General features: G+C 33.5%; 58 protein-coding genes, 2 pseudogenes and 1 riboswitch (1 of these 61 running past the window's edge). Of the genes and pseudogenes, 10 read left to right on the top strand and 50 right to left on the bottom strand.

Translation table 11 applies throughout. From position 1 onward, the window contains the following. Positions 1–1,627: the 3' portion of a sensor histidine kinase gene (locus IDG64_RS06600; protein ID WP_000072284.1), read on the top strand. It extends 1,031 nt beyond the left edge of the window; the window shows 1,627 of its 2,658 coding nt (coding positions 1,032–2,658); its start codon lies off the left edge, out of view; the stop codon is at positions 1,625–1,627. Further along, positions 1,627–2,322: a response regulator transcription factor gene (locus IDG64_RS06595; protein ID WP_001190841.1), complete on the top strand. Its 696-nt coding sequence runs from the start codon at positions 1,627–1,629 to the stop codon at positions 2,320–2,322. The genes IDG64_RS06600 and IDG64_RS06595 overlap by 1 nt, the downstream gene beginning before the upstream one ends. Positions 2,323–2,690: 368 nt before the next feature. On the opposite strand, the gene cshA is transcribed toward IDG64_RS06595, so the two are convergent. From cshA to IDG64_RS06580, 3 genes are all read right to left on the bottom strand, one after another. Beyond that, on the bottom strand, positions 2,691–4,211 hold the full coding sequence (cshA, locus tag IDG64_RS06590; RefSeq protein WP_001178942.1) for a degradosome RNA helicase CshA: 1,521 nt from the start codon (positions 4,209–4,211) through the stop codon (positions 2,691–2,693). Positions 4,212–4,727: 516 nt separating this feature from the next. Then, positions 4,728–6,086, bottom strand: coding sequence for a UDP-N-acetylmuramoyl-tripeptide--D-alanyl-D-alanine ligase (locus IDG64_RS06585; protein ID WP_000611480.1), 1,359 nt, complete (start codon positions 6,084–6,086; stop codon positions 4,728–4,730). Between the two features lie 14 nt (positions 6,087–6,100). Further along, complete coding sequence (locus IDG64_RS06580; RefSeq protein ID WP_000159631.1) at positions 6,101–7,171, bottom strand: D-alanine--D-alanine ligase; 1,071 nt, start codon at positions 7,169–7,171, stop codon at positions 6,101–6,103. A gap of 317 nt (positions 7,172–7,488) precedes the next feature. Here IDG64_RS06580 and IDG64_RS06575 point away from each other — a divergent pair, with 317 nt between their 5' ends. Beyond that, positions 7,489–8,691 (top strand): FtsW/RodA/SpoVE family cell cycle protein, encoded by a 1,203-nt coding sequence (locus tag IDG64_RS06575; protein ID WP_001109939.1) that lies wholly within the window; start codon positions 7,489–7,491, stop codon positions 8,689–8,691. Between the two features lie 263 nt (positions 8,692–8,954). Here the strand turns inward: IDG64_RS06575 and IDG64_RS06570 are convergent, their stop codons facing one another. The 3 genes from IDG64_RS06570 to csoR all read right to left on the bottom strand — a co-directional run bounded on the left by IDG64_RS06570 (position 8,955) and on the right by csoR (position 9,734). Then, positions 8,955–9,092: an Lmo0850 family protein gene (locus IDG64_RS06570; protein ID WP_000828354.1), complete on the bottom strand. Its 138-nt coding sequence runs from the start codon at positions 9,090–9,092 to the stop codon at positions 8,955–8,957. 127 nt (positions 9,093–9,219) lie between these two features. Beyond that, the gene (gene csoZ, locus IDG64_RS06565) at positions 9,220–9,429 is read right to left on the bottom strand and encodes a putative copper chaperone CsoZ (RefSeq protein WP_000581792.1); all 210 of its coding nucleotides are present in this window, start codon (positions 9,427–9,429) and stop codon (positions 9,220–9,222) included. 11 nt (positions 9,430–9,440) lie between these two features. Then, positions 9,441–9,734 (bottom strand): copper-sensing transcriptional repressor CsoR, encoded by a 294-nt coding sequence (csoR, locus tag IDG64_RS06560; protein WP_000138932.1) that lies wholly within the window; start codon positions 9,732–9,734, stop codon positions 9,441–9,443. A 165-nt stretch (positions 9,735–9,899) separates the two neighbouring features. On the opposite strand from csoR, the gene cls reads away from it, so the two are divergent. Beyond that, positions 9,900–11,384, top strand: coding sequence for a cardiolipin synthase (cls, locus tag IDG64_RS06555; protein WP_000571549.1), 1,485 nt, complete (start codon positions 9,900–9,902; stop codon positions 11,382–11,384). A 27-nt stretch (positions 11,385–11,411) separates the two neighbouring features. Further along, the gene (locus IDG64_RS06550; protein WP_001187630.1) at positions 11,412–12,059 is read left to right on the top strand and encodes an HD domain-containing protein; all 648 of its coding nucleotides are present in this window, start codon (positions 11,412–11,414) and stop codon (positions 12,057–12,059) included. Between the two features lie 465 nt (positions 12,060–12,524). Here IDG64_RS06550 and yidC read toward each other — a convergent pair whose 3' ends face one another. From yidC to IDG64_RS06515, 7 genes are all read right to left on the bottom strand, one after another. After that, entirely contained in the window at positions 12,525–13,397 is an 873-nt protein-coding gene (gene yidC / locus IDG64_RS06545; RefSeq protein WP_000725802.1) for a membrane protein insertase YidC, read from the bottom strand. Between the two features lie 85 nt (positions 13,398–13,482). After that, a complete protein-coding gene (thiE, locus tag IDG64_RS06540) occupies positions 13,483–14,124 on the bottom strand; it encodes a thiamine phosphate synthase (protein WP_000483164.1) in 642 nt (213 codons plus the stop codon). Between the two features lies 1 nt (position 14,125). After that, complete coding sequence (gene thiM / locus IDG64_RS06535) at positions 14,126–14,917, bottom strand: hydroxyethylthiazole kinase (protein WP_001108482.1); 792 nt, start codon at positions 14,915–14,917, stop codon at positions 14,126–14,128. Continuing rightward, a complete protein-coding gene (gene thiD / locus IDG64_RS06530) occupies positions 14,901–15,731 on the bottom strand; it encodes a bifunctional hydroxymethylpyrimidine kinase/phosphomethylpyrimidine kinase (RefSeq protein ID WP_000594942.1) in 831 nt (276 codons plus the stop codon). Before thiD ends, thiM begins: the two co-directional genes overlap by 17 nt. Next, the gene (gene tenA / locus IDG64_RS06525; RefSeq protein ID WP_000396062.1) at positions 15,724–16,413 is read right to left on the bottom strand and encodes a thiaminase II; all 690 of its coding nucleotides are present in this window, start codon (positions 16,411–16,413) and stop codon (positions 15,724–15,726) included. Before tenA ends, thiD begins: the two co-directional genes overlap by 8 nt. A 79-nt stretch (positions 16,414–16,492) precedes the next feature. Further along, positions 16,493–16,595, bottom strand: a riboswitch (TPP riboswitch). A gap of 341 nt (positions 16,596–16,936) precedes the next feature. Further along, the gene (sceD, locus tag IDG64_RS06520; RefSeq protein ID WP_000752001.1) at positions 16,937–17,632 is read right to left on the bottom strand and encodes a lytic transglycosylase SceD; all 696 of its coding nucleotides are present in this window, start codon (positions 17,630–17,632) and stop codon (positions 16,937–16,939) included. A 388-nt stretch (positions 17,633–18,020) separates the two neighbouring features. Further along, positions 18,021–18,416 carry a single-stranded DNA-binding protein gene (locus tag IDG64_RS06515; protein ID WP_000932694.1) on the bottom strand — a complete coding sequence of 132 codons (396 nt, stop codon included), beginning with the start codon at positions 18,414–18,416 and terminating at the stop codon, positions 18,021–18,023. 193 nt (positions 18,417–18,609) lie between these two features. On the opposite strand from IDG64_RS06515, the gene IDG64_RS06510 reads away from it, so the two are divergent. Then, positions 18,610–19,050, top strand: a complete 441-nt coding sequence (locus tag IDG64_RS06510) for a YwpF-like family protein (protein WP_000846746.1) — start codon at positions 18,610–18,612, stop codon at positions 19,048–19,050. Between the two features lie 57 nt (positions 19,051–19,107). On the opposite strand, the gene fabZ is transcribed toward IDG64_RS06510, so the two are convergent. The 28 genes from fabZ to fdaB form a co-directional block, all read right to left on the bottom strand. Next, the gene (gene fabZ, locus IDG64_RS06505) at positions 19,108–19,548 is read right to left on the bottom strand and encodes a 3-hydroxyacyl-ACP dehydratase FabZ (protein WP_000447678.1); all 441 of its coding nucleotides are present in this window, start codon (positions 19,546–19,548) and stop codon (positions 19,108–19,110) included. A gap of 33 nt (positions 19,549–19,581) precedes the next feature. Then, positions 19,582–20,847, bottom strand: a complete 1,266-nt coding sequence (gene murA / locus IDG64_RS06500) for a UDP-N-acetylglucosamine 1-carboxyvinyltransferase (protein WP_000358006.1) — start codon at positions 20,845–20,847, stop codon at positions 19,582–19,584. A 110-nt stretch (positions 20,848–20,957) separates the two neighbouring features. Further along, entirely contained in the window at positions 20,958–21,191 is a 234-nt protein-coding gene (locus tag IDG64_RS06495) for a DUF1146 family protein (protein WP_000384523.1), read from the bottom strand. Positions 21,192–21,322: 131 nt separating this feature from the next. Continuing rightward, on the bottom strand, positions 21,323–21,415 hold the full coding sequence (locus IDG64_RS06490; protein ID WP_031864518.1) for a hypothetical protein: 93 nt from the start codon (positions 21,413–21,415) through the stop codon (positions 21,323–21,325). A 369-nt stretch (positions 21,416–21,784) separates the two neighbouring features. Next, positions 21,785–22,189, bottom strand: a complete 405-nt coding sequence (locus tag IDG64_RS06485) for a F0F1 ATP synthase subunit epsilon (protein WP_001094394.1) — start codon at positions 22,187–22,189, stop codon at positions 21,785–21,787. A gap of 19 nt (positions 22,190–22,208) precedes the next feature. Further along, entirely contained in the window at positions 22,209–23,621 is a 1,413-nt protein-coding gene (atpD, locus tag IDG64_RS06480) for a F0F1 ATP synthase subunit beta (RefSeq protein WP_000511135.1), read from the bottom strand. Between the two features lie 21 nt (positions 23,622–23,642). Then, positions 23,643–24,509, bottom strand: a complete 867-nt coding sequence (gene atpG / locus IDG64_RS06475) for an ATP synthase F1 subunit gamma (RefSeq protein ID WP_000157603.1) — start codon at positions 24,507–24,509, stop codon at positions 23,643–23,645. A 30-nt stretch (positions 24,510–24,539) separates the two neighbouring features. After that, positions 24,540–26,048 carry a F0F1 ATP synthase subunit alpha gene (atpA, locus tag IDG64_RS06470; protein WP_000974881.1) on the bottom strand — a complete coding sequence of 503 codons (1,509 nt, stop codon included), beginning with the start codon at positions 26,046–26,048 and terminating at the stop codon, positions 24,540–24,542. A gap of 21 nt (positions 26,049–26,069) precedes the next feature. Next, the gene (locus IDG64_RS06465; RefSeq protein WP_000241344.1) at positions 26,070–26,609 is read right to left on the bottom strand and encodes a F0F1 ATP synthase subunit delta; all 540 of its coding nucleotides are present in this window, start codon (positions 26,607–26,609) and stop codon (positions 26,070–26,072) included. Further along, complete coding sequence (locus tag IDG64_RS06460; RefSeq protein WP_000140679.1) at positions 26,609–27,130, bottom strand: F0F1 ATP synthase subunit B; 522 nt, start codon at positions 27,128–27,130, stop codon at positions 26,609–26,611. The genes IDG64_RS06465 and IDG64_RS06460 overlap by 1 nt, the downstream gene beginning before the upstream one ends. A 197-nt stretch (positions 27,131–27,327) precedes the next feature. After that, positions 27,328–27,540, bottom strand: a complete 213-nt coding sequence (gene atpE / locus IDG64_RS06455; protein ID WP_001048816.1) for a F0F1 ATP synthase subunit C — start codon at positions 27,538–27,540, stop codon at positions 27,328–27,330. Positions 27,541–27,582: 42 nt separating this feature from the next. After that, positions 27,583–28,311 carry a F0F1 ATP synthase subunit A gene (atpB, locus tag IDG64_RS06450; RefSeq protein WP_000349655.1) on the bottom strand — a complete coding sequence of 243 codons (729 nt, stop codon included), beginning with the start codon at positions 28,309–28,311 and terminating at the stop codon, positions 27,583–27,585. A 20-nt stretch (positions 28,312–28,331) separates the two neighbouring features. Continuing rightward, positions 28,332–28,784 carry an ATP synthase subunit I gene (locus IDG64_RS06445; protein ID WP_001801792.1) on the bottom strand — a complete coding sequence of 151 codons (453 nt, stop codon included), beginning with the start codon at positions 28,782–28,784 and terminating at the stop codon, positions 28,332–28,334. A 67-nt stretch (positions 28,785–28,851) separates the two neighbouring features. Then, positions 28,852–29,979, bottom strand: a complete 1,128-nt coding sequence (gene wecB / locus IDG64_RS06440; protein WP_000723418.1) for a non-hydrolyzing UDP-N-acetylglucosamine 2-epimerase — start codon at positions 29,977–29,979, stop codon at positions 28,852–28,854. 23 nt (positions 29,980–30,002) lie between these two features. Further along, positions 30,003–30,632 carry a uracil phosphoribosyltransferase gene (upp, locus tag IDG64_RS06435; protein ID WP_000048712.1) on the bottom strand — a complete coding sequence of 210 codons (630 nt, stop codon included), beginning with the start codon at positions 30,630–30,632 and terminating at the stop codon, positions 30,003–30,005. Positions 30,633–30,659: 27 nt separating this feature from the next. Beyond that, positions 30,660–31,898: a serine hydroxymethyltransferase gene (gene glyA, locus IDG64_RS06430; protein WP_000120494.1), complete on the bottom strand. Its 1,239-nt coding sequence runs from the start codon at positions 31,896–31,898 to the stop codon at positions 30,660–30,662. Positions 31,899–31,924: 26 nt separating this feature from the next. Next, positions 31,925–32,449, bottom strand: coding sequence for a TIGR01440 family protein (locus IDG64_RS06425; protein WP_000654185.1), 525 nt, complete (start codon positions 32,447–32,449; stop codon positions 31,925–31,927). A gap of 106 nt (positions 32,450–32,555) precedes the next feature. After that, the gene (locus IDG64_RS06420) at positions 32,556–32,975 is read right to left on the bottom strand and encodes a low molecular weight protein arginine phosphatase (RefSeq protein WP_000697334.1); all 420 of its coding nucleotides are present in this window, start codon (positions 32,973–32,975) and stop codon (positions 32,556–32,558) included. After that, positions 32,972–34,018, bottom strand: coding sequence for an L-threonylcarbamoyladenylate synthase (locus IDG64_RS06415; RefSeq protein ID WP_000379892.1), 1,047 nt, complete (start codon positions 34,016–34,018; stop codon positions 32,972–32,974). Before IDG64_RS06415 ends, IDG64_RS06420 begins: the two co-directional genes overlap by 4 nt. 83 nt (positions 34,019–34,101) lie before the next feature. Beyond that, positions 34,102–34,938, bottom strand: coding sequence for a peptide chain release factor N(5)-glutamine methyltransferase (gene prmC / locus IDG64_RS06410; protein ID WP_000248735.1), 837 nt, complete (start codon positions 34,936–34,938; stop codon positions 34,102–34,104). Beyond that, positions 34,925–36,001: a peptide chain release factor 1 gene (prfA, locus tag IDG64_RS06405; RefSeq protein WP_000460242.1), complete on the bottom strand. Its 1,077-nt coding sequence runs from the start codon at positions 35,999–36,001 to the stop codon at positions 34,925–34,927. Before prfA ends, prmC begins: the two co-directional genes overlap by 14 nt. After that, positions 36,002–36,601 (bottom strand): thymidine kinase, encoded by a 600-nt coding sequence (locus tag IDG64_RS06400; RefSeq protein WP_000273356.1) that lies wholly within the window; start codon positions 36,599–36,601, stop codon positions 36,002–36,004. A 346-nt stretch (positions 36,602–36,947) separates the two neighbouring features. Beyond that, positions 36,948–37,202 (bottom strand): type B 50S ribosomal protein L31, encoded by a 255-nt coding sequence (locus IDG64_RS06395; RefSeq protein ID WP_000808968.1) that lies wholly within the window; start codon positions 37,200–37,202, stop codon positions 36,948–36,950. A gap of 117 nt (positions 37,203–37,319) precedes the next feature. Then, positions 37,320–38,636, bottom strand: coding sequence for a transcription termination factor Rho (gene rho / locus IDG64_RS06390; RefSeq protein ID WP_001115101.1), 1,317 nt, complete (start codon positions 38,634–38,636; stop codon positions 37,320–37,322). Positions 38,637–38,882: 246 nt separating this feature from the next. After that, positions 38,883–40,310, bottom strand: a complete 1,428-nt coding sequence (locus IDG64_RS06385) for an aldehyde dehydrogenase family protein (protein ID WP_001206093.1) — start codon at positions 40,308–40,310, stop codon at positions 38,883–38,885. Positions 40,311–40,547: 237 nt separating this feature from the next. Beyond that, a complete protein-coding gene (locus IDG64_RS06380; protein ID WP_000451438.1) occupies positions 40,548–40,883 on the bottom strand; it encodes a winged helix-turn-helix transcriptional regulator in 336 nt (111 codons plus the stop codon). An 88-nt stretch (positions 40,884–40,971) separates the two neighbouring features. Continuing rightward, a complete protein-coding gene (locus tag IDG64_RS06375; RefSeq protein ID WP_000046602.1) occupies positions 40,972–42,231 on the bottom strand; it encodes a UDP-N-acetylglucosamine 1-carboxyvinyltransferase in 1,260 nt (419 codons plus the stop codon). Between the two features lie 465 nt (positions 42,232–42,696). Next, complete coding sequence (gene fdaB / locus IDG64_RS06370) at positions 42,697–43,557, bottom strand: class IIb fructose-bisphosphate aldolase FdaB (RefSeq protein ID WP_001131841.1); 861 nt, start codon at positions 43,555–43,557, stop codon at positions 42,697–42,699. Positions 43,558–43,774: 217 nt separating this feature from the next. Between fdaB and IDG64_RS06365 the strand changes: the two genes are divergently transcribed. Beyond that, the gene (locus tag IDG64_RS06365; protein WP_000036005.1) at positions 43,775–44,296 is read left to right on the top strand and encodes a DUF2529 domain-containing protein; all 522 of its coding nucleotides are present in this window, start codon (positions 43,775–43,777) and stop codon (positions 44,294–44,296) included. Between the two features lie 412 nt (positions 44,297–44,708). Then, positions 44,709–46,336 (top strand): annotated as a pseudogene (locus tag IDG64_RS06360) (IS1182 family transposase). A gap of 33 nt (positions 46,337–46,369) precedes the next feature. Here IDG64_RS06360 and IDG64_RS06355 read toward each other — a convergent pair. From IDG64_RS06355 to IDG64_RS06345, 3 genes are all read right to left on the bottom strand, one after another. Continuing rightward, on the bottom strand, positions 46,370–47,980 hold the full coding sequence (locus tag IDG64_RS06355; RefSeq protein ID WP_000159960.1) for a CTP synthase: 1,611 nt from the start codon (positions 47,978–47,980) through the stop codon (positions 46,370–46,372). Between the two features lie 335 nt (positions 47,981–48,315). Continuing rightward, positions 48,316–48,846 carry a DNA-directed RNA polymerase subunit delta gene (rpoE, locus tag IDG64_RS06350; protein WP_000701483.1) on the bottom strand — a complete coding sequence of 177 codons (531 nt, stop codon included), beginning with the start codon at positions 48,844–48,846 and terminating at the stop codon, positions 48,316–48,318. 111 nt (positions 48,847–48,957) lie between these two features. Then, the gene (locus tag IDG64_RS06345) at positions 48,958–49,818 is read right to left on the bottom strand and encodes a GNAT family N-acetyltransferase (RefSeq protein WP_001040736.1); all 861 of its coding nucleotides are present in this window, start codon (positions 49,816–49,818) and stop codon (positions 48,958–48,960) included. Between the two features lie 423 nt (positions 49,819–50,241). Here IDG64_RS06345 and coaW point away from each other — a divergent pair, with 423 nt between their 5' ends. Further along, positions 50,242–51,045: a type II pantothenate kinase gene (gene coaW / locus IDG64_RS06340; protein ID WP_000862727.1), complete on the top strand. Its 804-nt coding sequence runs from the start codon at positions 50,242–50,244 to the stop codon at positions 51,043–51,045. A gap of 130 nt (positions 51,046–51,175) precedes the next feature. Here coaW and IDG64_RS06335 read toward each other — a convergent pair whose 3' ends face one another. From IDG64_RS06335 to IDG64_RS06325, 3 genes are all read right to left on the bottom strand, one after another. Continuing rightward, positions 51,176–51,847 (bottom strand): DUF2750 domain-containing protein, encoded by a 672-nt coding sequence (locus IDG64_RS06335; protein WP_000120549.1) that lies wholly within the window; start codon positions 51,845–51,847, stop codon positions 51,176–51,178. A 398-nt stretch (positions 51,848–52,245) separates the two neighbouring features. Then, positions 52,246–53,439, bottom strand: coding sequence for an L-aspartate--L-methionine ligase LdmS (gene ldmS, locus IDG64_RS06330; RefSeq protein WP_000183726.1), 1,194 nt, complete (start codon positions 53,437–53,439; stop codon positions 52,246–52,248). Next, complete coding sequence (locus IDG64_RS06325) at positions 53,439–54,623, bottom strand: M20 family metallopeptidase (protein WP_001291497.1); 1,185 nt, start codon at positions 54,621–54,623, stop codon at positions 53,439–53,441. The genes ldmS and IDG64_RS06325 overlap by 1 nt, the downstream gene beginning before the upstream one ends. 310 nt (positions 54,624–54,933) lie before the next feature. Between IDG64_RS06325 and IDG64_RS06320 the strand changes: the two genes are divergently transcribed. After that, complete coding sequence (locus IDG64_RS06320; RefSeq protein ID WP_000164421.1) at positions 54,934–55,404, top strand: S-ribosylhomocysteine lyase; 471 nt, start codon at positions 54,934–54,936, stop codon at positions 55,402–55,404. A gap of 151 nt (positions 55,405–55,555) precedes the next feature. Here the strand turns inward: IDG64_RS06320 and IDG64_RS06315 are convergent, their stop codons facing one another. From IDG64_RS06315 to IDG64_RS06305, 3 genes and pseudogenes are all read right to left on the bottom strand, one after another. Beyond that, positions 55,556–55,906 (bottom strand): DoxX family protein, encoded by a 351-nt coding sequence (locus IDG64_RS06315; protein ID WP_001024035.1) that lies wholly within the window; start codon positions 55,904–55,906, stop codon positions 55,556–55,558. Positions 55,907–55,919: 13 nt separating this feature from the next. Then, positions 55,920–57,221 (bottom strand): pyrimidine-nucleoside phosphorylase, encoded by a 1,302-nt coding sequence (locus IDG64_RS06310; RefSeq protein ID WP_001242310.1) that lies wholly within the window; start codon positions 57,219–57,221, stop codon positions 55,920–55,922. A gap of 280 nt (positions 57,222–57,501) precedes the next feature. Further along, a pseudogene (locus IDG64_RS06305) lies at positions 57,502–57,671 on the bottom strand (deoxyribose-phosphate aldolase); the annotation flags it as partial.

The raw sequence follows: 57,671 nt of genomic DNA, 5'->3' as shown, positions 1-57,671 counted from the left end.
AATTGACCATTTAATGTCCTTTGAACATAGCTATAAAGTCGAAATCGTTCCAATCAAACAAATACCTGTTGAATTGAAAATGAACAAATCACCCTATCGTCCTAAAGGCAAACGTTTCGCCATAGATATGTTAAAAATGATTTTGATTCAAATAATTTGTGTAATGATGGGACTGTGGATTTATCAACTTGATAAGCATGAGTCTAGTACGATTATTTTAATGATTTTTCTCATCGGCATCATTTTGTTATCCATTTGGACGCGATCCTTCATCATTGGCTTTTTAGCAGCAATTATTAACGTATTTGTTTTTAATTATTTTTTTACGGAACCTAGATATACATTTGAAGTATATCGCTTTGACTATCCTATTACATTTATCGTTAGCATTTTAACAAGTATTTTAACGAGTGCTTTATTAAAACAAATTAAATTCCAATACTCCATTACTAAAAAGCAACTTTATCGTACAGATTTATTATTTCAATTTAATGATTCGATTAAACAAACTTATACAGTTGAAAACTTACTAATAAATGCTGGATACCAAATTAATCAATTATTGCAACAATCAATTACTATATACGTTATCAATCAATCGAAAGTAATTAAAACAATACCATTGCAAAACCATATCGATAATACGACTCAACAGCATGAACAAGCATTAAGCTGGGTAATTAAAAATGAAAGACAAGCTGGTGCAACAACAGATACATTTCCAGGCATTAATAAATGGTTGATACCAATTGGCACATCTCCGATTAAAGGCATTCTAGCCATTGATTACCAAAGTTCTCAAGTGATTAATCCATATGATGCATCAATATTAGAATCAATGTTAAATGAACTTTCTCTCGCCGTTGAAAATGTGACGTTACTTAAACAAACGAGAGAATCCATGTTACAGGCTGAACGTCAACTGACACATTCAAATTTTTTAAGATCAATTTCGCATGACATACGTACACCGTTAACAACAATTATGGGAAATTTAGATATTTTAGTATCACATAGTAAAGATATGTCTATCATAGAAAAGGAACAATTACTTGTGCATAGTTTTCAAGAAAGTCAGTATTTATATCTATTAGTGACAAATATTTTATCATTAACAAAATTACAGTCATCAAATGTTCAGATAAAATTGCAACCTTATCTCGTTAGTGAATTAGTAGAAGAAATCGATATGATTCTAGAACGTCGCCATTTAAAAAAGCGTATAACTGTATCATCCTCAGTAGATTTACAGTTTATACACATTGACAGTAAGTTGATTTTACAAGCTTTATTCAATTTGATTGAAAATGCAGTTAAACACACTTCTACTGACACCAAAATCAATTTATCTATTCGTTATGCTAGCGATGAACAAATCGAATTTGCCGTTATAGACGAAGGACCTGGAATTAGTTTAGAAGAACAACAAAAGATATTCGAGCCTTTTTACACAGGATCAAATAAATATTTTAAAGATAACCAAAAAGAAAGCATGGGACTAGGCTTATATTTAGTACAGACTATCCTACACAAACATCAATCAAACTTACAATATAAACCGAACCAACCACACGGCAGTATATTCTATTTCAATATAGATACAGACTTTAATGAAGGAGACGTATAATGCAATCTAAAATATTGATAATTGAAGATGATCACGCAATCACACATTTACTTGATGTTGCATTAACTTTAGATTATTACAATGTAACTACAGCCGACAATGCCACACAAGCACACTTTAAAATTCAAATTGATAAACCAGATGTCATTTTATTAGATTTAGGTTTACCAGATAAAGATGGATTATGTTTGATTTCAGAAATCAGGCAACATACTGACATTCCTATCATTGTAATAAGTGCAAGACAAGAAGAACAAACAATTATTCAAGCTTTAGATAACGGTGCGAATGACTATATGACTAAACCTTTTAATGTTGATGAGCTTCGGGCACGAATACGAGTCATCGAGAGAATCGCTAAGTCGCATCAAGAAACTAACATTGTATTTACTAACGGTTTGCTAAGCATCGACTTTGGCTCCAAATCTGTTGTTATTAATAATCAGGAGGTACATTTGACTCCAAATGAATTTAGCTTGTTAGAACTATTGTCAAATCATAAAGGAAAAGTACTCACTTATGAGATGATATTAAAACGAATATATGGCTATGTTAATAAGACTGAAATGCCTAGTTTAAGAGTGCATATGACATCATTAAGACAAAAACTTTCACAATGTCATGAGGACGCAAAAGATATTATTAAAACACATCCACGCATTGGTTATCAAATGTTGCAGTGGAAAGAGAAATAATTAAATAAAAAAGATCCTGCCATTAAACGAATGATTGGCAGTGATCTTTTTTATATTCAACTTATTATTTATCGCGCACTAGCGTCAGCAAAAAGCCCTATTATTTTTTTACAAGAACATGATACTGAAATTTCATAAAGTTTATTTATGTTCGATTATTCTTAATTTAAAAATAGTTCTTTAAATTATATACTCACCACATTTGGTGGAGAACCATATTTACACAGAATGATATAACCGCATACAGATCTCAATCCAATTAAATATTTAACCTTTAAAACGTTAGTACTTTGATATCTACAGAGAATCAATTATTGAAAACAAAAAAGAGCTCAAGACATTACATCTTTAAGCTCTTAATCTATAAATTATTTTTGATGGTCAGCAAATGTGCGACCTTTCATAGGTCTGCTTCCACCGCTGCTCTTCTCTTTACGGTCGAATTTTTTTGTACTTTTCTTTTTACTTGAGTATCCTTTTGAACGTTTACTCTTACTGTCAAATTTAGGATTACCACGCTTACTATTTCTGTTACGAGAACCGCTTGGTTTACCGTTACGGCCTTTGCGAGATAATGGTTTTTCAAAAGTTAATTGAACTTCAACTTCATCGTTCGCTTCTACTAACTCTTGTAAAAGTGCAGCAACTAAATCAACATCGTTATATTCATTTAACAACTCTGTAGAAATGCGTTTCAAGCGTGATTCTGACTCTTTAGACATCCAGTTTTCAACTTTTTCTTTGATGTCATCTTCACGTGCTTGAAGTACTTCTTTACGATGAGGTGGACGAAGTGCGCTCATTTTTCTACCATTAGCATCTTCAATTTGTCTAATGTAATCCATTTCAATTGGATTTACAAATGTTACCGCGATACCTTCTTTACCAGCACGACCCGTACGACCAATACGGTGTGTATAGCTTTCAGTATCTTGAGGTATATCAAAGTTATAAACATGACTCACACCAGAAATATCTAGTCCTCTTGCTGCTACATCAGTAGCGACTAAAATATTAATTTGGTCATTTTTAAATTTCTTTAATACTTCTAAACGTTTCGCTTGTGTAATATCACCATGTAAGCCTTCAGCTTTATATCCTTTAGAAATCAAAGCACTTGTTAATTCATCAACACGACGTTTTGTACGTCCGAATACGATTGCTAATTCAGGTTGATGAACATCTAGGAAATTTGTAAATGTATCAAATTTCTCTAATTCTTTAACAATTGTATAGAATTCTTCGATTTGTGGATCAGACATTTCATTATTCATTGTCTTAATGATTTTTGGTGATTTCATAAATTGTTGTACTAAAGCTTGGATTGCTTTAGGCATTGTAGCTGAGAACAACATTGTTTGACGTTGTACTGCTGGAATTTTATCCATAATAAATCTCATATCATCGATGAATCCCATATTCATCATTTCATCAGCTTCATCTAAAATCAAAGTATGAATTCCGTCCGTTTTTAATGTGCGACGATTTAAATGGTCGATAACACGCCCAGGTGTTCCGACTACGATTTGTGGGCCTTTTTTCAAGGCTTTAATTTGGCGTTCGATAGGCATACCACCGAATACAGTAACAACTTGGACACCTTGTCCACGGCTAAATTCTCTTAATTGTTCAGCTACCTGCATTGCCAATTCTCTTGTAGGTGCTAAAATCAACGATTGAACCCCTTGTTTCCCTACTACTTTCTCAATTAAAGGAATACCGAATGCTCCTGTTTTACCTGTACCGGTTTGAGCTTGCCCAAGGATATCAATTCCTTGTAACGCATAAGGGATACTGTCTTTTTGGATAGGTGTCGGCTCTTTAAATCCCATTGATTCAAGTGACTGAACCGTATTATCCGAAATCCCTAGTTCTTTAAAATTTTGCAAAATAATTCTCCTTTTTACCTGTTTATTTCTCAATATACTTTTGCATATAAGTTCATTAATATTTCATCAACTTCTATATAGTACCACCAAAAAAATTTAATCGCAATAAAGCAATTTGCGAATATTTATTAGAATCACATTAATTGATTGTCATATTTTTGTCAAAAAGCTAGCATTAGATAAGATGTAAGCGTTACGCATCATTCGAATAATCATTATAAAAAATTTTTTATAAAATACGTATATCGTTAACATTCCACAACAAATTTTACTGAAACACATGTAAAATTAGACATTATAATACAACATCTTTTTGTAAAATATTATATAAACATTCAAACTACTTCCTATATAATGTGTGTACATAGAATTAACCTTGATTTAGTTTCAAATTTATAGATTTAACATAAAAAGAAAAAGGCAATTTTGTATTTACACACAAAACCACCTCTTCTTTGTAATCTTTTAGTATTAATTCAAATCATTTTTATAAGTAAAAGGTCCCTCGACTAATCTCTATGAAATTAAAGCATTTACCACTTCTTCTAATTTCATACCACGTGATCCTTTAACTAATACACGGTCATGCGCTTTTAAATCGCTTGTTAAAACTTCTATCATATCGTCTTTAGAATTGAAGTGTTGTGCTTTTTCGACATGTTGCTGGCCCGAATCATAAATATACTTCGCTTCATTACCAAACGTATACAACACATCTATATGCTTTTCTTCTAAATAATTACCTACACCGATATGCATTTCTTTGCTATTTTCACCTAATTCTAAAACATCTCCTAAAATTAGAATGCGACGCCCTGTCAAAGTACTCAGTGTATCAATAGCTGCTCTCATACTTGTAGGACTTGCATTATAGGCATCATTTATCACAGTAATATCATTTTCTAATGTATGTTGCTCCATACGCATACCAGTTAAGCTGACATTTTTTAAATTTTGATAGATTGTGTTATATGTCAAACCTAATTCATGACCAACCGCAATGGCAATCGTCGCATTTTTCATATTATGCTTTCCTAATATTGGTAGATCATAATGTTCTTTATTATTAATCGTAAATGAAATACCTGTAGTATCTCTATCATCAACAGAACAAACTAATGCATTATCAGTAGCAACACCGATACTAATACATTTTGCATTTTCAACTTCTTTAACATGCGGTTTCAATAATGGTTCATCGCCATCATATATAAACGTACCATTATCTTTTAGACCTATTGTAATTTCAGATTTAGCTTTAGCAATCCCCTCGCGCGAACCTAAATCTTGCATATGTGACTCACCAATATTAGTTATAACTGCAATATCTGGTTGAGCGAGGTTTGACAGAAATTCAATTTCATGGAAACCTGACATCCCCATCTCCAATATTGATATTTCAGTATCATTATCTAATTCCAAAATAGTTAAAGGTAAACCAATTTCATTATTGTAATTACCTTGCGTTTTCTTAACTTTAAATTCGGTATGCAATACACTTTCAATCATATCTTTAGTCGTTGTTTTACCATTAGACCCTGTGACGGCAATTACTTTAGGGTTTACATGTCTCAAGTAAGCTTGTGCCAATTGTTGTAATGCCGTTAATGTGTCTTCAACCCATATAATAGGCCCGCTTACATTTTCATCTATAGGTGTTCCTCTTTGATAAAAAGCAGCTCCAGCACCATCTTGTAATGCTTTAGAGACAAAGTGATGACCGTCAACATTTTCACCTTTAAATGGTATAAATAACATATTTTTAGAAATTGCTCGTGAATCAATTGTGACTCCATTTATCACTTGATTTAAAAATTGATCTTCAATTTCACAAGGAATCCATGATTGAATTTGCTTTAATGTAACATTAATCATAATAACAACCTCAGTTAGTCAATTTTGTATTTATTTTTCTGTTTATCCTGGTGACGTTCTTTAGCAAGCTCGATAAGTTTTGTAATCAGTTCTGGATAAGATAAGCCCATATTTTCCCATAATTTTGGATACATACTGAAAGCCGTAAATCCAGGCATTGCATTTGTTTCATTAATATATATTTGGTTGTCTTCTGTTACAAAGAAATCAGCACGGACTAAACCAGAACAATCTGTCGCTTTGAATGCCTCTAATGCCATATTTCTAAGCGTTAATTGAACATCTTCGTCTAAGTCAGCTGGAATTTGTAATTGAACCTTACCATCTTTATATTTTGATTTGTAATCGTAAAACGCGACATCTTTTACGACTTCACCTGGCCATGTCGCTTCAGGATAGTCATTTCCTAAAACTGCTACTTCAATTTCACGTGCGTTAACGCCTTGTTCTATAACAAGCTTACGGTCAAATTGGAATGCTTCTTTAATACCTTCTTTAAGTTCCGCTTCATTATTACATTTACTGATACCTACACTTGACCCTAAGTTAGCAGGTTTAACAAAGACTGGGTAATTTAATTTATCATTTACTAATTTTAAAATGTTATGTTCATATTTTTCATATTCAGAACGTAAGAAACTAATATAAGGTAACTGTGGTAACCCTCGATGTTCAAATAATTGTTTCATTACAAGTTTGTCCATAGAACTTGCAGCTGACAATACACCATTTCCTACATATGGTACATCCAAAACTTCAAAAAGTCCTTGAATCGTGCCATCTTCACCATTAGGACCATGTAATAATGGGAATACTGCATCGTATGGTTGTCCTGAACTACTTTCTTTCAATAGCTGTGAAATCTCAAGCGCCTCTCCATTTTCTAAATGAAGCTCATCAGTAGATTTAATTTCAGCTGTAATATTATTTTGCTTTCTCCAATCACCATCATTGGTAATATAAATGATATCAACATGATATTTGTCTTTATCTATTGCATTTAATACATTTTGTGCTGTCAGAATCGATACTTCGTGTTCTGCACTTTTCCCTCCAAAAACGATACAAATATTTTCTTTTGTCATTTCGTTTTCCTCCAATGATATATCAGGGTTTGCTACCTTAATATAAATTAATATTGATTTAGTCCTATTGTTAATTGATTTATTCGCATCTTTGAATCTTAATAGTATCACATTTTAATGCTATTTTGCATTTTAAAAACGAGGACTTATGTGTCTGTATCTATGTTGATTCATTTATAATCAGAACAATATTCCCTTCTATTTTATTCCTAATTCAAATTGAAATCTATAGCTGATATCACTGTGATATTCTAGCTAATTTTTAAAAAGTCATGTAAAATTGATATAAACATTAGTGAGTATAAAAGGAGTTTGCAATGAATTATTCATCTCGTCAACAGCCGGATAAGCATTGGCTTCGCAAAGTAGACTGGGTATTAGTAGCCACTATAGCTGTTTTAGCAATTTTCAGTGTTCTGCTTATTAACTCGGCAATGGGTGGTGGTCAATACAGTGCTAATTTCGGTATCAGACAAATTTTTTATTACATTTTAGGTGCAATTTTTGCAGGTATCATCATGTTTATTTCACCTAAAAAGATTAAACATTATACATATTTATTGTATTTCTTAATCTGTCTATTATTAATAGGCTTGCTCGTTATTCCTGAGTCACCTATTACACCTATTATCAATGGTGCCAAAAGTTGGTACACGTTTGGCCCTATCAGTATTCAGCCATCTGAATTCATGAAAATTATTTTAATTTTAGCATTAGCGCGTGTCGTTTCTAGACATAATCAATTCACATTCAATAAATCATTCCAAAGTGATTTGTTATTATTTTTCAAAATTATTGGTGTCTCGTTAGTACCAAGTATTTTAATATTACTGCAAAATGACCTAGGAACTACATTAGTATTAGCTGCTATTATTGCAGGTGTGATGTTAGTAAGTGGTATAACATGGCGTATCTTAGCCCCTATCTTTATTACAGGTATTGTTGGTGCAATGACAGTCATTTTAGGTATTCTATATGCACCCGCATTAATTGAAAATTTATTAGGTGTCCAACTGTATCAAATGGGACGAATCAATTCATGGCTTGACCCCTATACATATAGTAGTGGTGATGGCTATCATTTAACTGAATCACTTAAAGCTATCGGTTCTGGACAGTTACTAGGTAAAGGATACAATCACGGTGAAGTTTATATACCTGAAAATCATACTGACTTTATCTTTTCAGTGATTGGGGAGGAACTTGGCTTTATCGGTTCTGTCATATTGATCTTAATATTTTTATTTTTAATCTTCCATCTAATAAGATTAGCTGCGAAAATTGAAGATCAATTTAACAAAATCTTTATCGTTGGTTTCGTCACTTTACTTGTGTTCCATATTTTACAAAATATTGGTATGACAATTCAGTTGTTACCAATCACTGGTATTCCATTACCATTTATTAGTTATGGTGGTAGTGCGCTATGGAGTATGATGACTGGAATAGGTATAGTCTTATCAATTTATTATCATGAACCAAAACGATATGTCGATTTATACCATCCAAAAAGTAATTAATTTAAACTATTTTGAGTTTCAAATATCATAACTTTTCAAGATGACGTTATATAGTCTATTTACGTCGTCGATTTAAAATGTCATATATAGATATTACTCGATAATAACAATCCCTCTTTGAAGTACACATTGTAAAATGTACACTCTAAAGAGGGATTTTGTTATATAGTACTTGCTTTCATTTTAGTAAATCCAGTCAAAAAAGCTATCATCGAATAGTCCGACGATAGCTTTAACGGTGTGTGATTCACAATCACAGTCAATTATTTTAATTCGTGACTTACTTTATTAGATGCTGGCAAAGTATTAATAATGTCTAAACGAGATTTAGTTTTTTTAATATTCACACCTAATGATGACAATAGTTTGACTACATTTTGAATCTTTTCAGGACGTTTCATTATTATCACCTCGTTTGGATCGCTTTCAATATTATCTTACCCTATTCGACATACCTTTACTACATCATTTACAAAATTTTTAATTTATTTTCAAAATTAAAATCTATAGCGCACTCTACATTATACCCTAAAATACAATTTTGTATCCTTCATCATAGATTTCTTTTTCAATACTATTCAAATTTGCTGGTGTCTCATACGATACAGTTACTTGACCATCTATTATATTAATATTCACTTGATGAACACCTATCATATTTGAAATGCGTTCTGTCAATTGACTTACTTGTTCTTCTGTTTCAATTCCCGCTGTGTAAATCGTATTTTGATGTATCATCTTAAACTCCTTTAGTCTTTAATCAATTTTTGAAAAGTCACTAATAACTCTTCCATTGCCTCTTCCTGAGCACCTTGATTAACTTTATTCATAATACAACTTTTCATATGTTGTTCTAATAACTTTATCGCAACACTGTTTAACGCCGAACGTGTCGCTCTTATTTGCGTAAGGACATCATCACAATAGACATCTTCTTCAATCATGCGATTAATCGCTCTCACTTGTCCTTCAATTCGATTTAAACGTGATTTAAGATTCGTTTTTATTTGTTCAGAATGATGTGCATTATCTTGTTCAGTCATAGCATTCACTCCTTCATTTACATTCCTTACTATACTATATCCCATAAAACACAACGTCAACACAAAGTGTGTTTTTCAAACTAAATTGTCATGATATTTAAATTGCTTCATGATACAATTAATAAGATATACTACTCGTTTAAGATTTTCGATGGGAGGTTTCAAATGATAGAGTTATTATCCATTGCACTCAAGCATTCTAATATTATTTTAAATTCAATATTTATTGGTGCATTTATTTTAAACTTATTATTCGCCTTTACCATTATTTTCATGGAAAGACGTTCTGCCAATTCTATCTGGGCTTGGTTACTAGTCTTAGTTTTCTTGCCTTTATTCGGCTTCATTTTATACTTACTATTAGGACGACAAATTCAACGTGACCAAATTTTCAAAATTGATAAGGAAGATAAAAAAGGATTAGAGTTAATCGTTGATGAGCAATTAGCTGCTTTAAAAAATGAAAACTTTTCAAATTCCAATTATCAAATTGTAAAATTTAAAGAAATGATTCAAATGTTGTTATATAATAACGCAGCATTTTTAACAACAGACAACGATTTAAAAATATACACAGACGGCCAAGAAAAATTTGATGACCTAATACAAGACATCCGTAATGCTACTGATTATATTCATTTTCAGTACTATATTATTCAAAATGATGAATTAGGTCGTACCATTTTAAATGAACTTGGTAAAAAAGCGGAACAAGGTGTAGAAGTTAAAATTCTTTATGATGACATGGGTTCTCGTGGACTGCGTAAAAAAGGCTTACGCCCGTTTCGCAATAAAGGCGGACATGCTGAAGCATTTTTCCCATCAAAATTACCTTTAATTAACTTGCGTATGAACAATCGAAACCATCGAAAAATTGTTGTAATAGATGGGCAAATTGGATATGTTGGTGGTTTTAATGTTGGTGATGAGTACTTAGGTAAATCAAAAAAATTCGGCTATTGGCGAGATACGCATTTACGAATTGTCGGGGATGCAGTGAATGCATTGCAATTACGATTTATTCTAGATTGGAATTCACAAGCCACACGTGACCACATCTCCTATGATGATCGTTATTTCCCAGATGTAAATTCTGGTGGAACAATTGGCGTTCAAATAGCTTCTAGTGGTCCTGACGAAGAATGGGAACAGATTAAATACGGTTATTTGAAAATGATTTCATCTGCTAAAAAATCGATTTATATTCAATCTCCCTATTTCATACCTGATCAAGCCTTTTTAGATTCTATTAAAATTGCGGCATTAGGTGGTGTTGATGTCAATATCATGATTCCTAATAAACCTGACCATCCGTTTGTTTTTTGGGCTACTTTAAAAAATGCAGCATCCTTATTAGATGCCGGTGTTAAAGTATTTCACTACGACAATGGCTTTTTACACTCAAAAACACTTGTTATAGATGATGAAATTGCAAGTGTGGGAACAGCTAATATGGACCATCGCAGTTTCACATTGAATTTCGAAGTCAACGCTTTTATTTATGACCAACAAATTGCCAAAAAATTAAAACAAGCTTTTATAGATGATTTAGCAGTATCTTCTGAATTAACAAAAGCACGTTATGCTAAGCGAAGTCTTTGGATTAAATTTAAAGAAGGTATTTCACAATTATTGTCACCTATCTTATAAAATAGAAATATGAGGAGTGTAACTTTAATGCAACAATCAGACGTCATTAGTGCTGCCAAAAAATATATGGAATCTATTCATCAAAATGATTATACAGGCCATGATATTGCGCATGTATATCGTGTCACTGCTTTAGCTAAATCAATCGCTGAAAATGAAGGTGTTAATGATACTTTAGTCATTGAACTCGCATGTTTGCTTCATGATACCGTTGACGAAAAAGTTGTAGATGCTAACAAACAATATGTTGAATTGAAGTCATTTTTATCTTCTTTATCACTATCAACCGAAGATCAAGAGCACATTTTATTTATTATTAATAATATGAGCTATCGCAATGGCAAAAATGATCATGTCACTTTATCTTTAGAAGGTCAAATTGTCAGGGATGCAGATCGTCTTGATGCTATAGGCGCTATAGGTGTTGCACGAACATTTCAATTTGCAGGACACTTTGGTGAACCTATGTGGACAGAACATATGTCACTAGATAAGATTAATGATGATTTAGTTGAACAGTTGCCACCATCTGCAATTAAACATTTCTTTGAAAAATTACTTAAGTTAGAATCTTTAATGCATACAGATACGGCGAAGATGATTGCTAAAGAACGTCACGACTTTATGATGATGTACTTGAAACAGTTTTTTACGGAATGGAATTATCACGACTAGACATTGAAGTTGTAGTATGATGATGCGATGTAATGGCGTGTTGTTGTGGAAGCTTGGTGTCATGCCGTTACGATTCTATGATATGTTGTTGGGACGTTGCAATGTGTATTATGCCGTTGTGACGTTATTATTTCACACTGTTACATGTATTAGTGAATTGCTGTGGAAATTTGCGACATATACTGCTACACTGATGAATCATTGTGTCAAGATGGCATTGCGATGAAGAATGACAACTCTGTTATTAACCACTTTTTACATACTGAAATCTCGTTAATATTATTTCAAATAAAAACAGCAGTAGGATGACTTTCACATTTGAAATCATCTTACTGCTGTTTCTATTTATCACATATTGTATAATGTGACACTAAGTTTCGCTTTTGAAGCGAAAAATAATGTGCGCCCTATAAAGTTAAAATTATCTTCAACTTTTAGGGTGCACATTATTTGGACTTGATAAGGTTATTTCTTTTTCTTTTTAGACACTACTTGTGTGTTTTTGCCTTTTTTATTGCTGCCGCCGTTGTGCTCTCTTTCATACGCTTCAATGAAAGGTTGTACTTCTTTTTTAGCGACTTTTTCATAATAAATGTTCGCAAAGTGTGTTTGAACTACAAGGAACGCCGCACTGACTGACCAGTACAAACCAAGTGCTGATGCTGAGCTTAATGAAATCCAGATAATCATAATTGGTGAAATGACCATCATCATGTAACCCATTTGACGTTGTTCGTCTGGCATCGTTTTACTTGATACATATGCTTGGATAAAGTATAAAACACCGGCAATAATTGTAATCCAAATATCAGGACGTCCTAAATCGAACCATAAGAAGTGTGGATATTTAAACAAACCATCTACAAGTTGGTCTTTAAGTACAAAGTATAATCCCATGATGATTGGCAATTGGATTAGCATTGGTAAACAACCCAACATACTCTTAATCGGGTTCATGTCATACTTTTTATATACTTGCATTAATTCTTGGTTTGCAGCCATTTTTTCTTCTTGTGTACGCGCACGTTTCACTTTTTCTTGAATTTTTTCAACTTCTGGCTTTGCAACTTTCATTTTTTGACGCATCATATGACTATTTTTATAGTTTGACAACATGAATGGTAATAAAATAATACGAATTACCAATACAAGGATAATAATAGCTAAACCATAATTGTCGTTTAATAAGTTATTTCCCAACCAATCCAATACATTTTTCATTGGATCTACGAATGTATTGTAGAAAAACCCACTACGTTTTTCAGGTTTAGAATAGTCACAACCAGCCAAAAAGACCATAATACCTAAAAATAATGGTAGTAACGCTTTTTTCTTCATTTTTCCACCTCTATCATTATATTCACATAGGATTTATTCTATCACATTAATGAGTACGTATGAAACAATAAGTGGAAAAATTTAACTAATTATTAAAAAAATCTTTGAATCGATTAACAGTCTTTTCAATATTTTCACTTTTAGAAATGGCTGAAATGACTGAAATTCCATTGGCACCTGCTTCTACAATCGGCGCCACATTATTAGTATTGATACCGCCAATAGCTACAATCGGTAGTTGCGGATTCATTTCTTTAAACGTTGCAATCATTTTTGGACCTACTGGTATATGCGCGTCATGCTTCGACGGCGTAGGATAGATTGGTCCAACACCTATATAATCAACATGAGTTAAATCAGATTTTGCATACTCATCTAAATCACTAATACTAAGTCCAATAATTTTATCAGTGAAATATTGTGCTATCTCTTTGACTTTCGCATCATCTTGACCGACATGTATACCATCCGCGTTAATTTCTTTTGCCAAGGATACATCATCATTAACGATAAAAGGCACATCATATTGATGACAGAGATGCTGTAATTCTTTAGCTAATACAAGTTTATCGTTTCCTTTTAAAGCTGATTCACCCTTTTCTCGAAATTGGAAAAGTGTAATCCCTGCCTTTAATGCTGTTTCTAATACTTCATGAATAGTTCGATGACTCGGAACATCGGAGGTCCCACAAATAAAATACACATTTAGATACGATTGGTTAAACATATTATTCCACCTCTTGAATACGAATCCGTTGTTGATAGGTTGTTTCATTTAAATGATATAACGTATCAAGCAACAATGGTGAAAACGTACCAGGACCACCACAATTTTCATTTTCAGCAGCTACCTCAGCAGCAATATTAAATACGCTTACCGCTTCAATTAACGCTTCTATGTCTGGTTCTGTTTCTCTAAATAAAAATCCAGCAATAACGCCTCCTAATAAACAACCAGCTCCAGTTACTCGTGCTAATAATGGAGATCCATTAGCTAATACGATGGCTTTATTATCTTGAACAATAACGTCCTCTTTACCTGTGATTACTATTGCAGTTTTATATGTTGCGTAAGCCTTTTTCGCTATTGTAACCGCATCAAGATTAGCATCACTATCTGTACCTTTCATAGTTGCTGTATCATCAATCAACGCTAATATTTCAGATGCATTGCCTTTAATTACTGATACTTTCGCTGATTTCAATAATAATTTACAAAATTGCTTTCGATATGTAGAAGCACCAACAGCTACAGGGTCAAATACAATAGGTAAGCCTGCCTCATTTGCCGTTTGAGCAATCGCAATAATATCTTGTTCATTTTCTGCTGTTAAAGTACCGATATTGATTAATAGCGCTTGTGCAACTTTGTAAAATTCTTCAGCTTCTTCGGGAGCTTCACTCATTGCAGGGCTAGCACCAATACTTAATAAACCATTCGCTGTAAAATTTTTAACTACATCGTTTGTATAACAAATTGTTAATGGGTTTTCAATACGTATTTTATTTAGATAATTCATCGTCTAATCCCTCTTTCTTTAAATATGCAAAATGATTCACTGGACCTCTACCACGGCCGATTTCAGGCGTATATTGTATACTCATTGAAATAAACTTTTTAGCCTTGTGTACAGCCTCAAATAATGGTCTACCTTTTGCAAGTTCTGCCGTTATAACTGCTGAAAATGTACACCCTGTTCCATGCGTATGTTTTGTTTTAAATCGTTCATTTTCAAATGTTTGAACACCTTCGTTAGTAAATAAATAATCTTTTGCTATATCAGTATCATTTGAATGGCCGCCTTTAATGATGACACCTTTACTACCAATCTCATTAATAAAGATGCGGCCAGCCTGCATAATTTTTTCTTCACTATCAATGGTTAGTCCCGTTATTTCTTCAGCTTCTGGTAAATTCGGTGTTACTACATCAGCTAATGGCAATAACGTATGCTGCAAGTTTTGTTTTGTGTCATTATCCATTAATGAATCACCGCTTTTCGCCAACATAACAGGATCAATTACATACGGAATAGATTCATGTTGCATTAAATAATGACGAATCGTTTCCATAGTATCTGCTGTAGCAATCATCCCCGTTTTAATAGCATGCGGTAAGGTATCGTTGAAGACACTATCAAGTTGTTCATCTATCCATTGATGATTTAAATTATGAATATGTTGTACGCCCAATGTATTTTGAGCAACAATACTTGTAACGACGCCCATACCATATACACCACATGAATGAAATGATTTTAAATCAGCCATTACGCCGGCACCACCTGTTGGATCAGTACCTGCAATGGTTAATGCTATTTTAGGTTTAATCATTTACTTTTCCTCCAAATTCCCATTGTTCTAGTGTCATAGCCATATTGAAAAATCGACGCTCATGTATGCAACTTTCTAAAAATACTTGCTTTACTTGTTCCAATTCCTTGTCAGACATTGATTCGGCTAATTTATTCATTAATGCCTCAAATACGTTAATTATGTCATCCATTTCAGTACTATAAAAATCAAACCATTTTGCCGTATCTTTTTCTCTATTAAGCTTATGATCACTTTGAGAGCGCTTAGCTATTTCTGCATAAATATATGGACAAGGTGCCATTGCAGCAATTGTATAAATAGCATTTTCACGACTATGCGCTTGGAAATACATGTGCTTAATGTAATGGTCGCCACTTGGTGGCCAAACTTTAGTTTTAATAATTTCTTCATAAGGTTCACCAACAATTTGTGCTAAAATATCATGCGCTAACACTTCACCTTCTACCATAAAATCAATTTGCTCTATCAAAAATTTCACATCATCCATGTTGTTCATTTTTGGAATTAGCAATGCATATAAGTTTGTAAATTCTTTTAAATAAGCTGCATCAGCTTGTAAATAGTGACGTAATGCATCAGCTTGTATATTGCCTAATAACATTTTTTGAATAAAGTCATCCTCATAAATATCATTAATGATTGGCTTTGCAGCTTGGTACAATTTTTGTGAAAATTCCATTGTAAAAAATCCTCCCTAAATAAAAAAACTACTTCCAACATGAAAGTAGTTTGATGGCAATGTTGCTATACTAGCCCCATCACTTCAATAACTACTTTCCTACGTTGGTACTAACCAAATCAGGTCATAAGGGTCTGAACAATTCATCTCAGCCATATCATTAGGCTCCCCTAGTAGTTCCTTAGTATTCAATTGCAAATTAATCTTAGCAAACGGTTTCAACATTTTCAATTATTGTTGCTCAGTTGGGAGTGGGACAGAAATGATATTTTCGCAAAATTTATTTCGTCGTCCCACCCCGGCAAGGTTGACTAGAATTGAAAAAAGCTTGTTACAAGCGCATTTTCGTTCAGTCAACTACTGCCAATATAACTTCGTAGAGCATAGAACATTGATTTATGTCCCAGCCTGTATAATGACATATATTTGCGAAATAAAAAAACCGGAACATATCGAGAATTCCCCGATATATTCCAATCTAAAAGTTACTTATATAACTATTAATTAGCTATGCATAAATGGCTTATGCAGTAACCCAATGTCCAGCGCCACCAGTGTTATATAATTTTACTGCTGCGGCATCTTGAACACTTTCAGGAGCATTTGCTGGTGATACACCTTTATATTTAGCAGGTGCTACTGAATCCCAAGTTGATTGTAAGAATTGATACTTACCAGCTGCACCTGATGTTGGATTTACAGCATGAATATTGCCACCTGATTCACGTTGAGCAATTTGTTTTAGATGAGCATTCACATTTACTGATGAACCTTCTGATGCTTTTGATTCAGTTGGTGTTGCAGTAACTTGTGAATTGTTTGATGTTGATGCTTGTGGTTGTTGAGTTTGAGCATTTTGTGGTGCTTCAACTTCTTGTGATTGTACTTGATTAGCTTGAACAGCTGATGGTGCAACATTATTAGTTGCAGGTGCTTGTGCACTCATGTCTGCTCCATTAGCACCTGTTGCATGGTAATTCCAAGCAAAGTGTGTACCATCTGATTCAAAGTGATAAGTAAACCCTTCATAGTCAAATGTATAATTATAAGCCCCAGCTTCAATTGGTTTTTGATTTAATGTTTGATCATTTGATTGCGCCATTTGCGCTAAAGATGCTTTATTTAAGTCCGCTTCACTTGCATGGGCTTCGTGACCTGCATTTCCTGCTACGATTCCTAAACCTACTGCTAATGATGATGCGAGTAATGTTTTCTTCATAATCTTAAAATCCTCCTACAAGTAATTTGTTTCTCTAAAAGTTTTACAGAGACTACTGTAACATCTATAAAATCCGTGCAGGTTACAACAAAATAAAAAAATAGCCTTGTTTTTTACACAGTGATTACAACGAAATCCCCCATAATTTCAGATATGATTCTATCGAGAATTGTCATGACAGTAAAAATGTTTTTTATTTGCAATTTTTTATGTAATCGTTTTGCAATCTATGTCTATTTTCTATTAGAAAAACTACACAAAAAGACGACCTACACAACAGTACTAGTCATGTAAGTCGTTTTTAAGTGAGTATATTTCAAGTTAATTAGATCTATAAAAAATTTAGGATGGATTAAATGTATATTAAGGATGTTTAGGATAATTGGATTTAAATTTCTAATAAGTCATGATTATCTATATTTTGAGAGTCAATATCTAAAATACTATCTGAGAGAATTTCATTATTTTGGGATTTAGGGGACATAAATTTTATTGTTTCAACATATAATTCAGTGACAAAGTGTGTTTGTCCGTCTTTATCATACTTTCTTGATCTCATTTGACCAGTTATACCAACCAATGTACCTTGATTAGTATATTTTTCTATATTAGAAGCTAACTTGCCAAATGCTTTACAGAATAAGTAATCACAGACGATTTCTCCATTTTCATCTTTATAATTTCGGTGCGTTGCAACACAAAACGTTGCAATTTTTCTATCCTCCTTTTCAAATATTTGTGCGTCTTTCGTCAGTCTCCCGACAATTACGATTTTATTTAGCATGTAGTGTGTGATTCACCTCCTATGCCTATATCTTAATTACTAGCTTAAAAATGGTCAAAATGGCAAATTTTATATAATTAATAGCTATAGCATCTCGTTATTTGTTATATTTAAAGAAATTAGTCATGAAATGACCTTAAATCTTCTAAATAATTCAAAAATCATAAATATTAAACTAATGGGATGTGGGAATATGAAAACTTTTAAAGCAGTAAGGTTTCAAATTGTGAATGAACACGGCAGAATTATAGAATATGAATTAGAAGATGGCGTAATAATTAATAAAGAGGAAAGTGGCACGGGTTGGTTGCTTGAAATTGTCATTTCTAATGAGCATTATGAAACATTTAAGGAATATCAAGACAATGAACAGTTATTGGATATTCGTGTCGTCATCACGCGTCCAGCCAATGATCCAGCTTTATTTGAATCTACTGTGAAAAGTATTAAAAATTTTAAAACAACAATGTCTATCGTATTTGAATGTCATATTTACACTTTACGTCAACAGTATGCTGAAAGTTTATTAGAACAACTTATTGATGATGGATTATCTGGTGAAGAATTAAAAAAATCATTTAATCGAATGATGCAGTCTAAACCAAAGTTAAAGGATGAAAAATTAGAAGAGTAAAATAAAAAACATTCAAAGATTTTGCCAACACATTAAATCTTTGAATGTTTTTTTGTTTTATTTTACATCTTGAATTGCAAATGTAAGTTCACAACTACAAGCAAGTTGACCATCGACAGTAGCTTTAGCATTACCTTTACCGATTGGTCCTTTAATTTTAGTGATTTCTACTTCCAACGTTAAAGTATCACCAGGTACTACTTGACGTTTAAAACGACATTTATCAATACCAGCAAATAAAGCGATTTTACCTTTATTTTCTTCACTATTTAAAATAGCTACCGCACCTGTTTGAGCTAACGCTTCAGTAATTAATACGCCTGGCATTACCGCATACTCAGGAAAATGCCCTTGAAAGAATGGTTCGTTTCCTGATACTTGTTTAATAGCCACACAACGTTGACCTTCTTCATATTCAACTACTTTATCAATTAATAAAAATGGCTGTCTGTGAGGTATAATTTGTTTAATTTGGTTATAATCAAAAATTGTTTCCATGGTTGAAATCCTCCATTATATTAATTTACTGAATTAATCGTTAATACGTTCAATGTCTGCACCTAATTGCTTCAATTTACCGTGTAAGTCAACATAGCCTCTATCTAGGTGCGTTAATTCAGTAACGCTTGTTTTACCATCAGCAACTAATCCAGCTAAAATTAAGGCGGCTGCTGCTCTTAAATCAGTCGCTTTAACTTGTGCACCTTGCAATTGACTTTTACCTTCAAGTTTAGCACTACGACCTTCTACATTGATATTAGCATTCATACGTTTGAACTCTGCAACATGCATAAAACGGTTTTCAAAAACTGTTTCGGTTACGACTTTATGACCATTTGCCGTTAATAACAATGCCATCATTTGTGATTGCATATCAGTCGGGAATCCAGGATGTGGTAGAGTTTTGATGTCTACAGGTTGTAATTCCCCTTCAGCACGTACACGAATACCATCTTCTTGATAGTCCAATTCAACGCCCATTTCTTCTAGTTTATAGACTAAACTCGCCATATGTTCTTTGATTGCACCACGTACAAAAATATCACCACGCGTTATAGCACCAGCGATTAGTAATGTGCCTGCTTCAATTCTATCTGGAATGATAGCATGTTCTACACCATGTAATGATTCTACACCATTGATTGTAATTGTGTCTGTACCAGCACCAGTAATTCTACCACCCATTTCATTAATGTAGTTTGCTAAATCGACAATTTCAGGTTCTTTAGCTGCATTTTCAATTAAAGTCTTACCCTTAGCTAATGATGCTGCCATAATAATATTTTGTGTTGCTCCTACACTTGGAAAATCTAAATGAATTGATGTACCTTTTAATCCATCTTTAGCATTAGCATAAATATTACCATTTTCAAGATGAATTTCTGCGCCTAAAGCTTCAAAACCTTTAATGTGTTGCTCAATCGGTCTACTTCCAATTGCACAACCACCAGGCAATGCAACAATAGCATGTCCTAGTCTTGCTAAAAGAGGTCCCATAACTAAAATACTTGCACGCATTTTACTAACATATTCATATGGTGCCTCTTCATTTAGAGTCTTTGTTGCATCAACGACAACAGCATTTTCGTCCTTTTTGTATGTAACGTCAGCATTTAAAGTTGTTAATACATTATTTATTGTTTCTACATCACTTAAAGCTGGAACATTAACTAATTTGCTCGGTTTATCAGAAGCTAATAAAGATGCTGTCAATATTGGTAATACTGCATTTTTAGCACCTTCTACTTTAACTTCACCCGTTAATTTATTTCCACCTTTGATTACTATTTTATCCATCGTAAATCCTCCACTTAGAACTCCTATTACTTTACATTTCCCTATTTTAAAATTATTTTAAGTCATTATTTAATTATATCTAGTTTTGATTACAAATCATAGAGTTAGACTTATTTTATTAAATATTTTACCTGCGTCGAGTATTGTAACAAATCTACAATAAAATTGCTTACTGCAGTGCCTAATAAAATAGCAACAAATATCATACACACTTGTAATTGAGTGGCGTATCCTTTTTTAAAAAATTGATCTAATCTAATTGATTGTAAAGCCCAATAGGCAATACAAATACATACAACATGTAACACTAAATGGATAACTGCATATTGTCCGATATAATCCATTTTATCACCTCATAAGATTACTGTATTACATTGTACATGAAAAATTTAAATAATGATACAAAGTTTAATACCCGTTTTTAGTAAAGTTTAAGCTAACTTACTATATAATTCTTTTTACATAAATATCATAACTATAAAGTATCTTGGTATGAAAAAATGTAGCTACTTTCAAAAAATGAAATGTCGACTGTAGATAGTGGTGAATGAAATTTTGATTTTAGCAATCTATTAGTGATTGTAAAAAAGTAAAACTATTCTTGGGAGTCGGACATAAATCAATGTCTAGACTCTATAGTGTTGTATTTGGCAGTAGTTGACGGGGCCCCAACATAGAGAAATTGGAACCCCAATTTCTACAGACAATGCAAGTTGGGGTGAACAACGAAATAAATTTTGTAAAAATATCATTTCTGTCCCACTCCCTCCTATTTTTAATACACATTAGCTGTGTTTAATGATAAAGAACCACTACATCATAAATCTTTAATAGTTCTTTATCAATTCCTTCCCCCCTCTCATGTTTTGTATCTTTAAATCAATATAATTCAAAAAAGGGTCGAAGATATGAAATCACATCTTCGACCCTTTATTTACTATTTTAATTCAGCCACACGCAAACGGTTATTTGCTCTCTCTAAAGCTCTTTCGGCTCTATGAATATCAGTATTGTCGTCATCATTTTCCAAGTGAGACTCTGCTCTTGCTTTGGCTAATTTAGCTCTTTCAACATCAATTTCTCTTGCAGTTTCTGCAGTCTGAACAATGATTGAAACTTTATCTTTTCTAACTTCAACAAAGCCATCGCTTACAGCAATATATTCAGTTCCATCGTGAAATTTCACTTTTACAAAGCCTGTTTTTAAAGCAGCTACAGTTGGAATATGTCCACTCATGACACCTATCTCACCAGCTGTTGTTTGCATAACAACGAGTTCAACATTATCACGATTGTAAACAGAACCATTAGGAGTGACAATATCTAGGTTTAATGTATTCATTATCCATTCCTCCTAATTGTTATACTTCAACACCCATATCTTTAGCTTTTGCAATAACATCATCCATGCTACCAACTAAACGGAAAGCATCTTCTGGAATATGGTCATATTTACCATCTAAGATATCTTTAAAGTTTGCAACTGTTGTCTTAACAGGTACATAAGAACCTTTTTGACCAGTAAATTGTTCCGCTACGTGGAAGTTTTGAGATAAGAAGAATTGAATTCTACGTGCGCGTTCAACTGTTTGTTTATCTTCATCAGATAATTCGTCCATACCTAAGATAGCAATGATATCTTGTAATTCACGGTATTTTTGAAGTGTTGATTGTACATCACGAGCTACTTCATAATGTTCTTGACCTACAATTGATGGTTCCAATGCTCTTGATGTAGACGCTAATGGATCCACGGCTGGATAAATACCCATTTCAGTTAATTTACGTTCTAAGTTTGTAGTTGCATCTAAATGGGCAAACGCTGTCGCAGGCGCTGGGTCAGTATAGTCATCGGCAGGTACGAATACCGCTTGAATAGAAGTAACTGATCCTTTTGTTGTAGACGTAATACGTTCTTGTAATTGTCCCATTTCAGTAGCAAGTGTTGGTTGGTAACCTACTGCAGAAGGCATACGACCTAATAATGCAGATACCTCAGAACCAGCTTGTGTAAATCTGAAAATGTTATCGATGAATAATAATACGTCTTGACCTTGTTCGTCACGGAAATATTCAGCCATTGTTAAACCAGATAATGCAACACGCATACGTGCACCAGGTGGCTCATTCATTTGCCCGAATACCATGGCTGTTTTCTTAATTACACCACTGTCACTCATTTCGAAGTATAAATCGTTACCTTCACGAGTACGTTCACCTACACCGGCGAATACAGAAATACCACCGTGCTCTTGAGCGATGTTGTTAATTAATTCTTGGATTAATACTGTTTTACCTACACCGGCACCACCGAACAATCCGATTTTACCACCTTTAATATAAGGTGCTAGTAAATCTACTACTTTAATACCTGTTTCTAAAATTTGAACTTCTGTTGAAAGTTCATCGAATGCTGGTGCTTGACGATGGATAGGATCGCGGCGAACAGAATCACTAATTTCTTCTTTAAGGTCAATTGTTTCACCTAGTACATTAAATACACGACCTAATGTTTCGTCACCAACAGGTACACTAATTTCTTTGCCTGTATCTTTTACATCCATGCCTCTTTGGACACCATCAGTTGAATCCATCGCAATTGTACGAACAACGTCGTCACCTAATTGCAGCGCAACTTCTAATGTTAGTTGTATTGTACCTTCTTCTTTAGGCACATCAATAACCAAGGCGTTATTAATTTTAGGAACTTCGTTATGTTCAAATCGAACATCAATTACAGGACCCATAACTTGAGTTACACGGCCAATTCCCATGCTATTTTCCTCCTTTAAATATTATTCAAGCGCTGCGGAACCACCAACAATTTCAGTAATTTGTTGCGTAATTTCTGCTTGTCTCGCTCTGTTATATTCTAATGATAAGTCATCAATAAGTTCAGTTGCATTATCAGTGGCATTTTTCATCGCAGTCATACGTGTTGCATGCTCACTTGCTTTTGCGTCTAATATTGTTCCGTAAATCAAACTCTCAACATATTGAGGCAAGATTACACTTAAGATAGATTCTTTATCTGGCTCAAATTCATAAGAAGACAAATGACCATGCCCCTTACTAGAATCCTCTTGAGATAATGGTAATACTTGTCTAGATGTAGGCTTGTTTTCAAGAACGCTGACATAATGACTATAGTATATATTTAATTCATCAATTTCTTCTTCACTGTATAAGTCTATAGCATGGTTAGCTAGTGCTTGAACAGATTTGAAAGAAGGTTGATCAGGTACGTCTACTTGAGAATACTCAATGTCATAACCTCTATTTTTTAGGAAATCAACACCTTGTTGCCCTAAAACTACAATACTGTATTCGCTACTATCTTGATGTTTCGCTTCAATATCAGTAATCAATTTTTTAAGCACGTTTGCACTATATGCACCTGCTAAACCTTTATCACTCGTGATAACTAAATATCCACTTCTAGTAATTTTACGAGGTCTTAGCATTGGATGGTTTGTATTGCTACTTGCCCCTGCAACTGCAGTAATTGCATCTTGCATTTTATCCATATATGGTGTGAATTGTTTTGTATTTTTTTCAGCTCTACGAAGTTTTGAACTTGATACCATGTTCATCGCTTTCGTAATCTGCTTCATTTTTTTGGTTGATTTTATTCGAGTATCTATTTCTTTAAGAGAAGCCACTATCTCACCACCTTATACTAAACTTGTTTATTATTCAGATTTGCTAAAGCTTTTTTTGAATTCGTTAATTGCTGTGTCAAACTTCTCAGCATCTGGTAAGCCACCAGTTTCTCTGATTTCATTTAACAGTTCAGTAGCATTTGATTCTGCCCAGTGGTTTAACTCGTCTTCAAAACGTGTGATATCTACAACTGGAATATCATCTAAATATCCTTTTGTTAATGCATAAATAATCAACACTTGGTGTTCAACTGGTAATGGTTTGTTTTGATCTTGTTTTAAGACTTCAACAGTACGTTTACCACGTTCTAATTTACTTGCAGTAAATTCATCAAGGTCTGAACCGAATTGTGCAAATGATTCAAGTTCTCTGTATGACGCTAAGTCAAGACGTAACGTACCAGCAACTTTCTTCATTGCTTTAATTTGTGCAGATCCACCAACACGAGATACAGATTGTCCGGCATTAATCGCTGGTCTTACACCTGAGAAGAATAAATCAGATTGTAAGAAGATTTGTCCATCTGTAATTGAAATAACGTTTGTTGGTACATAAGCTGAAATATCACCAGCTTGTGTTTCGATAATTGGTAATGCAGTAATTGAACCGCCACCTAAGTCATCGTTTAATTTTGCTGCTCTTTCTAATAATCTACTATGTAAGTAGAATACGTCACCTGGGTATGCTTCACGACCTGGAGGTCTACGTAATAATAATGATAACTCACGATAAGCTGCTGCTTGTTTAGTTAAATCATCATAAACGATTAAAACATGTTTACCGTTAAACATGAATTCTTCACCCATTGTTACACCTGAATATGGTGCAATATATAATAATGGAGAAGGTTCAGAAGCTGATGCTGCTACAACAATAGTGTAGTCTAAAGCGCCTGCTTGTCTTAACTTTTCAACATTTGCTCTTACTGTTGAATCTTTTTGACCAATAGCAACATAGATACAAATCGTACCTTGATCTTTTTGGTTCAAAATTGTGTCAATTGCAATTGTTGTTTTACCTGTTTGACGGTCACCAATGATTAACTCACGTTGACCTCTACCAATTGGTACTAAAGCATCAATTGCTTTGATACCTGTTTGTAATGGCTCATCTACTGATTTACGATCCATTACACCAGTAGCTTTTTTCTCTACTGGACGTGTTTTAGTTGTGTTAATCGGTCCTTGTCCATCAATAGGTTGTCCTAATGGATTAACAACTCTTCCGATTAGTTCTTCACCTACTGGCACTTCCATGATACGACCAGTACGTTTAACTTCGTCACCTTCAGTAATACCTGTATATGGTCCTAAAATAACCACACCCACGTTTGACTCTTCAAGGTTTTGGGCTAAACCAAGTACGCCGTTATGGAATTCTACTAGCTCACCAGCCATAACGTCATTTAATCCGTGAATTAATGCAATACCATCACCAATTTGTAATACAGTACCTACATCAGTTACGGACATTTCTGACTCATAATTTTCAATTTGTGAGCGAAGTAATGCACTGATTTCTTCAGCTTTTATGGCCATCTATGTCACTCCTCTTTATAATTAATTAACTCTTCTAAATTTTCTTTGTAATTGGACAAGATCATTTCTAACACTACCATCTAATACAGTTGTGCCGACTTTAACTCTAAATCCACCAATTAAATCTGGATTAATTTTTGTATCTACAATAACTTTAGATAACTTCGTTTGTTGAGTTACTAGTTTGACAATCTTATCTAACTCTTCTTGACTCAATTCATATGTTGACTCAATTGTTGCAAAATCTTGATTGTAGTGTCCGTTATATAAGCTTTGGAACGCCTTGAATACGTCAGCTATTAATGAGATATGTCTATTATCTGCTAACACGTACATCATATTTTTAATGTATGGATTAATGTCAGTAAATACACCATTAATCAACTCACGACGTTGTTCTGCTGTTTGAGTTGGATTACTGTCAACCATTTTCAATTGCTCAATTTTATCTTTTACTGCTTCATTTATAACTGTTAATTCTTCATTAATAGTCTCTAAATTATTTGTATCTAATGACACGTCAAATAATGCTTTAGCATACTTGTTAGCTACTTTTACCATTATTTATCGCCTGCCTCTTTTAGATACTTGTCAACCAATGCTTTTTGGTCTTGTTCAGAAATTTCTTTTCTAAGAACTTTAGAAGCAATTAACACTGATAGTTCAGATACTTGATTATTAATATCTGCAATGGCACGTTCTTTTTGGCTATTGATTTCACTTTGTGCTGTTTCAATCATACCGTTTGCACGTACGTTTGCTTCATGAATAATTTGTTCTTGCTGTTGACGTGCTTGAACCTTAGCATCTTCTAAAATCTTTTGAACTTCTTCTTGTGTTTCTTTAAGTTTTTGTTTATTTTCTTCTTCAAGTTTCTGTGCATTTAACTTAGCTTGTTCTGCGTCATCGATATCTCTGTTAATATCTCTTTCACGTTTATCCATTACATCTTTCAATGGACCCCATGCGAACTTTTTAAGTAACGCAAGTAACACGATGAAAGTTAGGACCTGTACAATCACAGTACCCCACTCAACGCCTCCAGCTGCACCAAGAACGAATAAGTTAGCTGTTTCAGTCACGGGTTCATGACACTCCTTTCATTAAAATAATCGCTAGTGTTATATAGAAAAAAACGACGAGGTTAGGACCTACTGAATTTATGCGATAGGCATGGTGCATTCATATCTCAACTATTTAATAAAGTTCAAAGATATTACTATATATGCATCATGAATTATGTCCTATGCGCTTTGTCCCGACCTCTTTTATCTGTTAATTATCCAGCAAATGTCATGAATGCAATTACTACACCGATGATAGGTAATGCCTCAACTAAACCTACACCAATGAACATGATACCCATTAATTGACCACGTGCTTCTGGTTGACGTGCTACACCTTCAACTGTTCTTGAAACGATTAAACCGTTACCGATACCTGCTCCTAATGCTGATAAACCAATTGCGATTGCTGCTGCGATTAAATTCATAATTTAATTTCCTCCTGTGATTGTATATAATTATTGAAATTTTTAGTGTTCATCTGCCACTTTATGTGACATATAAACCATCGAAAGCATAATAAAGATATATGCTTGGATTGTTCCTACAAATATTGAAAATGCTTGCCAAACAATTAATCCTGGGATACTAATAATCCAACCCCATGCTGGTTCGTTAAAGAATAAGCCAGCAAGTAATGTTAATAGTATCTCACCTGCAAATATGTTACCGTACAAACGCAGACCAAGCGTTAATGTTGAAGTGAACTCTTCGAAAACATTAATAATTGCCAATGGCCAAAACGGCTGTACATAACCTTTAAGATATTGTTTCGTACCACGCATTTTTATTCCATAAAAGTGAGTTAACAGTATTATCGTTGTAGACAACGTTAAAGTCACTGTTGCATCAGCTGTTGGTGATTTCCACCACAATGTGTGATCTTTCGTTACTATAGAAAACGGAAGACCTAACATATTAGCTATAAAAATGTACAGAATCAGCGTTACTGCTAAGAAGTGGAATTGACCACCTTTTTTCCAAGCCATGTTACCTTCAATGATTCCCCTCACGAAATCAAAAATCCATTCAACGAAATTTTGTTTGCCAGTTGGTCTTTTTTTCAAATTACGCGTACAAATGATAGCAAGTAGAAAAACAAGAAACGCCGTAACAAGTATCATCAATATACTTGATAAATTGAAAACGATATCAAAACCGAATAAATTCCAACTCACGAGCGGGGATTTGTGATCCATAATCTCACCTCTTTCTTAATTTATTTGCTCACCTTTAGTAAAGGACGTATGATAACTACAACATATGAAATCATTAAACCAATAATTATACCGATGATACTTACATGCGCTTTATTAAGGTACCAAATCATACAGGCAATAATTGCAACTAAGTATCGCCACATATTTCCAGTTGAAATATGCATAGTGTCTGGTCTTTTAGCTTTAGCTAAATAGCATTCAAAAATACATGTGTTGATTGCAGAACCAGTAACACCAATGATTAATCCTAAGATAAATGCATGGTGTGTATAAAGGTATAATCCTCCCAATATTATTATTAGATAAAAATAATATTGAATGAACTGTTTAAAAATGTTGTAGAAACGACTCATTTTATATGCCTCCGTGTGACTGATATCAATCATGAAAACCGTTCCACTCATACAAACTAAATGATAATATAGGCGATTTGTGGTGTCAATTCTATTCAAATTGTTGTAAAAAAATAAGCATAGTTAGACACAATTTAGACACAATTAGACAAAAAGTCTATTTTCCTCAGAAATCGCTTGGTTTTTCAGTGATTAAATTCAAATAATACTTAATATGATTAACTATTCTTTCTGAAGCAAATCCATCACCGTAAGGATTAGATGCTTCAGACATTTGATGATATAATCTCTCATCATCGATTAATTCTTTTGCAGCTTGATACACATTTTGCTTATTTGTTCCAATGACTTTTAATGTGCCAGCTTCAACACCTTCAGGACGTTCTGTAACGCTTCGCAAAACTAAAACTGGCTTATTAAATGATGGCGCTTCTTCCTGAATTCCACCTGAATCTGTCAAAATAAAATAAGATTTTTTAGCAAAATTATGGAAATCTACTACGTCCAAAGGTTCAATCAATTCAATTCTGTCATGACTACCTAAAATCTTTTGAGCCACCTCTCGAACTTTCGGGTTTTTATGCATTGGATATACCAGTGCTAAATCAGTATACTCATCTATTAAGCGTCTAACCGCTTTAAATATATTTTCCATGGGTTTCCCGATATTTTCTCGTCGGTGTGCTGTCATAAGAATGAATTTTTTGTCATGGTATTTATCCATGATGTTAGATTTATAATTGTCATCAACTGTATATTTCATAGCATCAATCGCTGTATTACCAGTGACAACAACACTTTCTGAATATTTCCCTTCACTTAACAAATGCGATGCAGCATTTTTAGTAGGTGCAAAATGTAAGTCAGCTAATACACCAACTAATTGTCTATTCACCTCTTCTGGAAAAGGTGAATATTTATCATAACTTCTAAGCCCTGCTTCAACGTGTCCAATCGGCACTTGGTTATAAAATGCCGCTAAACCACCTGCAAATGTCGTCATCGTATCACCATGTACAAGTACCATGTCTGGTTTTTCTAATTGAATCACTTGCTCTAATTGAGTGATTGATTTAGAAGTTATCTCAGAAAGTGTCTGTCCTGATTTCATAATATTCAAATCGTATTTTGGTTTGATTTCAAAGGTACTTAATACTGAATCAAGCATTTCTCTATGCTGTGCTGTAACAACAACAATTGGCTCGAGCATTTTTTCTTGTTCCAAAGCTTTAACTAAAGGAGCCATCTTTATGGCTTCGGGTCTTGTTCCAAATATGGTCATAATCTTTTTCATCAAACTACTTATCTCCGATTCTTCTATTTAGTACCAAACAATCTATCTCCAGCGTCGCCTAACCCTGGTGTGATATATGCTTTATCATTTAGCTTTTCATCAAGTGCAGCAATATAAATATCTACATCTGGATGTGCTTCATGCATCTTTTCTACGCCTTCTGGTGCTGCAATTAAACACATGAAGCGAATATTTTTAGCGCCACGTTTCTTCAATGAAGTAATAGCTTCAATTGCTGATGCGCCTGTTGCTAACATAGGATCAACAACAATGATTTGTCTTTCAGTAATATCTTGAGGTAACTTAGCAAAATACTCTACAGCCTTTAATGTTTCGGGATCTCGATACAAACCGATATGTCCAACTCTGGCTGCAGGCACTAAACTTAAAATACCATCAGTCATACCTAAACCAGCTCTTAAAATTGGAACGATAGCTAATTTTTTACCAGCTAATCGTTTAGCCGTCATTTTAGTTACAGGCGTTTCAATATCAACATCCTGAAGCTCTAAGTCTCTAGTTACTTCATATGCCATCAACATACCAACTTCGTCTACAAGTTCTCTAAATTCTTTAGTACCTGTATTTACATCTCTAATATAGCTTAGTTTGTGTTGAATTAATGGATGATCGAAAACGTGTACTTTACTCATAAAAATTACTCCTATCTTTGTGTATGTTTATTGATATAGAGGATATTCAGCTGTTAATTTCGCAACGCGTTCTTTAGCTTGTTGTAATTTTTCTTCATCTTTACTATTTTTCAATGCTAAACTGATGATTTTTGCAACTTCCTCAAAAGCTTTTTCATCAAATCCACGCGTTGTTGCAGCAGGTGTACCTAAACGTATACCACTCGTTACAAAAGGTTTTTCTTGATCGAACGGAATGGTATTTTTGTTACATGTGATACCAACTGAATCTAAAGTCTCTTCAGCTTCTTTACCAGTAAGTCCTATAGACCCTTTTACATCAACAGCTACTAAGTGATTATCTGTACCGCCAGAAACAATTCTAAATCCTTCATTAATTAATGCTTCTGCCAGAACTTTTGCGTTTTTAACCACTTGTTGTTGATACGTTTTGAAATTATTTTCTAACGCTTCTCCAAAAGCAACTGCTTTTGCTGCAATAACATGCTCAAGAGGTCCACCTTGAATACCAGGGAAAATTGTTTTATCTATGTCTTTTTTATATTCTTCCTTACATAAAATCATACCACCACGTGGTCCGCGTAATGTTTTGTGTGTTGTAGTTGTTACAAAATCAGCATATTCTACTGGATTTGGATGTAAACCTGCCGCTACTAATCCTGCAATATGTGCCATGTCTACCATTAACTTAGCGTTTACTTCATCTGCGATTTCTTTAAACTTTTTGAAGTCAATTGTTCTTGAATATGCTGATGCTCCTGCCACAATAAGCTTAGGCTTATGCTCTAACGCTAATTTACGAACTTCATCATAATTGATTCGTTCTGTGTCTTTATCTACTCCATATTCAACGAAATTGTAGAATTTACCACTAAAATTAACAGGCGCTCCATGTGTCAAGTGACCACCATGACTCAAATTCATACCTAAAACTGTGTCGCCCATTTCTAATGCAACTAAGTAAACAGCCATGTTCGCTTGTGAACCTGAATGTGGTTGAACATTGACATGTTCAGCTCCAAACAATGCTTTAGCACGATCAATTGCGATGCTTTCAGTAACATCTACAAACTCACAGCCACCATAATATCGGCGTCCTGGATAGCCTTCAGCATACTTATTAGTCAACACTGAACCTTGTGCTTCCATAACCGCTTCCGATACAAAATTTTCCGATGCGATTAACTCTATGTTGCTATTTTGTCTCTGAAATTCTCTCTCGATTGCTTCTGCGATAACTTTATCTTGCTTGGTGATATAAGACATAAAATCTCCCCTTCTTTCAAAAAAACTTATTGGTATTTAGCACGTTCGCCACCAATCTTTTTCGGCCTAGATGTGGCAATAGTTACAATTGCCTGTCCTACTTGCTTTACTGAAGTCCTTACAGGTACACATACATGTTTAATATGCATGCCTATTAACGTTTGACCAATATCAATTCCACAAGGAACAGTAATATGTTCGACCACGATCGGATCCTTCATATGCTGAAAAGCGTATGTTGCCAAACTCCCTCCAGCATGGACATCTGGAACGACGGAAACTTCTTCCATTGTTAATGGATTATACTGAGATTTTTCTATTGTTATCGCTCTGTTGATATGTTCACATCCTTGAAAAGCAAAAGTAACGCCTGTCTCTTTACTCACAACATCTAATGCATTAAAAATAGTTTCTGCAACTTCCATCGAACCGACAGTCCCTATTTTTTCGCCAATGACTTCCGATGTTGAACATCCAATTAAACATATATCTCCTTTATTAAAAAAGGACATATCTTTTAATTCGTCTAATAACATTGTCAAATCTTTCATAAAAGCCCACCCTTCCTAAAAATAAAAAAGGAATATAGCAAAGTGCTACACTCCTCTATTATAACTTATTTAACTGTTAACATATACTAATTATACAGAATTCCTACTAGCAAATAATATCTTTTAATTTTAAAATTAAACTTACAAGTTCTTCATAGGTATGTACATACATTTCTTTTGTTCCACCGTATGGATCTATAACTTCTCCTGCTTCTTTTACATATTCATGCAATGTGAAAACATGATTTTGCAAACCAAAGTGTGCCTCTATTAATTCTTTGTGCGAATACGACATCGTCAAAATAATATCTGCTTTCAAATCTGCTTCAGTAAATTGTTGCGATAAGGTCGTTTCAGCTAAATGATGTTCTTCAACTAAGTCTTCAACATAATTCGAAACACCTTGATTGTTCACAGCGAATATACCTCTTGATTCAAATTGATGATTTGGCATAACCTCTTTTGCAATACTTTCCGCTAATGGGCTACGACATGTGTTACCTGTACAAACGAATAAAATCTTCATAGTTCACATCCTTTAATAATGTGATTACCTGCAGCTTTTAACATGCGATTCATAATTGCTTCTGTATTATCATTCAGCTCAAAGCCGTATATATACGCCGCTGAAATATTTTCATTTTCATCAAGTGAATGTAACACATCATAAAGATTATGACTTGCTTGTTTAACATCATTGTCATCCTGACATAATTGAATGAATTGCGCTTCACTTGGTATAAACGCCACCTTATTACTCGGCACAATAAAAGCTATAGAAGACCAATCTTTACCGTCATTTCCAATTTTGCTCTCAATATCTGTAATAATTGTAAGTGGTGTATTGGGTGAGTAATGCTTATACTTCATACCTGGTGCAATTGGCTGTTCAGTATCATTATAATCAGCATGGGCGATACTATTCGGAAGTATTTCTGTAATCATTGCTGCTGTTATAGAACCAGGTCTTGCAATTTTATAAGGAAAAGATGTGCAATCTAAAACCGTACTTTCTAATCCTTCTTCACTTTGTTCAGCTTGAACAATACCATCGATACGGCCATTCAAATCTTGATATACATGATTGAAAGTTGTTGGTGAAGGTCTACCACTTAAATTAGCACTTGGAGCAGCTAGAGGTTCATTTATGATTTGTAATAATTGTCTACCTACAGAATGGCTTGGCATTCTAACAGCAACTGATGATAAACCTCCAGAAACTTTTCGACATAGATAGCCTGGCTTTAACGGCAATATAAACGAAATAGGGCCCGGCCAGAATGCCTGCATTAACTTTTCTACGCGTGGATCCAAAGTATATGTAAAATCTTTTAATTGACCTTTACTGTGTATATGAACAATAAGCGGATTGTCAGATGGACGGCCTTTAGCTTCATATATTTTAGCTACAGCTTCTTCATCTGTCGCATTTGCTGCAAGTCCATAAACTGTTTCAGTTGGTAAACCTATTAAACCACCGTTTAAAACAATGTCTTTTATTTCATTAATTTTAGGATATTGCTGTAAATCTTCATTATATTCTCTAACATCCCAAATTTTAGTATCCAACTTAATCACGCCTTTCTTATTTATCATAATATAAAGCAAAAAGCTATGCACTTAACTAATCATAGCAAAGGCATAACTTCTAATTACCATTTAAATGAGACGATTCGATCGTGGCCATTTATATCTTTAATAATGTCGATTTTTTTGTCAGGAAATTTATTTAAAATTATTGATTTAAGTGCCTCACCTTGATTGTAACCAATTTCAAAAACAACTGGGCTGCCTTTTTCCATAACGTGAGGTAAATCTTCAATGATTGATTCATAAATAGCATATCCATGGTTATCTGCAAACAATGCCTGATGTGGTTCGAATCTCGTAACCGTTGGAGACATCGTAACCATATCTTTTTCATCTATATATGGTGGATTAGATATCAAGCCGTTCAACTTGATACCTTCATTAATTAAGGGCTTTAATGCATCCCCTGTTAAAAATTGTATTTGTGATTGATGCTTCTCAGCATTATTACGAGCCATATTCATTGCTTCAAGTGAAATATCAGTAGCAATAACATTTAAATCCGGCTTTTCACATTTCAAAGTAATTGCAAGTACACCACTACCCGTTCCGATATCTACGATTGTTGCATCATCTTCTAACTGTTGTAAGAAATGCAACATTACTTCTTCAGTTTCAGGTCTTGGTATCAAACAATTTGAGTTTACATCAAACGTTCTACCATAAAATGAGGCAAAGCCAACTATATACTGTATAGGCTCTCCTAATAACATACGTTGTAATGCTAAGTCGAACTTCATAATCATCGCTTTCGGCATATCATCATGCATGTGGACTACAAAGTCCGTACGCGTCCATTGAAATACATCTAACATTAACCATTCAGCTCGTGTTTGTTCAAACCCTTTTTGTTGTGTTAAATGAATTGCTTCATCTAACTTTTCTTTATAATTCACCATTATTAAGTTCTTTCAATTTATCTGTCTGCTCTGATAAAGTCAGTGCATCTATAATTTCTTCTAAATGGCCTTCCATAATTTGCCCTAATTTTTGAAGCGTTAGACCTATACGATGGTCTGTTACACGGCTTTGTGGATAATTATAAGTTCGAATACGTTCTGAACGATCACCAGTACCGACTGCTGATTTACGTTGTGACGCATACTTTTGTTGTTCTTCTTGAACTTTCATATCGTATAAACGTGCTTTTAACACTTTCATTGCTTTTTCACGGTTTTGAATTTGAGACTTCTCAGAAGATGTTGCAATGACACCAGTTGGTAAATGGGTAATACGTACTGCAGAGTCAGTTGTGTTTACGTGCTGACCACCTGCACCACTTGAACGATACGTGTCGATTTTTAAATCTTCATTTCTAATTTCAATTTCTACATCTTCAACTTCTGGTAAAACTGCCACTGTAGCTGTTGAAGTATGAATACGTCCACCTGATTCTGTTTCAGGCACACGTTGAACGCGGTGCGCACCATTTTCAAATTTCAATTTACTATACGCGCCATTACCAGAAACTGAGAAACTAATTTCTTTGTAACCACCATGGTCACTTTCAGACGCTTCTACTATTTCAGTTTTGAATCCTTGTGATTCAGCATACTTTGAATACATACGCATTAAATCACCAGCAAAAATCGCAGCCTCATCACCACCTGCTGCTGCTCTTATTTCTACAATAACGTCTTTGTCATCATTAGGATCTTTAGGAATCAATAATATTTTAAGCTCTTCTTCAAGATTTGGAAGTTCAGCTTTAATACCATTACTCTCCTCTTTTAACATTTCTACTTCTTCTTTATCATCAGTCTCACTTAACATTTCTTCAATATCAGCTAATTCTTCTTTTTTAGCTTTATAGTTACGATAAACATCTACAGTTTTTTGTAAATCAGCTTGCTCTTTAGAATATTTACGTAATTTATCTGAATCATTTACAACATCTGGGTCACTTAACAGTTCATTTAACTGTTCGTATCTTTCTTCTACAATATCTAATTGATCAAACACTTATAATTCCTCCTTATTATTATCACTAGGTGCTACGATATGGTGCGCGCGACAACGTGGCTCATAACTTTCATTGGCACCTACTAAGATAATCGGATCATCGATTTTAGCTGGTTTACCATTTATTAATCGTTGCGTTCTACTAGATGAAGAACCACAAACAGCACAAACTGCTTGAAGTTTCGTTACTTGTTCACTGACAGCCATCAATTTAGGCATTGGTTCGAACGGTTCGCCCCTAAAATCCATATCTAATCCAGCAACAATAACACGGTGTCCATCTGCTGATAGTTTTTCTACTATACTTACAATTTCATCGTCAAAAAATTGCACTTCGTCTATTCCTATAACATCAACATTAGTTAAGTCGTGCGTCATAATTTCACTTGCTTTAGAAATATTAATCGCTTCAATGGCATTACCATTATGAGAGACCACTTTTTCTTTATGATATCGATCATCAATCGCCGGTTTAAATACAACGACTTTTTGTTTAGCGTATATACCCCTTCTCAGACGTCTTATTAGTTCTTCGGATTTACCGCTAAACATACTACCTGTAATACATTCTATCCAACCGGAATGGTAAGTTTCATACATTGAGAGTTCCACCTTTTTCAAAACATAATCGCTTTATTATATCATATTTCAAATATTCATAAATGTCTTTTTCATAATTATATCGATATTGTACATGAACAATTATTTTATAAATTTGTCTTGCATATTTATATACAGCTATTCTAATTTGTTGCTTCTTATTCGTGCGGTGTTTCTACTCAATACAAACTTTAATAAAGGGGGGAATTTATCATTATGTATTAACAACATGGTATTGAGTCACTTCTTTGAACACAGTCGTAAGTATATACCCTTACTACGCTTATAAATAAAAAAGCTGTCTACAATTCCATTATAGGATGCAGACAGCTTAACGATTACTATATTAGTTGTTTGATTTAAGACCAAACTTTTTGTTGAAACGTTCCACACGTCCATCCGCAGCAGCGAATTTTTGACGTCCAGTGTAGAATGGATGTGAATCAGATGAAATATCTAAACGAATAACTGGGTATTCTTTTCCATCTTCCCACTCCATCATTTCTGAAGATGTTTTTGTAGAACCGCTTAAGAATTTGAAGTTTGTAGTAGTATCTAAAAAGATTACTTGGTGATACTCAGGATGAATTCCTTGTTTCATTATTTTCAGCTCCTTTGCCCTGAACCATCTGGAACAGAGTTATTTGTGAGTTTTTACCCAATACTGTGTAATTATAAAGGTAATTAATTCAAAACGCAAGCCCCTATATAATGTTTATTAAATTATAGGTCGACCCGTTTTAGTACTTTCTTCTGCAGACTTTTGTAGCTGCTTGAAGAAATCTTCATTATTCTTAGACCTTTTAAGTTTGCGAATAAATCTTTCAGTAAAGTCAGTTGAGTCAGTGAATAGATTTCTTAATTGCCATAATGTGTCTAATTCAGATTTACTTATCAACAATTCTTCTTTACGCGTTGAACTTCTGCCAATATCAATTGCAGGGAAGATACGACGTTCAGACAATTTACGATCTAAATGTAACTCCATGTTACCTGTTCCTTTAAATTCTTCGTAAATCATATCGTCCATACGTGAACCCGTATCAACTAATGCAGTTGCAAGTATTGTTAAACTTCCACCCGCTTCAATATTTCTCGCTGCACCGAAGAATGCTTTTGGTTTGTGTAAAGATGCAGGATCTAAACCACCTGATAATGTACGACCACTTGGTGGAATAACTAAGTTATAAGCGCGTGCTAATCTCGTTATAGAATCCATTAAAATAATGACATCTTCCCCAATTTCTACTAAACGCTTTGCACGTTCAAGTAATAATTCAGCTACTTTAACATGGTGTTCTGGTGGTTCGTCAAACGTTGAATGAACGACTTCAGCAGCTTCTACTGAGCGTTCTAAATCTGTTACCTCTTCAGGACGCTCGCCAACTAACAAAATAAATAGCTTTGCATCTGGTTTGTTCGTACTGATTGCATTCGCTATTTCTTTTAATAACGATGTTTTACCTGCTTTAGGTGGCGCCACTATTAAACCACGTTGACCTAAACCAATCGGTGTTACTAAATCCATGATGCGCGTTGAATAATTTTGTGTTTCTGTCTCTAATTTAATACGCTCATCTGGATAAAGTGGTGTCAAAGCTTGGAAATGCGGACGTTTCTTCACTTCTTCTGCGTTATGGTCATTGACAAAGTCAACTTGTAATAAGCCATAATATTTTTCGTTATCTTTAGGTTTTCTAACTTTCCCAGTTACTTTATCCCCACGTTTAATTTCAAAACGACGAATTTGGCTAGCAGATATATAAATATCTTTTTCCCCTTTAGAATAGTTCACTGTTCTTAAAAAACCATAACCATCTGGTTGTATATCATCTAAGATACCTTCCATATAATAGTTACCATCTTTTTCCATTTGTGCTTCCATAATAGCTAGAACAAGTTCTTTTTTATTTAATTTACTATAGTTCGTCAACTTAAGAGTTTTAGCTTTTTGAGTGAGTTCCTTGGTAGTATAGTTCTTGTACAATTCGTGGAATGATTCATACTGAGGAGATGTACGTTCTCTTTCAGGCATATAGTTTACACCCATTTCATTATTTTTTAGTTAGTAAGTAATAGATAGGCATGACAATGCATAAATAACTGTGCTAGCACAATCCCATTATGCTAATCCCCAACCTTTTAAATACATGAATAACTATAGCAAATTTTTATTTTAATTACAAAATCTATTTATAAAAATTGCAAAATTAAAACAGTACACAAAACTTAATTAGTCATGTGCACTGTTTTATTGCGATTTTTAATTCAAAAATCAAATTTATTTAAAATATCCAGCTATAGATTTCACTTCTAAGAACTCTTCAATACCATAATCGCCCCATTCACGACCTAAACCAGATTGTTTATAGCCACCAAATGGTAAATCTGGCTTTCTACCTGCTTCGTTTATTTCTACTGTACCTGCTTCAATAGAACGAGCTACTTTATGCAATGTTTCTTTGTCCTTACCAATAACATATCCTGCCAAACCATATTTTGTATCATTTGCAATTTGAATCGCTTCATCTAAATCGTTATAAGTGATAACTGACATTACTGGCCCAAAAATTTCTTCTTGTGCTATCGTCATTTGATTATCTACATTAATAAAAATTGTCGGACGTGCAAAGTATCCTTTTTCAAGTCCTTCTGGTTTACCAGGACCACCATAAAATAATTCAGCACCTTCTTCAATACCTTTATTAATATAATTTTGTACTTGATCAAATTGTTTTTTACTAATGATAGGGCCTACTTGTGTACCATCTTCTCTTGGATTACCGACACGCACTTGGCTAAATTGTTCTTTTAATTCAGCTAAGAATGCATCTTTAATTTTGTTTGGCACTAAAACACGTGTACCAGCTGTACATACTTGACCAGTATTATTAACAACTTTGCCTGTTGTTGCTTTAGCCGCTTCTTTAATATCTACGTCATCTAGGACGATATATGGTGATTTGCCACCAAGCTCTAATGATACCTTTTTAAAATCTTTAGCGGCTTTTTCCATAATTTTAGAACCAGTAGGGCCTGATCCTGTAAATGACATCATGCGTACTTTAGGATGTTCAGATAAAGGATTCCCAACACCAGCACCATCACCATTAACAAGGTTAAATACACCTTTAGGAACACCGACTTTATCAAAAATCTCAGCTAAAATAACAGCTGCAAATGGTGTTTCTTCAGATGGTTTAAGTACAACTGGACTACCAGCCGCAAATGCTGCTGCTAATTTTAATGATGTTTGGTTTGTAGGGAAGTTCCACGGTGTAATTAATCCAGATACACCGATTGCTTCTTTAACAACTAAATCATCTCCGCGGCGTTCTTCAAATTCGTAGTTATCTAATGCGTCTCTCGCTGCAACAAAATGGTTTAGTCCCATTTGATAATGGACACGCTCAGATAATGATAAAGGAGCACCTAATTCATCCGTAATAGCTTGTACAATATCGTCTTTTCTGTTTTCATATTCTTTTACAATTTTATCTAATAACGCTTGTCTTTCTTTCACAGATGTATGACGGAACTCTAAATAAACATCGTCTGCCGCCTCGACGGCTTTATCAACATCAGCTTTATTACCTTTAGCAACTTTCCCGATTACTTCTTCGGTTGCTGGATTTATAACTTCTATCGTTTCATTACTATTACTTTCTACCCATTCGCCATTAATGTATTGCTTTGTGTAGTCTCTCATTATTCTTTCACTCCTCAAGAATGATTTATATATTATTTATCCGAAATGCATACGATATAAACATTACATTCCATTATGATACGCTCCCTTTTAATATGTTCAAAATAAAATGCTTTAAAATTTTGCTGCATCTATTTTTTTATATTTTTAAATAAAAATAACTATTCCCACATCATCGCAAATAATGCGAAGACTTAGAAATAGTTATAATCAATGCTATGTTTAAACGTCATGTAATTATTTAGCAGTACGTTGATCTGTTAAATCGACATATGATTGCGCCCATGCTTCAATTGGATGTAAAGCCTCTGCTAACGCTTTACCTTTTTCAGTTAGCACATAAATAATTTGTACTGGACTCGTAGAAATGATTTGCTTCTCAACTAACTCCCATTGTGCAAGCTCTGACAACTTAAGACTTAAAGCACGTGGTGTTATTGTTTTCAAATCTCTTTTCATATCGGAAAAGTGTGCTGAACAGTCATTACATCTTGAGAGATAATTAATGATTAATCCATTCCAACTTCTACCAAGTATTTTAAAAGTTTCTTCGAGATACGGACATACTTCCATCATCTTCACCTCTCATCAATAAATTTAGAATGTAAACGAACACCCTTTTTTAATCAGTATAATTATTATACCACAAAACAAGATAAATCTATACAGTTTCCGTCCAAATATCTGCACCTAAAGCTTTTAAGTGTTCTACAATATCTGTATAACCTCTATAAATATGCTTTACATTGTAAATTGTAGTTACACCCTCAGCAATTAAACCAGCAATAATTAAACAAGCTCCTGCTCTTAAATCGCTAGCATAAACTTCAGCACCATGTAATGTTGATGGTTTTATCGTTGCTGTGCCTTCGTCAACTTCAATATTTGCACCCATGCGCTTTAATTCTTCAACATGTTTAAAACGCTCTGGATAAATCGTATCAGTTACAAATGAAGGACCATTTGCCATAAATAATAATGGTGTAATAGGCTGTTGCAAATCAGTAGCAAAACCTGGATATACTAGTGTTTTAATATCAACAAATTGATATGGTGCATTATTATTGATGCGAATTCTTTCGTCTCTTACATCGACATTCACACCTAATTCACTAAATTTAGCAGTTAATGTTTCTACATGTTTCGGAACAATATTATTTAATATAACATTTTCTCCACATGCTGCAGCGATACACATATATGTGCCTGCTTCAATTCTATCAGGTATAACTTGATACTCAGAACCATGTAATTCTTTGACGCCATTGATTTTAATTGTTGATGTACCCGCTCCCTTAATATTAGCTCCCATACTTGTTAAGAAGTTAGCAACATCAACTACTTCCGGTTCTTTAGCAGCATTTTCAATTACAGTTTGTCCTGTTGCATAAACTGCAGCTAGCATAATGTTAATTGTTGCACCTACGCTAACCATATCTAGAAAAATATGCGCACCTTTTAACTCTTTAGCTTCAATTTTCATTGATGTCGTACTTGATTCATCAATTTCAGCACCTAAAGCTTTAAATCCTTTAATATGTTGATCAATTGGACGTGGCCCAAGTGGACATCCTCCCGGTAAACCAATCACACATTTTTTAAATCTACCTAACATGGCACCCATCATATAGTATGAAGCACGTAATGATTCAACTTTATTATTTGGTAATGCAGCATTTTGTATTTCAGTTGTATCAACTTCTAATTCCGTACCATTTAGTGATGCCTTAATATTTAAATCTTCTAATAAACTCACTAAAGTTTTAACATCAGAGATTTGCGGTAACCCTTCTAATTTCACATGTCCTTGAGCTAATAATGTTGCAGGAATGATAGCTACAGCACTGTTTTTCGCGCCACTGATATTAACTTCCCCATTTAGTGTGCGTCCACCTCTTATTTTTATTACCTCTTGAGCCATATCATTTATCTCCTTTGTCCATTACTTTTTAATTTTTTGCATTATTAGCATTATAAATTAATTTTACTTTATTTGTAAAATAGTTTATTTTAATCGTTAAAATCTTGTCTTTCTATTTTCGATTGATTAATAACAAATCATTCACCTTTACTAATATATGCTGTTCTTCCCCACTTGACCATGGTCTAAAGTCTGATTATTCAACTAAATATTGACGTTGTTTTGATAATTATTTAGTTTTAATTCTACGATTTGTACGTAAACTTTTTTCATAAATTGCTCATTTTCCTTATAATTATATCACAATCAATTTTGGTATATTTTACCATTTTTACGCTTTCATTTTAAAATCAAACTGTTTTATTTATTACTTATACGACATAAAAAAGAAGCAAACACCATTTTGTCTGCTTCTTTTAAAATTAATATCCCTACGTTATTAATAACTTAAAGACTAAATATTAATTATTTAGCGCGGTTTGAAGTACCGAACTCTTTAATTTTACCTTTAACTGTTTCTTTGATAGCTTCACGTGCAGGTCCTAAGTATTTACGAGGATCGTAAACTTCTTTGTCGTTATTTAAAACGTCACGAACTGCTTTTGCTGAAGCGATTTGGTTTTCAGTGTTTACGTTAATTTTAGCTGTACCAAATGGAATTGCTTTTTGGATATCTTTAGTCGGGATACCAGTACCACCGTGTAATACTAATGGTAAACCTGTAGATAAACCGATTTCTTCCATTTCTTTAAATCCTAATTTTGGTTCACCTTTGTATGGACCATGAACTGAACCTAATGCTGGCGCTAATGCATCAATACCAGTTTTTTCAACTAGTTCTTGACATTCTTTAGGATCAGCATAAATGATGCCGTCTGCTACAACATCATCTTCTTGTCCACCAACAGTACCTAATTCAGCTTCTACAGAAACACCTTTTTCATGAGCGTATTCAACAACTTTTTTAGTTGTTGCTACGTTTTCTTCGAATGGGCTGTGTGAAGCATCGATCATTACTGATGTGAAACCAGCATCGATAGCTTCTTTACATTTTTCAAAGCTTGAACCATGGTCTAAATGGATTGCTACAGGAATAGTGATGTTTAAGTCATGCATTAACCCTTCAACCATTTTAACAATTGTGTAGAAACCGCTCATGTAACGAGCAGCACCTTCAGAAACACCTAAAATTACAGGTGCATTTTCTTCTTGTGACGCTTCTAAAATTGCTTGAGTGAATTCTAGGTTATTAATATTGTATTGACCTACCGCATAACCATTTTCTTTTGCATCAATTAACATTTCTTTCATTGAAACTAAAGGCATGAAAGTTCCTCCTTGAGTGCTTACGCACGTATTTTTCAAAGTAATTATATCAAAAAAATAGCGTCAATGCATTGAAATACTGCAGATTAAATGTGTATTTTTTGAAAAATGCGATAGTTATACTAAATGCAAACGTATACATTTTTATACAATTTAAGCCGTTGCATAATATGTAGTCATTAATTACAATATTTTATAAGTAGATTGGAGGATAAAGATGTCAAAAATCTTAAACACACAACTAATAGGTATCTTTAATAGGCTAGAAAAACAATCTTTAGAAATTCAAATGGCCGCCCAATGTTTAATTCAAGCAATTGGTGGCGAAGGTTATGTTTATGTAAAAGGTTATGATGATTTACAGTTTTTCGAAAGTTTCATTCTACATAGTGATGAGCGTTTAAAATCTAGCCGAAAACTTGACGCTATTAAAGACTTTAAAGAAATTGACTCAACTGATCGTGTATTATTATTCGCACCATTTTATAATGATCAAGTTGCATTAGATATTCAAAAACTTATCGACTTAGATATCGATGTGGTCTTAATAAGCAACAAACCTAAAACAGATGATTTCCCTGATCATCTCGTACATTTTATCGATTTATCTACACCAAGACCTATAGTATACACCGAAGATTACGATAAGATTGTCCAACCACATGCGATGGCATTGAATTATGTATACTATGACATTTATACACAAATGATTGAAATGACAAGAGACTTAGAATTATAAAAGTCACTATTGTTATTTCATACCTTGTCACTAACATAATATTAAAATTATACGAAAACAGGCTGGGACATAAATCCCTAAAAAACAGCAGTAAGATAATTTTCAATTAGAAAATATCTTACTGCTGTTCTCTATTTATACAATACTTCGTATTGAATGGCTTCGCTTTCCTAGGGTGCCGTCTCAGCCTCGGTCTTCGACTGGCACTGCTCCCTCAGGAGTCTCGCCATTAATACTACGTATTAACATGTAATTTTACTTTTAAATACTTTAAAAAATAAGAGACTTTGCCCAACTTGCACATAAATGTAAAATTCAATAAAATGAATTTTCTGTGTTGGGTCCCTTCGTATAATTTAATAAATACCAATAAACTAAATTAACGAGGTGCCTTAAGTATAAAAATTATAACATGATACAACTTACACTACCAATAGAAACTTCTGTTAGAATCTCTCAAAATGATATTTCACGATATGTTAATGAAATTGTTGAAACGATACCTGATAGCGAATTCGATGAATTCAGACATCATCGTGGCGCAACATCCTATCATCCAAAAATGATGTTAAAAATCATCTTATATGCATATACTCAATATGTATTTTCTGGTCGTAGAATAGAGAAATTACTTCATGACAGTATTCGAATGATGTGGTTAGCTCAAAATCAAACACCTTCTTATAAAACTATTAATCGTTTTAGAGTAAATCCTAATACTGATGCATTAATTGAATCTTTATTTATCCAGTTTCATAGTCAATGTTTAAAGTAAAATCTTATTGATGATAATTCAATTTTTATTGATGGTACAAAAGTAGAAGCTAATGCCAATAGGTATACATTTGTGTGGAAGAAAAGTATTCAAAATCACGAATCGAAATTGAACGAAAATTCAAAAGCATTATATCGTGACTTAGTTGAAGAAAAAATAATACCAGAGATAAAAGAAGATGGAGATAGCGATTTAACAATAGAAGAAATAGATTTAATTGGTAGTCATTTAGATAAAGAAATCGAAGATTTAAATCATTCTATTGAGAACGAAGATTGTGCTCAAATTAGAAAACAGACCCGTAAAAAAAGAACTGAGATTAAGAAGTTCAAAAAGAAATTTGATGATTATTCCGAAAGAAAAAATAAATATGAAGAACAAAAATCGATTCTTAAAGATAGAAATAGTTTTTCTAAAACTGATCATGATGCAACTTTTATGAGAATGAAGGAAGACCATATGAAAAATGGCCAACTTAAGCCAGGATACAATTTACAAATAGCGACAAATTCTCAATTTGTTTTATCCTATGACCTATTTCAAAACCAAACAGATACTAGAACATTAATCCCATTTTTAACAATGATTCAAAATACCTTCGGTTATTTACCAGAGTATATTGTAGCTGATGCAGGTTATGGTAGTGAGCAAAACTATATGGCTATTATAGATGATTTTAATAAAACGCCACTTATTACGTATGGCATGTTTATTAAAGATAAAACTAGAAAGTTTAAAAGTGACATTTTTAACACTCAAAATTGGAAATATGACGAACTTAATGATGAATTTATATGTCCTAATAACAAAAGAATAGGTTTTAAAAGATATGCATACCGTAATGATAGATATGGTTTTAAACGTGACTTCAAGCTATATGAATGCGATGACTGTTCATCATGTTCTTTGAGACATCAATGCATGAAGCCAAATTCGAAATCCAATAAGAAAATCATGAAGAATTATAATTGGGAATACTTTAAAGCCCAAATTAATCAAAAGCTTTCTGAACCAGAAACGAAAAAATCTATAGTCAAAGAAAAATTGATGTAGCGCCTGTTTTTGGATTTATGAAGGCTATTTTGGGTTTCACTCGAATGTCAGTTCGAGGAATAAATAAAGTTAAACGAGAGCTAGGTTTTGTATTAATGGCACTTAATATAAGGAAAATAGCAGCTCAACGAGCTGTACATTATAAAATACATATCAAAAAAGCTGATTTCTATCAAATAATTAATAGAAATCAGCTTTTTTACATTGCCTAAGAACTTAATGTCCCAAGCCCTTTATTAGCAAATTTATTTATTTTGTTGATATTTTAATGAAGCTTCAATAAATGATTTAAAAATCGGGTGCGGACGATTTGGTCTAGATAAGAATTCTGGGTGGAATTGACAAGCAATAAAGAAATCATTTGTCGGAATCTCTACCATTTCTACTAAACGTCCATCTGGACTTGTACCAGAAATTACCATACCATTTGCTTCTAATTGTTCTCTATAGTCATTATTAAATTCATAACGATGACGATGTCTTTCTTCAATTTCCGCTTTACCATAAACATCTTGTGCCAATGTGCCTTCTTTAATTGAACATGGATATAAGCCTAAGCGTAATGTACCACCTAAATCTTCGATATCTTTTTGTTCTGGTAATAAATCTATAATTGGGTATGGTGTTGCTGGGTCTAATTCAGCTGAATGTGCGCCTTCAAGGCCTAATACGTTTCTTGAAAATTCAACTGTTGCAAGTTGCATTCCTAAACAAATACCAAAGAATGGTACATTGTTTTCTCTAGCATACTTAATTGCACTAATTTTACCTTCACTTGCACGGAAACCAAATCCACCTGGTACTAAAATACCGTCGACATCTGCAAGGTATTCGGCTGCATTTTCATCTGTTACTTCACTTGAATCAATCCATCTAATGTCAATATCTTTGGCAAAAGGATATCCAGCATGTTTCAATGATTCAACAACTGATAAATATGCATCTTGTAAGCTAACATATTTACCTACTAAACCAATTGTAATTTTACCATCTAAATTATTAACGATATCTAACAACTGTTTCCATTCATCAAGCTGTGTTTCATATTTCGCGTTTAATTGTAAACGTTTAATAACGATATCATCCATATTTTGTTGGCTTAATTGTAATGGAATTTCGTATAAAGAGTCTGCATCACGACATTCAATAACACTTTCTTTATTAATGTCACAGAATAATGCAATTTTATCTTTTAAATCTTGTGTCATTTCATATTCAGTTCTTACAACGATTAAGTCTGGTTGAATACCTAAGCCTCGTAATTCTTTAACACTATGTTGTGTTGGCTTCGTTTTCATTTCTCCAGCAGCTTTAATATAAGGCAGTAATGTACAGTGAACATACATAACATTTTCTCTACCTAAATCGCTACGAATTTGACGAATCGCTTCAATAAACGGTAATGACTCAATATCACCTGTTGTACCGCCAATTTCAGTGATAACAACGTCTGCATTCGTACTTTCCCCTGCAAGTAGTAAACGTTCTTTAATTTCATTTGTAATATGCGGAATAACTTGAACTGTTCCACCTAAGTAATCACCACGACGTTCTTTTTTCAATACGTGTGAATACACTTTACCGGCTGTCACATTTGAAAACTTGTTTAAATTAATATCAATAAATCTTTCGTAATGTCCTAAGTCTAGGTCTGTTTCTGCACCATCATCCGTTACGAATACTTCACCATGTTGATAAGGACTCATTGTACCTGGGTCAACATTTAAGTATGGATCGAATTTTTGAATTGTTACATTTAGACCTCTATCTTTTAATAATCTACCTAGAGAAGATGCTGTAATACCCTTCCCTAATGATGAAACTACGCCACCTGTTACAAAAATAAATTTTGTCATGTCTTGACCTCCTAATTATTAAAGGGAATGCTTCCTCATCAATTGTAAAAATCACGTAAAACATAACATTAAAGCAAGCTCATTCAAGTTGTTTATTTGTCGAATTCGACAAAATTAAATTCTGTTTACTTACCGTTTCCATACTGCTATGTCACTATGTATATCATTTACAACTTTGATTTTTGCGTTATCATTTCTTGATTTACTCAATTAAATAAAAAAACGCTCCCTCTCACAAATTCTGTAAGGGGAGCGTATAAATTTTATACACGTGTCCTATTTAAAGGAGCCCGAATAAAATTTTATCATCTTTCAACTAAAAGTCAAACAAAAAATTAATCGTTGAAGTCTTCTTCGTCTTCAAACACTTCTTCGTCTTCGTCTAGTTCATCTTCATCTTCTTCAATGACTATATCCGAATGATTGATTTCTTCTTCAACCTGCTCATCTTCTGGATCATTTAGTTCTTCTTGATCATCTGTTTGAGCTGGAATATCATCGTCGTCATCCATTTCATCTTCGCCCAATAATTTTAAGTTTTGATCTTCTTCATCATCTGCATCCAGAATATCGAATTTTTGAATAGTTGGTGCGATTTTCTCTTCAATATCATCTACCGAATACCAATCACGTAATCCCCATAAATTTTCTCCAACATTTAAAAAACGACCATCTGTGTTTAAATCCGTGTAAAATTGTACAACACGATTTTCAATTTCTTCGTACTCATAATCACCTAACGCTCTAAATTCATCGATGATATCATATAAGTTCATTGTTTCGCCTTTATCATTCAATAATGTATAAGCCATATCAATAAATGATTTTTCATCAACCATTTGTTTTGTATAATCTTGAATTTTCATTGCCCAATACTTCCTTTCGAAGGATATAATCTAAATTTATACGTCTGAATTCATTTATATATAGTAACAAAACTAAATTATAAATGACAATATCATATTTCGCAATCACTGTTAGTAATTTAAATATTTTTCGAAAACGACATAATCATCAGTTTGTTCGATTTCAACGAAATTACTATTTAAACATAATGGTTTAAAATCATTATTCTCTCCAAACAGAATCATCGTAATCACATTAAGGTTGTCATAGTTTTTTCTTAAGTAAGTTGGCAATTGTCGCAGAGCACTTGAACCAATACCATTAAAGCGATATGATTTATCCACTTCAATAGCAGCAATGTTCATGCGTTCACCAATCTGCTCCAATGCGATAAAGCCAACCTTTTGGCCATCAATCATTAAATTAATGATATGTACATTGGTCACTTCTGAACGACTTTCTTCTTCAAGCTTTAATGACGAAACATGTTTTGAATCTAAGTCCAAGTAATATAGTCGTTCTTTGCCAATTGGTCCTTCTTCTTTAGTCGCTGTATGCATGAATCCAGCACGTTCGTATAGGTTCCAAGCATTGTCATTTTCCGCATCTACTACTAGATATAGATGATTAAAATCAGGAAATACACCTTGAACATATTGCGGCAATGACATCATTATTTTCGTGCCATATCCAAAACCTTGATATTTTTCATTAATCGATAATGAACGAATATAAACGACATTTTCAGGTGTATCATAACCTTCATGCTGATAGTAACGATGTAATACAAAAAAGCCCACCACTTCATTTTTATCGTTTATTGCTACGTTAGCAATCCTATCAGCATCATTAATTGCATCATCAATAACTTCTTTAGGTAAAGATGAATATATTTGTTGTCTTTCATTCAAGTCAAAATCATTAATTGCTGAACGATATTGTTCATCAAATGCTTTTAAAGTGATACCTTCAAAACAAAGTTCTTTAGCCATATATTTAACCCCTATCTTTTTATATATGAAGCATGAATCCCCATATTATTTTACCTATTATTTCACTACGATACCATTATTTGCTCTAAGTTAAATAAATTACTTATTTATATTTTTTAAATTTCAAAATTAATGTACTATTCCTCATTACTTATCATTTTAATCAGAGAGTTACAAATACACTGCGTACGAACTACTTTTAATATTGCGTCACTAACTAACAATCCTATACAACTTCAAAATTCCTAGAAAATAATATATATAACTTAACGTCTACGTTTGTAATACATTAATTGCGATACGCTTACAATGTTGAAATACAATGGCATCAAATTTGTTAATAATTACTATTATTACTTGTTTTTTAGTCATTTTACTATACTATTATTTAAGGATAGACATTAATAATGAGGTGGGAATCTTATGAAAGTTGGCATTGACGCTGGCGGTACACTAATTAAAATCGTTCAAGAGCAAGATAACCAACGTACTTTTAAAACTGAATTAACTAAAAATATTGATCAAGTTGTGGAATGGTTAAACCAACAGCAAATTGAAAAATTATGCTTAACTGGAGGTAATGCAGGTGTCATTGCTGAAAACATCAACATTCCTGCACAAATTTTTGTAGAGTTTGATGCTGCATCTCAAGGACTAGGTATTTTGTTAAAAGAGCAAGGCCATGACTTAGCAGATTATATTTTTGCAAATGTTGGTACCGGTACGTCACTACATTATTTCGACGGCCAATCACAACGTCGTGTAGGCGGTATCGGTACAGGTGGAGGCATGATTCAAGGACTCGGTTATTTACTAAGTCAAATCACTGATTATAAACAGTTAACTGACATGGCACAACACGGTGATCGTAACACTATCGATTTAAAGGTTAGACATATTTATAAAGATACCGAACCACCCATTCCCGGTGATTTAACAGCAGCTAATTTTGGTCATGTACTACATCATTTAGATGCTGATTTTACACCTAGCAATAAATTAGCAGCCGTTATTGGTGTCGTTGGCGAAGTTGTTACGACAATGGCCATTACTGTTGCACGTGAATTTAAAACTGAAAATATCGTTTATATCGGTTCTTCATTTCATAATAACGCTTTATTACGCAAAGTTGTGGAAGATTATACTGTGTTACGCGGTTGCAAACCGTACTATGTTGAAAACGGCGCATTTTCAGGTGCTATTGGTGCATTATATTTAGAAAAATAGAAAAAGACCATTTATATGCGCGTTGTTTTAAATAAACGCTATATAAATGGCCTTTTATTTTATGGTCTACGTGTTTTGGAATACGTATTGTTCCATTTATTATCACTTAATTACTTACAACTCAATTCAATTAAAATGTAAGTTCATTAGACAATTTTTGCGCTGAAACAATTGTACCAACCACGCCAGTTTTTAAATCTATCGCAACGGCTTTATGATCATCTCTAAGTTCATCTAGCCATTCTCCGAAAACAGAACCTTCAATCGTAATTAAATCACACTCTTCAAAATCTTCATCTCGAACTTTTAACGCTCTGTTTTTAATACTCCATACAGGCATAATATGCGGCTTTTTTTCGTCGCTATCATTTTCACTAATGAGAATAAACTGCTTACTACCTTTTTTAGTTAAGCCGTATACTTCATCATATTTCGCTACATCTTGGACAAATTCTTTGATTCTAATTTTATCTAATTCCGTCATCACTTCTTGTGTAACAGCTACAACGTTTAGTAGATGCCCTTCTTCTTCCATTGTTTGATTCATAATAATATGGTCTTGTTCATCAAACAATTCATCTAATTCATAAGTAGCAAAACGATCAACGTCCATTTTTACAACTTTATCAAATGGAATATCACGACTTGTTAAAAATGATACGGCCACACTTTCTTCTGTCCAAACGCCTACATACGCTTCACTTTTATAATTTAGGCGTACTAGTTTTTTATTTTTAGAGGCGAAATAAATACATTCATTTATTAATATATCTCTAAAGAATGGATATGCTTTATAAGACATGCTTGACCCTCACTTTTTAAAATATGTCATACATAAAATAGTAAATGACTCCAACAAGTTAGTCAATTAGACATATTATGAATTCAATTTAATGTCATGTTTTTCATTTTAAAAATTCAATAGCATTAAATTTTACGTATACACAAATTCGGTCTATAACACGAAACATATCTAGTTACTAAAAATTTCAAAACGATAACCTTTAGTATACCTTTATCAACAAAATGGCAACTCTTATAACATAGTGAAATAAAAGTCGCCATTTAATATTAGTATTACAAAGTATTGCCATATCATAAATTTAATTACTGTTGACTAGAATCGAAAAAAGCTTGTTACAAACGCATATTCAGTCAACTACTGGCAACACAACATTGTAGCGCCTTATGTTCCGAACTCTAATAGTGTTCAAGTTCAGCTAAAAATGCGCGTTCATTCTCCAGTACTGTTTCTTTTGAATCACCATGCCAAATACAGCCAAACCTTGATTTAACTTTATCTTCACCGTACCAATCACCATCATAATAAGATAACGGGTATAAACTACCTTCTTTGACATATTTCAAAATCGTATTGAAGAAATGTGTGTTATCACCTTTTGAATGATAACTATAAAACTTTTGATATCCTGAATTCAACTCGTTAGCAAGTAATAACATGCTCGTTGAACCATTTTGTCTAAAGTTTAAATCAATCGCATAAACGTTATCATCCTCATCGACGAGTAGGTCAAAACCAGCTACACCAAAGAATCCTTGATTCACACCGTTTTCCATAATTTGTCTACCTGCTTCTATAACGTGCTCTGGTACATTAGTAGTATTTTCATTTCCGTTATAAAATCCGTACTTATCCGTTAATTGCGTTGCCGCACCAAGATATTGAATGCCTAGCGATTCCGAGTATGCAAACTGAACGCAATAATTCGCTTTTTCTTCAATCTTCTGTTCGATAATAAGCGAATTCGTTTCAGCAGTTGCCTCTTTAATACGCGTTATCGCTTTTTGTAAATCTGCATCATGATAACAAATCATAACGCCATAGCCACCTGCTGTCGGAAGATCATCTCCCGGCTTAATTACTAACGGGAATTCCCAATTCTTAATCTCGTTTTCGAATTGCTCAATTTTTACAACTTTTCTTTTTGGTAAAAACTTCCCATTTGTCCATTCAGGTATTCTTGCTTTATTATTTAAAGCAACAAATAACGTTTTATCTAATGCATAATATTGCTGATTCAAGATTGTTTCATCATGAATATATTGAAAATAAATCTTTTTATTTTCCTTATGTGCCAATTGTTTGATCAAGTTTTCGTAAGATTGCTGATTGTTAAATGTATAAATTGAGTTCGGTACTTCCTTACCAATAACTTGAAATAGCTGATGCAATTTGTCTGTCGCACTAGCTTCGTGAACAATAACAGGTAATTGATTTGCTATTAATAACTCCCTACCAGTTAAAAAATTAGATTGATGTTCGTCCGGTTTCAACCATGGATTCGATATATACGAAGGTCTTGACGTATAGACAACATCTTTGTCATATAAATCACTTAACGTTAAGTTCGGCTCATTACCATTATTTGTCATTACTTCCCATTCCCTTTCAAATGCGCATGCTCTTCAATAATGTCTTGATAAACGTCTTGATTTGTAATTAACTCTAACCCCATCAACGCCATTATTTTAGCACCTTTAATTAATGCTTCATCACCATGTACACTCGCAGCCGCTTCTCTAAATCTATGCGTATGTCCTACTAAATTACGTGATCCTATTTTAATATGAGGATGTATTGTTGGCACAACATGACTTACGTTCCCTGTATCCGTAGAGCCATAACCAAAATCATCATCAATAACTGCTTCACCAACTTCTTCAGCATATTTAGCAAATAAATCATCTAATTTCGGCGTTTTAATGAATTCATTCACACCGTTTTGAATTGGACCAAATTCATAATCACAACCAGTCTGTATCGCAGCTCCACGTGCGATTTGATTTACTTTTTCTGTTAATATATCCAATTCTTTACGCGTCATTGCTCTAGTATAAAAACGAGCATGTGTATAGTCTGGAATAATATTAGCTGCTTTCCCGCCATCTAAAATCACACCATGCACACGTTGATCTTTTTTAATATGTTGTCGTAGTTGTGCTACACCATTAAAATAACTAATCATAGCGTCTAATGCATTTAACGCTTCATCTGCATTTTCAGAGGCATGAGCACTTTTTCCGTAAAATTTAACATCTAAAACATCCACTGCCAAAGTATCAATCGTTTTATAAGTTTCATTTCCCGGATGAATCATTAAGGCAATGTCTATTTGATCAATCACACCAGCCTTGACATAAGAAGCTTTAGCGCTACCATTTTCCCCACCTTCTTCAGCTGGACATCCGAGAACGACTACTTTACCACCAATTTGGTCAATCACTTGCTTCAAACCAATTGCACCAAGCACACTTGCAGTTCCAATGATATTATGACCACAAGCATGACCCAATCCTGGCAAAGCATCGTATTCTGCTAAAAAACCTATAGCTGGCCCGTCAAGACCCGAATCATATGTCGCTATAAACCCAGTTGCATGTCCAGCAATCTCGGTTTCAATTTCAAAATCATGTTCTTTCAAACGATCTATTAAAGTTCGAGACGCAAATATTTCTTCATTACCAAGTTCAGGACGTTCATGAATTCTATGACTGATTTCGATATAACTATATTTATTTGTTTCTATATAATCGAGAATTTGTTGTTTTTCACTCATTTTTTACTATCTCCCTTTTACCCTACACTCATTTTAATCATCCACAATATTTTGTTCTTTCAAAATGAATTATTACTTATTCTATCGGTTTTATCTCATGATGTCATCTAGTTTTTCTTTATTTACAAAATTTTCTAATAACTAAAAGCCTTTCATAAATTTATAAAACAGTTTCAAATTGTAAAACATAAGCCCTATTGTTACAATTTAAGTATTGTTAGAAACACAACTTACAACAAACTTAAGTTTTATAATGCAACAAATCATAAGCGTTTTATAGTTTTGAGTAGTTAATAGGAGGAAATTCAAAATGACAAAAATGAATGTTGAAAGTTTCAATTTAGATCATACTAAGGTGGTTGCCCCATTTATTAGATTAGCGGGAACGATGGAAGGATTAAACGGAGATGTCATTCACAAATACGACATTCGTTTCAAACAACCAAACAAAGAACATATGGATATGCCCGGACTACATTCATTAGAACATTTAATGGCTGAAAATATTAGAAATCATAGTGACAAAGTTGTTGATTTAAGTCCTATGGGTTGCCAAACTGGTTTCTATGTATCATTTATTAATCATGATAATTATGATGATGTATTAAATATTGTTGAAGCAACTTTAAATGATGTGCTAAATGCTACTGAAGTGCCTGCTTGTAATGAAGTACAATGTGGCTGGGCAGCAAGTCATTCATTAGAAGGTGCTAAAACTATCGCTCAAGCATTTCTAGACAAACGAAACGAATGGCATGATGTTTTCGGTACAGGAAAATAAATCTTAGTCAATCAAGTTAATCAGAAAAGCAGTCGAACAATGATGTTACAATCGCCATTGTCCAACTGCTTTTTATTATGCTTCAAAGTCAAAAAATCGAACAAATGAAAAAGTAAAATCTTTAACATTTGTCCGATTTATTTGAGAACCACTATAATTTCTTAATTAGTCCCATTAACACGAACTGCATAGGTAACCTTAAATATAGTTGCCATGTTGGCAATTGTTTATCTCCTAAAGGTAACTTTTTAACTGCCATATAGATATTAGCTGGGAATACAGCTAGCAAGAATAGATTGATTGTATTTTTCAAGCATTGAGATGGTCTTTTAATTAAAAGTGCAAGTCCAAATAATATCTCAAAGATTCCTGTAACAAGAACCGCTGTTTTTCGAAGTGGCAAACATTTCGGTATGATATTTCTAAATTGTCGTTCTCGTGTAAAATGCAATACACCTATTACACTAAAACCTATTCCTAATAAATATCTTAGTATGTTCAATCAGCTTCAACTCCTATTCTATAATGATTTTATGAATTAATGTAGGCGATACAACATGATCAGCAATTGTTATGCTTGAATCTAATTTTTTAACAACATCGTCTACATCTTGGCGATTACTGTGAATCGTTAATAATGATTCTCCTTCTTCTACTTTATCACCAATTTTTTTATTTAAAACAATACCAACCGCTAAATCAATATCATCCTCTTTTGTTAAACGTCCCGCTCCTAACATCATCGAAGCGACACCTATATCGTTAGAGACTAATTCAGTCACATAACCTGATTTTTTAGCTTTATATTCAATTTGATATTGAGCTTGTGGCAAACGCTCTGGATGGTCAATAACAGTTTCGTCGCCACCTTGGTTTTTAATAAATGTTTTGAATTTTTCTAATGCTGCACCTGAATTAATTGCCTCAATTAGCAACGCTCTCGCTTCTTCAAGCGTTTCAGCTTTGTTTGCAAGTACAACCATTTGAGAACCTAATGTTAATACAAGTTCTGTTAAATCTTTCGGACCTTGTCCTTTCAACGTATCAATTGCTTCTTGTAACTCAAGCGCATTGCCAATCGCACGTCCAAGTGGCTGATTCATATCAGAAATAATCGCCATCGTATTACGTCCCACATTATTACCAATACGTACCATTGCGTGCGCTAATGCTTCAGCATCTTCTAATGTTTTCATAAATGCACCGCTACCAGTTTTTACATCTAATACAATTGCATCTGCACCAGCAGCAATCTTTTTACTCATAATTGAAGAGGCAATTAATGGTATTGAATTGACAGTACCAGTAACATCCCTTAAGGCATATAATTTTTTGTCTGCAGGAGTTAAATTTCCTGATTGTCCTACAACTGCCACTTTATTTTCATTAACCAATTTCACAAATGTTGCTTCATCTATTTCAACATGAAAACCATCAATTGCTTCTAATTTATCAATCGTACCACCTGTATGACCTAATCCACGCCCACTCATTTTTGCAACAGGAACATCTACAGCTGCTACTAATGGTGCTAAAACCAATGTAGTTGTATCTCCTACACCACCTGTTGAGTGCTTATCTACTTTGACACCTTTAATATCACTCAAATCTATCATATCACCAGAATTAACCATAGCCATCGTTAATGCTGCACGCTCATCATCATTCATATCTTGGAAATAAATCGCCATTGCTAAACTTGATGCTTGGTAATCAGGAATATCCCCTTTAACATAGCCGTCAATAAAGAAATTAATTTCTTCCGTTGTTAGTGTATGACCGTCACGCTTTTTCTCAATAATGTCTATCATTCTCATTTTTATCATCCTTTTCTTAAAAAGCTTAGGACAAAGCATCTGCGCTTTCTCTAGTCCATTTTTAAAAGCACAAGCGAAAATTATTATAGCAAGCTATCGATTTCATTTTTAATATCACAATTTCAATGCGATGTTATTATTCTTAAATAGATTGGTTATAACGTTAAAGTCCCTATTAAATTAACTTAGAATCATCATGGCATTTATGATGTCTTAAAGCTGATATCGACATACTTATATATGGTTACGATGTCCCATGCTTACATATTTTTTTATAAAATTAGTAATCTGAATCTGCTTCTAAACCTTGCATAATTTGAACGCCTGCGCTCGCACCAATACGTGTCGCACCTGCTTCAACCATTTTATTGAAATCTTCTAAATTACGTACGCCACCTGATGCTTTTACTTCTACATCAGCACCTACTGTATCTTTCATTAATTTAACGT

Source organism: Staphylococcus sp. EG-SA-15, assembly GCF_017151895.1.
Classification (GTDB): domain Bacteria; phylum Bacillota; class Bacilli; order Staphylococcales; family Staphylococcaceae; genus Staphylococcus; species Staphylococcus aureus.
This window is presented reverse-complemented; position numbering and strand designations above follow the sequence as displayed.

Bases quoted from the DNA above. Each gene is read 5' to 3' on its own strand.
- IDG64_RS06595 (WP_001190841.1), top strand. From the start codon at position 1,627: ATGCAATCTAAAATATTGATAATTGAAGATGATCACGCAATCACACAT.
- IDG64_RS06585 (WP_000611480.1), bottom strand. From the start codon at position 6,086: ATGATTAATGTTACATTAAAGCAAATTCAATCATGGATTCCTTGTGAA.
- IDG64_RS06580 (WP_000159631.1), bottom strand. From the start codon at position 7,171: ATGACAAAAGAAAATATTTGTATCGTTTTTGGAGGGAAAAGTGCAGAA.
- IDG64_RS06575 (WP_001109939.1), top strand. From the start codon at position 7,489: ATGAATTATTCATCTCGTCAACAGCCGGATAAGCATTGGCTTCGCAAA.
- IDG64_RS06570 (WP_000828354.1), bottom strand. From the start codon at position 9,092: ATGAAACGTCCTGAAAAGATTCAAAATGTAGTCAAACTATTGTCATCA.
- csoZ (WP_000581792.1), bottom strand. From the start codon at position 9,429: ATGATACATCAAAATACGATTTACACAGCGGGAATTGAAACAGAAGAA.
- csoR (WP_000138932.1), bottom strand. From the start codon at position 9,734: ATGACTGAACAAGATAATGCACATCATTCTGAACAAATAAAAACGAAT.
- cls (WP_000571549.1), top strand. From the start codon at position 9,900: ATGATAGAGTTATTATCCATTGCACTCAAGCATTCTAATATTATTTTA.
- IDG64_RS06550 (WP_001187630.1), top strand. From the start codon at position 11,412: ATGCAACAATCAGACGTCATTAGTGCTGCCAAAAAATATATGGAATCT.
- yidC (WP_000725802.1), bottom strand. From the start codon at position 13,397: ATGAAGAAAAAAGCGTTACTACCATTATTTTTAGGTATTATGGTCTTT.
- thiE (WP_000483164.1), bottom strand. From the start codon at position 14,124: ATGTTTAACCAATCGTATCTAAATGTGTATTTTATTTGTGGGACCTCC.
- thiM (WP_001108482.1), bottom strand. From the start codon at position 14,917: ATGAATTATCTAAATAAAATACGTATTGAAAACCCATTAACAATTTGT.
- thiD (WP_000594942.1), bottom strand. From the start codon at position 15,731: ATGATTAAACCTAAAATAGCATTAACCATTGCAGGTACTGATCCAACA.
- tenA (WP_000396062.1), bottom strand. From the start codon at position 16,413: ATGGAATTTTCACAAAAATTGTACCAAGCTGCAAAGCCAATCATTAAT.
- sceD (WP_000752001.1), bottom strand. From the start codon at position 17,632: ATGAAGAAAACATTACTCGCATCATCATTAGCAGTAGGTTTAGGAATC.
- IDG64_RS06515 (WP_000932694.1), bottom strand. From the start codon at position 18,416: ATGCTAAATAAAATCGTAATTGTCGGGAGACTGACGAAAGACGCACAA.
- IDG64_RS06510 (WP_000846746.1), top strand. From the start codon at position 18,610: ATGAAAACTTTTAAAGCAGTAAGGTTTCAAATTGTGAATGAACACGGC.
- fabZ (WP_000447678.1), bottom strand. From the start codon at position 19,548: ATGGAAACAATTTTTGATTATAACCAAATTAAACAAATTATACCTCAC.
- murA (WP_000358006.1), bottom strand. From the start codon at position 20,847: ATGGATAAAATAGTAATCAAAGGTGGAAATAAATTAACGGGTGAAGTT.
- IDG64_RS06495 (WP_000384523.1), bottom strand. From the start codon at position 21,191: ATGGATTATATCGGACAATATGCAGTTATCCATTTAGTGTTACATGTT.
- IDG64_RS06485 (WP_001094394.1), bottom strand. From the start codon at position 22,189: ATGAATACATTAAACCTAGATATTGTCACTCCTAATGGTTCTGTTTAC.
- atpD (WP_000511135.1), bottom strand. From the start codon at position 23,621: ATGGGAATTGGCCGTGTAACTCAAGTTATGGGTCCTGTAATTGATGTT.
- atpA (WP_000974881.1), bottom strand. From the start codon at position 26,048: ATGGCCATAAAAGCTGAAGAAATCAGTGCATTACTTCGCTCACAAATT.
- IDG64_RS06465 (WP_000241344.1), bottom strand. From the start codon at position 26,609: ATGGTAAAAGTAGCTAACAAGTATGCTAAAGCATTATTTGACGTGTCA.
- atpE (WP_001048816.1), bottom strand. From the start codon at position 27,540: ATGAATTTAATCGCAGCAGCAATCGCAATTGGTTTATCAGCATTAGGA.
- atpB (WP_000349655.1), bottom strand. From the start codon at position 28,311: ATGGATCACAAATCCCCGCTCGTGAGTTGGAATTTATTCGGTTTTGAT.
- wecB (WP_000723418.1), bottom strand. From the start codon at position 29,979: ATGAAAAAGATTATGACCATATTTGGAACAAGACCCGAAGCCATAAAG.
- upp (WP_000048712.1), bottom strand. From the start codon at position 30,632: ATGAGTAAAGTACACGTTTTCGATCATCCATTAATTCAACACAAACTA.
- glyA (WP_000120494.1), bottom strand. From the start codon at position 31,898: ATGTCTTATATCACCAAGCAAGATAAAGTTATCGCAGAAGCAATCGAG.
- IDG64_RS06425 (WP_000654185.1), bottom strand. From the start codon at position 32,449: ATGAAAGATTTGACAATGTTATTAGACGAATTAAAAGATATGTCCTTT.
- IDG64_RS06420 (WP_000697334.1), bottom strand. From the start codon at position 32,975: ATGAAGATTTTATTCGTTTGTACAGGTAACACATGTCGTAGCCCATTA.
- prmC (WP_000248735.1), bottom strand. From the start codon at position 34,938: ATGGTGAATTATAAAGAAAAGTTAGATGAAGCAATTCATTTAACACAA.
- IDG64_RS06400 (WP_000273356.1), bottom strand. From the start codon at position 36,601: ATGTATGAAACTTACCATTCCGGTTGGATAGAATGTATTACAGGTAGT.
- IDG64_RS06395 (WP_000808968.1), bottom strand. From the start codon at position 37,202: ATGAAACAAGGAATTCATCCTGAGTATCACCAAGTAATCTTTTTAGAT.
- rho (WP_001115101.1), bottom strand. From the start codon at position 38,636: ATGCCTGAAAGAGAACGTACATCTCCTCAGTATGAATCATTCCACGAA.
- IDG64_RS06385 (WP_001206093.1), bottom strand. From the start codon at position 40,310: ATGAGAGACTACACAAAGCAATACATTAATGGCGAATGGGTAGAAAGT.
- IDG64_RS06380 (WP_000451438.1), bottom strand. From the start codon at position 40,883: ATGGAAGTATGTCCGTATCTCGAAGAAACTTTTAAAATACTTGGTAGA.
- IDG64_RS06375 (WP_000046602.1), bottom strand. From the start codon at position 42,231: ATGGCTCAAGAGGTAATAAAAATAAGAGGTGGACGCACACTAAATGGG.
- fdaB (WP_001131841.1), bottom strand. From the start codon at position 43,557: ATGCCTTTAGTTTCAATGAAAGAAATGTTAATTGATGCAAAAGAAAAT.
- IDG64_RS06365 (WP_000036005.1), top strand. From the start codon at position 43,775: ATGTCAAAAATCTTAAACACACAACTAATAGGTATCTTTAATAGGCTA.
- IDG64_RS06355 (WP_000159960.1), bottom strand. From the start codon at position 47,980: ATGACAAAATTTATTTTTGTAACAGGTGGCGTAGTTTCATCATTAGGG.
- rpoE (WP_000701483.1), bottom strand. From the start codon at position 48,846: ATGAAAATTCAAGATTATACAAAACAAATGGTTGATGAAAAATCATTT.
- IDG64_RS06345 (WP_001040736.1), bottom strand. From the start codon at position 49,818: ATGGCTAAAGAACTTTGTTTTGAAGGTATCACTTTAAAAGCATTTGAT.
- coaW (WP_000862727.1), top strand. From the start codon at position 50,242: ATGAAAGTTGGCATTGACGCTGGCGGTACACTAATTAAAATCGTTCAA.
- IDG64_RS06335 (WP_000120549.1), bottom strand. From the start codon at position 51,847: ATGTCTTATAAAGCATATCCATTCTTTAGAGATATATTAATAAATGAA.
- ldmS (WP_000183726.1), bottom strand. From the start codon at position 53,439: ATGACAAATAATGGTAATGAGCCGAACTTAACGTTAAGTGATTTATAT.
- IDG64_RS06325 (WP_001291497.1), bottom strand. From the start codon at position 54,623: ATGAGTGAAAAACAACAAATTCTCGATTATATAGAAACAAATAAATAT.
- IDG64_RS06320 (WP_000164421.1), top strand. From the start codon at position 54,934: ATGACAAAAATGAATGTTGAAAGTTTCAATTTAGATCATACTAAGGTG.
- IDG64_RS06310 (WP_001242310.1), bottom strand. From the start codon at position 57,221: ATGAGAATGATAGACATTATTGAGAAAAAGCGTGACGGTCATACACTA.